Source organism: Flavobacterium plurextorum, assembly GCF_024638035.1.
Classification (GTDB): Bacteria; Bacteroidota; Bacteroidia; order Flavobacteriales; family Flavobacteriaceae; genus Flavobacterium; species Flavobacterium plurextorum.
The window spans coordinates 5,535,185-5,592,855 of record NZ_CP100442.1; the positions used below are offsets into that span (position 1 = coordinate 5,535,185).

The following is a 57,671-nucleotide window of genomic DNA, read 5'->3' on the forward strand; positions in this document are numbered from 1 at the left end:
TTTCAATTCTTTCGATGATTTTCAATGTAGTATTTACACCAACGTCTGAAGCTACCAAAACTTCTTCAAGATTATCTAAAACGTCGTCATCGACTTTCGATTTTCCTGCAACAGCTTTGCTTAACTTAGAGAAAAAAGTAGTTTTCGTTTTTTCAAGACCTTTATCTAAAGTCTCTTTTTTTTCGGTAGAGAATAATTTTTTAAAAAAACTCATTTTTTATTTATTGTTAGTTGTAGATTGCTTCTTTAGGGCTTTAAAACAATCCTAATGCTTATAGAATACCTTTTGCTTTTAATTTAACCCCGACAGGAACGATATCCTTTGCTTGCCTTCTTTAGGCGAGTAAAGATAAAGAGTATGGCGGGAACTAATGTTTAAAAAAAACACAAATTGTATGGTTTCTACAAATTTTTAAACAAATATAAAAAATAAAAAAGCTACTTCCGAATGAAAGTAGCTTTTCTATATATTGTAAATGTAATTATTTCTTTTTCAAGAAATTATCAACTTCTTCAGGAGCCATAATAGATTCTACGAATGTATATGCACCAGTTTTAGGAGATTTCACCATTTTGATGGCTTTTGATAATCTCTTAGAAGATGTTTGTAACGATGCTACGGTTTTCTTTGCCATGATTCAAATGTTATTTGAAGTTTTATAAAACTCAAATGGCCAAACCACTGAGACTTATAAATCTCTAATTATTACTTAATTTCTTTATGAACAGTTACTCTTTTTAAGATTGGATTAAATTTTTTAATCTCTAATCTGTCTGGAGTATTTTTTTTGTTCTTAGTTGTAATGTATCTAGAAGTTCCTGGAACACCAGAAGTCTTGTGCTCAGTACATTCTAAAATTACTTGGATTCTATTACCTTTCTTTGCCATCTTGCTATATATTTATTTAGGAAAAGATTATTTGATAAATCCTTCTGACTGTGCTTTTTTCAAAACAGCAGTGATTCCATTTTTATTAATTGTTTTTATCGTAGATGCTGCTACTCTAAGAGTAATCCATCTATCTTCTTCTGGAAGATAAAAACGCTTTTTAACTAAGTTTACAGAAAACTTTCTCTTAGTTTTGTTCATAGCGTGAGAAACGTTATTTCCTACCATCGCTCTTTTACCTGTAAGGTCACAAACTCTTGACATTATACTTATCTTTTATCGTTATTCAAAATCAGGGTGCAAAGAAAAGAAAAATAAACCATTGTAGCAAAAAATTATTGCACAATTTTTAAAATTTCTTTCTGTAAAATTTCCAAACTCTTAATCGTGGCTCTATCTATCACTTTTTCACGTGGTTGGCCAAAGTTAAATTCTTCTACAATTATCTCAGTTGGGGTAGCCAAAGCTATAAAAACGGTGCCAATTTCAGCATCTGAATCACCTTTTGATGGTCCGGCGTTACCAGTTGTCGCAATTGCATAGTCCGTTTTCAGTATTTCTTTCACATTCAAAGCCATAGCCGATGCAACCTGTGCACTAACTACCGAATATTCATCTATCAAATCCTGCGAAACACCGAGAACATTGACTTTAGCTTCTGTTGCGTACGAAACAATACTTCCTTTAAAATATTTCGAAGAGCCTTCAACCGAAGTCAACAACGAAGCAATTCTTCCTCCAGTACAACTTTCTGCTGTTGAAATCGTTTTATTTTGTCTGGAAAGAAATTTAGCGATTACAGTTTCTATTGTTTCATTTTCTTCGTAACCAACTATTATATCATGAATTATAGCATCTAAAGATTTTACATTCTCTTCTATTGCTTTTTCTAACTCGGCTTTATCAGTTCCTCTGGCTGTTAATCGCAAACGTACTCTGCCTGGATTTGGCAGATAGGCTAATTTTATAAAATCAGGCAGATTATTTTCCCAAGCTTCTATACGCTCCGCAACTAAACTCTCTCCTTGACCATAGGTCAGAATAGTTTTATGAATGATATAGGGACGCTTATATTCTTTAACTATTTTTGGAATTATCTCTTCTTCGACTAAATATTTCATCTCATACGGAACTCCAGGAAGCGAAATAAATACGGTATTTTCTTTTTTCATCCACATACCCGGCGCAGTACCCACTTGATTATGAAGCACTGTACAAGTTGACGGAACAAGAGCCTGATCTTTGTTTAATTGCGAAATTGGTCTTTTATAAAAACCTTCTATTAATTGTGTTACATGCGCCAAAACTTCTGGATTAACAACTAACTCGTCATTAAAATACTCGCAAAAAGTTTTCTTTGTAACATCATCTTTTGTAGGCCCTAAACCGCCAGTCACTATCACAACATCAACTTTGTTCTGCAATTGCTCAAAAGTATCTAAAATATGTTTTTTGTCGTCACTGATCGAAATCATTTCCGCAACCTCAACACCAATTCGATCGAGTGATTTAGCAATAAAACCGGAGTTTGTGTCAATAATTTGACCTATCAAAATTTCATCTCCAATAGTTATAATAGCTGCCTTCATATAAATATTATTTTCACTTGCCGTACTGCAAGTTGTTATTAGAAAGTCGATTGCTGTTTTTGCTTTATTTATAAGGAAATAAAAACTGGATTCTTTTTACAACAAATACCAGATATGTGTTAAACGAAGTTTTTAGAAACTAAAGAATAACCTCAACAATAGAAGAAATCCTTAATTCTTATTCTTTTCATAAAAAAAATAAGAATTAAGGAAGTTTAAATCTTACAAATCAAAATCTTTCTTGATTTCTTTGATTGCATCTTTAACTTGTACTTTTACACTTTTAAAAGTCTCTATAATATCTTTTTTCTTCCCCTCGGCTTTTGTCCAAGCTTCTACTTGCAGAATCTCTTCAAAAGCAACATTTAACCCCATTAAATCTAATGTAGGCTTTATTTTATGAGCATAAGAATAGGCATATTTGTGATCCTTTTTCTTAATTCCTTCTTTAATCTGTTTTAAATCTTCAGGGACTTCTGTAACAAATAAATTAAGAATTTCGTTTACAAATTCAGGATCGTTATCTGAAAGCGCGTACACTTTCGAAAGGTTATACTTTAAGGCCATTATTTTACTTGTATTCTAAATAATTTTTTATCTTCTAAAAAGCCTTCTAAAATATCATTAGGCTTAACCGATGCAACACCCGCAGGCGTCCCAGTAAAAATAATATCTCCAATTTTTAAGGTAAAAAATTGTGATACGTACGAAATCAGTTCATCAATTTTCCAAAGCATAAAGCTTGTATTTCCTTTTTGAACGGTTTCATTATTATTCTTGAGTTCAAACGTAAGATTTTCTAACGAAACAAAATCACTTTTAGGCAAAAAATCACCAATTACCGCAGACCCGTCAAAAGCTTTTGCTTTTTCCCAAGGCAATCCTTTTGCTTTTAATTTATCTTGTAAATCTCTGGCTGTAAAATCAATACCTACACTAATCTCTTCGTAATATTTGTTCGCAAACTTTGGCTCAATATATTTTCCAACTTTATTAATCTTCACAATTACTTCTAATTCGTGATGAACTTCTTCAGAAAATTCCGGAATTACAAACGGATGCTGTTTCAATAAAACTGCAGAGTCTGGTTTCATAAAAACCACAGGCTCATCTGGTCGTTCATTTTTTAACTCCTCAATATGATTGGTATAATTTCTACCGATACAAATAATCTTCATCTTTTAAAGGTGCTGAGATCCTGAAGCACTAAGACACTAAGAAGTTCGATTCTTAGAATCTTGGCGTCTTAGAACCTTATTTCGTATTTAGTTTTCTTAATTTAATTGCTGTTAAAACTTTTTTGGTATACAAAGGAAAGTCTGCATTTTGAATCCAGCTGAAGTAACCCGGCTCTGATTCCAGCACTTTCTCTACTTTTGCTCCTTTATGTTTTCCGAAAGTAAAAATCTCTTCATTGTCTTTATCAAAAGCAATCATTCCCGCAAAGTCTGCTATTTTTTTTCGGGTTGTAAATTCAGACAATGATTTCATATCATTCTCTAATTCTGGATAACGATCTAATTGTGCTTTCAAAATTTCGTAAGTTGCCATTGTATCTGCTTCTGCAGAATGGGCATTTTCAAGACTTTTTCCACAATAAAACTTCAAAGCCGCACTTAATGTACGCTCTTCCATTTTATGAAAGATAGTCTGCACGTCTACAGAAACTTTATTTTTCATATCAAAATCAACTCCTGCACGAAGCAATTCTTCTGCTAATAATGGAATATCAAAACGATCTGAATTAAAACCTCCCAAATCACTGTCTTTAATCATATTGTAAACCTGCGGCGCTAACTCTGTAAAAGTTGGCTCATTTGCCACTTTCTCATCAGTTATACCATGCACAGCAGTTGTTTGCGGCGGAATTGGAATAGTAGGATTAACTAACCAAGTTTTACTTTCTTTATTTCCGTTTGGAAAAACTTTGAATATCGAAATTTCTACAATTCGGTCTTTACCAATATCAATTCCAGTAGTTTCTAGATCAAAAAAACAAATTGGTTTGTTAAGCTTTAATTCCATTTTTAAATTTTATAAGTTTACAAATGTAATTTTTAAAGCGGAATTTCCTTTGCAAATTTTTATTTTTTTCCCCTAAACAAGTCCCTTTTTTACATTTTAACATCAAAATTTAGCAGCGAACAATTTCTTCTTAATCATATCTTCTTATTTTCCTACAAACAAAAAACCCGGAAAAACTAATTTCCGGGTTTGTATCTAAATATCGATCGATTAAAAATCGCGATCTACATCAAAAGCTTCTAAATACTCTGCTACTCTTTTTACAAAACTTCCTCCCAAAGCTCCATCAACAACTCTATGATCGTAAGAGTGAGACAAGAACATTTTTTGACGGATTCCGATAAAATCACCTTCTGGTGTTTCGATAACTGCAGGTACTTTACGAATCGCTCCAAGAGCTAAAATACCAACTTGAGGCTGATTGATAATTGGCGTTCCAAAAACACTTCCAAATGTTCCAACATTCGTTACTGTATAAGTTCCGCCTTGTGTATCGTCTGGTTTTAATTTTCCTGCTTTTGCACGGTTTCCTAAATCGTTGACAGCTTTTGCCATTCCAACAAGGTTTAACTGATCTGCATTTTTAATTACAGGCACAATTAGATTTCCGTTTGGCAATGCGGCTGCCATTCCTAAATTAATATTTTTCTTTTTGATGATATAATCTCCATCAACAGAAATATTCATTCCTGGGAAATCTTTTAATGCTTTCGCAACTGCTTCCATCATAATTGGCGTAAAAGTAAGCTTCTCTCCTTCTCTTTTTTCAAAAGCAGTTTTAACTCTTTCTCTCCATTTTACGATGTTTGTAACGTCAACTTCAATAAACGACTGTACGTGTGCGGAAGTTTGAACTGAAGCAACCATATATCCTGAAATCAGTTTACGCATTCTGTCCATTTCGATGATTTCATCACCTCCATTAACAGAAACTGGAACTGCCTGCTGACTTTTTTGAACTATTGGCTCTGCAGCTTTTGGTGCAGCTGCAGTTTGCGGAGCAGCAACGCCTGATTTTCTATTTTCTATAAACTTTAGAATATCTTCTTTTGTTACACGTCCATCTTTTCCTGAACCTGCAATATTGTTCAACTCAGCGACAGAAACACCTTCTTCTTTTGCAATATTTTTTACTAAAGGAGAAAAGAATTTATCTGATCCTGAAAAATCTTGCGGTACAGAAACTGCTTCTTTAACCGTTTCTATTGTTTTTTCAATTTCTACTGCTTCTACAGGAACTACAGTTTCTTCAACAGCTTGCGCAGCTGGAGCATCACCTTCTGTTTCAATAATAGCAATGGTTTGTCCTACTTGAACTAAATCGTCTTTACCAAACAATAGTTCAATTAAAACTCCTGACACTTCGCTTGGCACTTCGCTGTCAACCTTATCAGTTGCAATCTCTAGTACAGCTTCATCAGCTTCAATTCTGTCTCCAACTTCTTTCAACCAGTTTGTAATGGTTGCTTCAGCGACACTTTCTCCCATTTTTGGAAGTTTTAATTCAAATCTTGCCATATTGTTATCCTCAAGGGTGATTTTGATTATCAGATTGCGAAATTACTGAATATTTTAAATATAAATTACATTTAATATAATTTTTTACTCAATTTCCACAATTTGACCCATGTCATTTCGCGAATCGCTTCCAATTATAAAATTTGTATTTTTAGAGAAAATCTTAAAAGTAATGTTCTTATCTTTAAGAGTTTCTATGATTTTGATACATTTTTTGAATGAAACATACTGATTATCCAAAATAATCTCAACTCTTTTACCCTTAAAAATCAGGGACGAATTTACCATTTTTTCTTTTTTTAAATCGAAAAACTGCACTTTATTTTTTAAAATAGAAGGTAATTTTTCAGACAAAATTTGATTTGAGGAGCAAAAAATAAAACTTTCCGGCGATGGTTTTACTTTTATTTTCCCTTGAAACATTTTGAAAAATGAAAAAGCAAAACTTCCTATTTGAATAAAAAATGTAAAAAACCAAGATTTCTTAAAGTGCTTTTGATAAAAATAATTCATCGCTTCTTGAAAACGCTTGAAATATTTTTCATCCTTTACTGTACTTTCTCCTTTATAATGCAAAACAGTGGTTTCATGAAAATAATAATTTGATTTTTGAATCAAAAGCGCACGATAAGACAAGTCAATATCATCTGCATACATAAAGCAATTTTCATCGAAACCCTTAAGTTCAAGGTAAAGATCTCGTTTCATAAACATAAAAGCACCCACCAAAATCTCAACTTTTCCGCTTTGATCTTTACTTAAATGCTGCGCATAATAACGGTTAAATATGCTTGATTTTGGAAATACTTTATACAAACCAAAAATCTTTGTAAAAGCAACCCAAGGAGTTGGAGTACCACGTTTACTTTCTGGCAGAAAACTTCCCGTGCCATCAATTAATTTACAGCCTATTATTCCTAAATCTTGTTTTTCTTCGGCGAAAGCCAAAATTTTAGTAAATGTGTCTTCTGCAACAACTGTATCTGGATTTAAAATACAAATATATTTTCCAGCTGCATATTGAACTCCAATATTATTGCCTTTTGGAAAACCAAAATTGCGATTGTTCTGAATTAATCTAACGTTAGGAAATTTATTTTTCATCATCAAACAACTATCGTCAGATGAATTATTATCTACTACAATAATTTCGGCATCAAGTGTTAAAAGTGCTTCTTGAACACTCAAGACGCATTGTTCGAGAAAGTAACGCACATTATAATTAAGTATAACAACCGATAATTGCATGAAATTTTAAGTAATTTGATTTTTGGGGAAGTTAGAAATTTTCGGTTAAACCTAATCGCAGCGACCAATCGTTTTTACTAACTCCAAAATCCAGCACCAAATTACTATTATTCTGTTTATTCCATTTGATACGTAATCCTGTTCCAACAGCGGGATTCCATTTACTAAACTGATAGGTGTCTAATTTTGAAACTGAGGAAATATTGGTAAAAAATACGGCGCCCCAAAAACCATTTTTTGAAATATCAGTTCGATATTCGGTTTCAAAATAAATAAGCGCATTACTTCTAAATCTATTTCTAGTAAAACCGCGACCCGTTTTCCCATCTCGATCCCAACCAATACTTGGCAGATCAAGATAATGCGGTTTCCCGCCAAAAGTCGACCAATAAAAAGCTCTGTACGCCAGAACTCGATGTTTGTGTTTATTAAACGAATGATATTTTCTGGCATCAAAATAAATAGAATTCCATTTTTTACCATCAACTCCACTTGTATTCATTCTATAATCTGCCTCAACATACAAGCCTTGTTCTGGATTTACATTGTTTTCTCTGGAGTCATACAAACCTTGAACTGCAAATCCTAATGAAGTTTCATCTGTAAAATCGCCGTTCATATATTTAGAATAATCCGTTTCTTCATCTACATAGGAATCCTCAGAAATATTTTGATAATTATCAAACAATACACCTAATCCCATTCTGAAATTACCAATAACTTTTCGGGTTGCAAACTGATAAAATCTCCACTGCTGATAATCTAAGGTCGACATTTTATCTTCGGTATTATGCCCGCCCAAACCATAAGTATCTTGCGGATAAATCATATAGCGGTAATCTCCAATAAAATTCCACTTATTATCTGCCGTATAAATATAAGACTGCACTGGAAAGACGTACTGTTTGGTGAAACTAAAATAAGGAGAAAAAGTAATTTGAGACATTCGTGTTGTTTTGCTGTCTCCTAAATAAAATGTGGTTAAAAATGACACTACTAATCCGGCACTTTTATTAGCATCTATAGGAACTGGAAGCAAAGAAAAAGCTACTTTTTTTTCTGATTTTATTCGAATAGAATCGTTCTTATGAAAAAGCTTATACAATACATCTAAAATGTCTTTCTGATTATTCGAAATGGAATCATTTTGCGCGTAACAAAATGACATCGCAAAAAAGAAAAATAAAACAAGTACTGATTTTGCTTTTTTCATTTCGTAAAGTTTTCGGAAACAACCTCTTACAAATTTAAAATTTTATTTAGAATAGGTAACTCTTTCAAAATAATAAAAAAGAAAATTATATTTTTGATGGTGAAACATCTTCATTTATGAAAAACAAACCGTCGATTATCCTGAACTATTTTCTTTTTTCTTTAATCTTACTGTTGTCATACAGTTTTTCACCATTAACCGTTTTTTCGAGCTCAAACTTAGATCTTGTAAAAACTTCGACATGGTTTATTGCAGGTCCAACAAAAGAAACGCAGGAAACTATTAATAAAATCAGAAAAGAAAAGGACTTAATCAGAGTTACTGCAAAAAAAATCCGACGGGTGAAATTGAACTGAATGTGATGATTTCAGAATCTAATTCGAATGATGGCGCTCCCACAAATTTATCCAAAAACTCAAAATACGTTAGTATTACCTATAGATCAAATGAATTGATAAAACTGCAAGCTCGTGAAGGAAATGAAGATGGCACTGGATGTGTACATGGCGGCTCACACCCAAGAGTCGATCTTCCGATATCGGCTAAAGATTTTACAACAATAAAAATTCCGTGGACAGAATTCAAGCAAGATGGTCTTGCAAACGGAAAGGTTTTAAATATTCACAACCTTTGTAAATTCAATTTTGTAAACTACAATCCAACATCAAACGCAGTTTTAGAAATAAAATCTGTTCGTATTCATTAACCGTTTATTACAAATAGAATCTCTTGTTTGACTTACTATAAATGAAGCTGAATTTTATACTTATTACATACTTTCATAACAAAAAGCATAATTGTCGAAAATACAAGTGACCAAATTATTCCTGGAACTCCTACTCTAAAATAACCCGGAATAATATGAAATCCCAAAGCTTTGCAGAAATAGTAAATTACTCCGGGAAGAATGTAAATCAATAAAGGATTTGCTGCGGCCGGCATAAAAAACGAACTCCATTTTGTTTGTTTCTTAACTTCCATTAACCAATACAAAAAGTAAAACAGCACGGTACAAATTCCAGCCGAAAACATAGTCCAAGACGGAGTTCCTTTTATTTTTGAAATTCCAAAATAAGGGCGTAAAAAGTACCCAATTGCAAAAAACAAAATAGCAAAACCAATTACGGGCCAGTTTATTTTTTGCTGCGTTTTCCTGTCAAAAAACAATAACGAGATTATTACTCCTGCGCTCACTAAAGCAGCGTGCGTTAAATGTCCGGCAATAAATTTAAACCAAGGCAGATTTGAAAGCGGAACATCGGCACTTAGGTTTATTGTATTTGCAATTACACAAATAAACAAAAATGCGATCATTGCCCATAATCGTCCTGAAACAAGCCAATAATAAATTACCGAAAATAGATACGCCCAGCCAATTAATCCAAGAATTCCCCACCATTTAGGTGTTATTCCAATTTCTCCAGTATCTTGTACGTACAAAAAGTAAAGAATAACCAGAACGAGCATTCCGCCGTAATGAAGACTGTATTTTAACCAAACTGGAAAATCTTTAGGATATTTATTCCAAATAGGAATTGGCATTGCGTAGGCCAAAAGTGCCCAAAGAACTGGGGAAATAATCATTTTTGAAGCATCAAATCCATATTCGGCATTAACCATAAAAACACCAATAATGATTAAAGCCAAAGCTCTTTTTAAAGTGTGAATCCAAATTACTTTAGGACTATCTCCTTTTAGCAATCTTGCATTGAAAGCAAATGGAATTGACATGCCGACAATAAACAAAAAGGCAGGAAAAACTACATCAACAAAAGTCATCGCATCGGCATCTGCAGGCATATGTCTAAGCCATTGCGGGACTTCTTTTATACTAGCCAATTCATTTACAAATATCATTACAAAAATGGTAATTCCGCGTAATGCATCTATCGATATAATCCTTTGATTGTATAAATTTTCTTTAATTTTCATAAAGCACTTTGTTTTTGGCACTAACAAATTTAAAATAATAGACGAAATCTCGTTTTATTTCTAAAAAATATTTCAAAAAGAATCTATCTCGAAATAAAATCTAGAATTAACTGTAAAATCAAAATGCAACAAAAAAACCTTTTTTATGTTAATCTCTTAATAGTGTACTTTTGTTTTTTGTTAATACCTATTTGTAGATGAAAAAAGTAATTTTCTTTTTCTTTATAGTTTTCACCTCAGCTTATTCTCAGGTTTCTGGCTGTACTGATCCTCTTTCGAAAAACTACAATCCAAAAGCGACTCAAAATAACGGAAGCTGTCTTTATAAAAATATAAAAGCAAAACCTGAATATTCAATTAAATTAAGCGACTCTGTTAAAGAAACTTCAGGACTAATTGCATTCGACAATTTGTTATGGACACACAATGACGATCATGACAAAACGATCTACGCATTGGATTCTATTGGAAAAATTAGACGAAAAATTATTCTTGAGCACAATTTGAATAATGATTGGGAAGAAATATCACAAGACAGCACACATATTTATATTGGCGATTTTGGAAATAATGCAAAGGGAAATCGAACGGATTTAAAGATTCTAAAAATAAACAAAACAGCATTTTTGAATAAAAATCCAAGTGTTGAAACAATTTCATTTAAGTATTCTGATCAAACTGATTTTTCTGCAAAGAAGCCAAACACAACCAATTTTGACTGCGAAGCTTTTATAGTTTCCAAAGACAGCATTTATCTGTTTACTAAACAATGGAAATCTTCACAAACAAATATTTACGTTTTACCCAATCGCACAGGAAATCATATTGCACAATTTAAAAGCACAATTAACACAAAAGGTTTAGTTACAGGAGCCGTTTTTCTTGAAAACAAAAAAACAATTGTGTTATGCGGTTACTCAAAAACAGGAAAGTCTTTTCTGTATTTATTATATGGTTTTAAAAATGGAGATTTTTTATCAGGAAATAAACGTCGAATAAGTCTAAAACTCCCTTTTCATCAAATTGAAGGAATTGCGACAAAAGACGGACTTCATTATTTTATTACAAATGAATCTTTTATTCGCAAACCAATCTTAAATAATCCTCAGCAAATGCATTACTTAAATTTGAGTTCAGTATTAAGCCAATATTTTAATCAACCATAATTATTTTATCTTTTGCTCCCATTATAAGTAACCATAAACAAGTTCCTATTTCTCCCAGACTTGCAGGAAGTCTTACATAAGACGATATTCCTAGTTCAGAATAGTTTGAAAACAATGCATTTCCGAAAAAATTAATCAAATAGCCAACGCATCCAAGCATCAATAAAACACCTAAAAATCTAGGAATTATTGCAGATTTAAAAACTAAGTATCCAAAAGGAAATAACCAAAGTCCCCAAAAAATTTGAACGATTAAATTTCCGAAATCATATTGATTTAAATAAAACATAATCTCCTCTTTTTGCTGTTGACCTGAACTTATAATAGAGAGAACCGCAAATTTATTCAGCATATTAACAAAAGAAATCGGCACGCTTACAATGGCCAAAACTACCATATATAAGGCATACGTTTTATTGAAAGATTTAAGCAATTTGTATAAAACCAACGGCAGAAACAAAAAGAAAGTATAACAAATCAGACCGCTCACAATTCCGAGTCGAAATAGAAATTCAGCATTAACGATATTTGTTAAAGTGGCTGACGGATTATCCCAAACTATTAATTTTGAAGGAACGTATCCTAAACTAAAAATTCCAGTTATTACAACTACAAAATACAATAAGCCAGCAATTCTGCCTGTATTTCTAAACGTTATTTTTGATTCTTCAGTCATCTTTTATGTTTTAAAATTAAACTTGTCTTGGCCATTTAACTGCATTATAAACAATTATCGAAGTGAGAATACTTTCTACTAATGCCAGAAAAACATAAAAACTCCACCAAGGTGTTATTGAAGTAAAAGCAATCAACAGCATTATTGCTGTATAAAAAATTCCAAAAACAATATTGAGCCATCTGTTTATTCTTGGTTTTAAAACAGTCGATGCAAAAATCATTAAAGCCGGAACAGTCATTAAAACTGCCGCAAGAAATAATTTTAAAGGAGAATCAAGTAGTGTTTCTCCACTTATAAAATCCTCAACTTTTTTTGGAACATAAAGCGAAAAGTAATCTCCATAGATATAACAAAACATTACAGAAGTCCACAATGCCGAAAGTTTGATTTTTGTATTTACTTTAAAATCTTCAAAATCGCTGACACTTTTCTCTTTATCACTCATAATTAAGAATTTAAGTTTTAAGTATGACGAATATCATCACAAATTGTTACAATCGTTTTGTAATTCATTTTAGCGTCACGCTTTTATTCTATTTTACATTAAATCAGGAAAAACAGGTTTAAAATTGCTCGTTTTTTTTCTCTAATTCAAAAAGCTATCTTTGCGCCGTCTTATTAGAATTTTTAATTAATAAAAACTGAGTTTTCAGTTAGAAATCTTCATGAATTACTTATCTGTAGAAAATATATCGAAGTCATTTGGCGAAAGAGTCCTTTTTGACAATATCTCTTTTGGAATCAACAAAGACCAAAAAATTGCTTTTATTGCCAAAAATGGTTCTGGAAAAACAACTATCATGAGCATCATAAATGGTTTAGACGAACCAGATACGGGGCAAGTTGTTTTGAGAAAAGGAATTAGAATGGCTTTTCTGTCGCAAGACAATAATCTTCAGGATGAACTTACGATTGAGGAAAGTATTTTCGCTTCAGACAATGAAACGCTTAAAATAATCGAAGCTTATGAAAAAGCTTTAGAAAACCCAAATGACGAAGAAGCCTATCAAAAAGCTTTTGACGGAATGGATCAGCATAATGCTTGGGATTTTGAAACACAATACAAACAAATTTTATTCAAGTTAAAACTCGAAGATTTTAAACTTAAAGTAAAAAACCTTTCTGGTGGACAAAAAAAACGTCTTTCATTGGCTATTATCTTAATTAATCGCCCAGATTTATTGATTTTAGATGAGCCAACCAACCATTTAGATCTTGAAATGATCGAATGGCTTGAAAGTTATTTTGCCAAAGAAAATATTACTTTGTTTATGGTAACACACGACCGTTTCTTTTTGGAACGTGTCTGCAATGAAATTATCGAATTAGACAACGGTAAATTATATCAATATAAAGGAAATTACTCTTATTATTTAGAGAAAAAAGAAGAGCGAATTACGTCTGAAAATTCTAGTATTGACAAAGCAAAAAATCTTTTTGTAAAAGAATTAGAATGGATGCGCCGCCAGCCAAAAGCGAGAACAACTAAATCTAAATCGCGTCAGGACGACTTTTATGTAATTAAAGAAAAAGCGCAAAGCCGACGTAAAGAAAACAAAGTCGAGCTTGAAATTAATATGGAAAGAATGGGAAGCAAAATTATCGAGCTTCACAAACTTTCTAAAAAGTTCAAAGACCGCGTTATTCTTGACAATTTCAGCTTTGATTTTCAGCGTGGCGAAAGAATTGGAATTATTGGTAAAAACGGAACAGGAAAATCTACCTTTTTAAATTTACTAACTGGAACAATTCCGCCAGACAGCGGTAGAGTTGTAAAAGGCGATACTATTAAAATTGGCTATTATACACAGTCTGGAATTAATCCAAAACCTGGACAACGTGTAATTGATATTATAAAGGAGTATGGAGAATATATTCCGCTTGCAAAAGGAAAAATCATTTCGGCTTCACAATTGTTAGAGCGCTTTCTTTTTGATGCTAAAAAACAATACGATTATGTCGAAAAATTGAGCGGTGGAGAATTAAAACGTTTGTATTTATGTACGGTTTTAATTCAAAATCCAAACTTTTTGATTCTCGATGAGCCAACAAACGATTTAGATATTGTAACGTTGAACGTTCTTGAAAGTTTCCTTCTAGATTATCCAGGATGCTTGCTGGTGGTTTCGCACGACCGTTATTTTATGGATAAAATTGTTGATCACTTATTTGTTTTTAGAGGAAATGGCGAAATCGAAAATTTCCCAGGAAACTATTCTGATTTCCGCGCTTATGAAGACAGTGCCGATGTTGCTCAAAAAGAAGAAAACAAAGCTGAAAAGAAAGACTGGAAACAAAACAATCCAACTGGAAATTTGAGCTTCAACGAGCAAAAAGAATATCAAAAAATCGAAAGAGAAATTAAAGATTTAGAAATCGAAAAAACTAAAATCGAGCAATTATTCTCTGACGGAAAAGTTGCTGACGCCGATATTGAGAAAAAAGCAAACGAATTGCAAAATATCATAAACAAAATAGATAAAAAAGAAGAGCGTTGGTTTGAGCTTTCTGCTAAACTTGAAAGTTAATATTTTAGTTATAAATTTTCGTTTTCAAAAAAAATGAATTTTCCGACCAAAATATAGAGTAAAAACAAATTTTATATATTTACGACTTTTAAAACAAATACCACATGAAAAAATTACTAATTGCTTTTTCGATTCTTACTTTTTTTATTTCTTGCACAAGTGATTCAGGATTAGAAAGAATTCCTGAAAAAATAGATTATAGTGTTGAAAACGAAAAAGAAATCACAGATTATCTAGTTAAAAACAATTTAACGGCGAAAAAAACAACGACTGGTTTACATTACATTATTACAGAAGAAGGAACGGGTAAACAACCTATTTCACAATCATCTGTTACGGTAACATACAAAGGTTCTCTTACCAATGGAAAAGTTTTTGACCAAAATTCCACAGGCGCAACTTTCCCATTAAACAAGTTAATTTTAGGATGGCAGCAAGGATTACCATTTTTTAAAGAAGGAGGAAGTGGTCGTTTGTTTGTTCCAGCACATTTAGGATATGGCAGTACTGCTGTTTCTGGGATTCCTGGAGGTTCTGTTTTAATTTTTGAAATTAAACTTATTACAGTAAATTAATTCGTCTAAAAAACGAAACATTATAAGAATGCTTTCCCAAATACGATCTTATCTAAAATTTCTTTGGAATTCTAAAAACGAACATGGTGTTCACTCGCCTTTCGTTTTTAGTCTTCTAACAAAATGTTTCTATGATAAGAAACCTAAACCAGAATATAAAATTCTAAAAAATTACAGAAAGTCACTTCTTGAAAACAAAAATTTCATTGAAGTAACTGATTTTGGTGCAGGTTCAAAAGTCTTTAAATCTAATAAAAGACAGATTTGTAAAATTGCATCAACGGCAGGAATTTCTCCAAAACGTGCCGAATTACTCTTTAGAGTGACTAATTATTTCAAACCAAATAACATTCTTGAAATAGGAACTTCATTAGGTTTAGCAACTTCAGCTTTAGCTCTTGGATCCCAAAGTCTCGGAACAAAAGCAAAAGTTACTACTATTGAAGGATGTGCACAAACGGGAAATATTGCAAAAAATCAATTAGAAAAATTTGATTGCAAAAACGTTGAAAACATAATTTCTGAATTTGAATCTTTTTTAATTTCTGAAAATCTATCCCAAAACTTCGGAACTAAAATTTACGATCTAATTTACTTTGACGGTAATCATTCTAAAAAAGCAACTTTAGCTTATTTTGAACTTTTACTGCCGACAATCGACAACGATTCGGTTTGGATTTTTGATGACATTCATTGGTCTCAAGAAATGGAAGAAGCTTGGGAAATCATAAAAAATCACCCAAAAGTAAAAGTTACGATCGATACTTTTCAATGGGGATTTGTATTTTTTAGATATGAACAGGAAAAAGAACATTTTGTAATTAGAGTTAATTAGTAAAAACATCATCAGGTATTCCCTTTTTAAATAATTCCTTATACTCAATCATATCAGTAGAATTTGTAATAGGGTAATTAAAAAGAAGGAAGCTGTTTTCAGGAAAGTTTTCTTCGTAAATTATTAAGTAATTTAAAGTAGTATCTGGCTTTATTTCTGGAATTTCAACAAAATCATTTTCAATAACACTATTTGATATCAATTCCTCATTTACTACATATTTGAAATCTACTTTCCCTGTTTGTCTCCTTCCTTTCCCCGAATGATAATATATAATTTTCCCTTCTGCTAAAGCATAGTTTTCTTTTATTTTTACAACAAAATGAGTTTGAATTAACGCTAAAAAAAATAGTGAAACCGCAACAAATAGAGAAACAAAAATCCCTAGTAAACCTGCAAACTCAAAACTCGAAAATCCTTTAAAAAAAAAAACACAACCGGAAAAGCACAATTGTAATTAGCAAAATAATTATAATTTCAAAATAGATATTTAAACCTAAAAAAAACTCCATATGTATTAGTTTATGATACTAAAGTAAAATTATTTTATAAATATGTATCAAAACAGACAAAAAAAGACAATCAGAAATGATTGTCTTTTTTTACTAACTCATTTTTTTTTAAAAGCTTATTTTTTAGCTGCAGCAGTTTCTTCAGACTTCGCTCCTATTCTGTTTACTGTATACATTGGTGCAAATTTAAGTTTCAATCCGGCGATTTTTCTGTTATCTTCAGCGGTAAGACCTTCTTTTTCAACTGTATTTTTACGGCTATCAAGTGCCTCATACATAAGTTTAACTTCATCCCAATCTTCTCTTGAATACTTATCTTTGTTATTTTCAACTGTATGAACAAATTGCTGGTAAACACTATGAATGTTTTTAGCATTTACCCAATCAAAATTCATATCATCACCAATCTTGCCTTCACCAAATAAGGCATTTCGTAATTGTTGTTTTGGGCTTGGACTTGGAGCAAAAAGGACAGTCATCTTATTTCTAAACTCTTCATACTTTACTTTACTCGTATTTATTTTCTCCGTTGCCGCAGTATTGTCTTTAATATCTGCTAAAGCCATTTGAGCTTCTTCAGCTCTTTTATCATATTCAGTTTCTACACCTTTCCAATTTTCTTTCAAATCATCAGCAGTTACATTTTTAACTGAATCGACATAAGCCACATAAGAATCAATCGTTTTTTGAGCCTTTTCTTGTTTCTCATCTTTACACGACGTAAAAATCAACGCAATAAATGCAATTCCTGAAACTAATTGTATATTTTTCATAATTCTGATTATTTAAGATTACATAACAAATATAGTTATAACCTTAAGCGTTTTATTACATAATTATCACTTTTGTAGCAATAAAAACAATATAATTCAGTAAAACTCAAAAAACATGATAATTACACAATAACAACTCAAAATGATATAACAGCATTTTCAATTCTAATTTTATATTATGCAAACAAGCACAAAAACTTAAATCAATATAAAAAACTACAATTTGTAACATAATTCAATTTAAAACTACTTATCGTTTATTGAAAAGTGTTTTGTACTTTTAAATCCAAAAATTGTAAAACGAAATGGCAAATCCATTAATTAAAATAACCGACATAAAACGAAATTTTGTTCTAGGTAATGAAATTGTATATGTTTTAAAAGGAATTAATTTAGAAATCAACAAAGGAGAATATGTTGCATTAATGGGGCCTTCGGGATCTGGAAAATCAACTTTAATGAATTTATTAGGTTGTTTAGATACGCCAACTTCTGGACGATACATTTTAAACGGAAAAGATGTCAGCCAGATGAAGGATGATGAATTGGCAGGAATTAGAAACAAAGAAATTGGTTTTGTTTTTCAAACCTTTAATCTTTTACCAAGAACAACGGCGTTAGACAATGTTGCATTACCAATGATTTATGCCGGACATTCAAAATCAGAACGAAATGCGAGAGCAGTCGAAGTATTAACGCAGGTTAATCTGGCAGATAGAATGGATCACCAGCCAAATCAGCTTTCTGGAGGTCAGCGTCAGCGTGTTGCTATTGCTCGAGCTTTGGTTAACAAACCTTCTATTATTTTGGCCGATGAGCCAACAGGAAACTTAGACAGTAAAACTTCGGTAGAAATTATGAAGCTTTTTGGCGATATTCATGCACAAGGAAATACAGTAATTCTGGTAACTCACGAAGAAGATATTGCTGCTTATGCACATCGAGTTATTCGTTTAAGAGACGGATTAATTGAAAGTGATACGACGAAATAATTTTATAATTCAAATAGTTTAACCGTTTATTTGGTTAATTATTTAACTGCAAAAGGAAAAACTCAGCATATTTAAAAAAAATGAAAGTATATACAAAAACAGGCGACAAAGGAACCACGGCTCTTTTTGGAGGCACACGAGTTCCTAAAGATCATATCAGGATTGACAGTTACGGAACTGTTGATGAATTAAATTCTTACATTGGATTAATTCGCGATCAAGAGATGGATTCTCATTATAAAACTATTCTAATAGAAATTCAAGATCGATTATTTACTGTTGGAGCAATATTAGCAACTCCACAAGAAAAAGAGGTTTTAAAAAACGGCGAGCTTCGTTTAAAAAACTTAGGTATTATTGATTCTGATATTGAATTACTTGAAAACGAAATTGACAAAATGGAGGAAAGTTTACCGCCAATGACTCATTTTGTTTTACCGGGCGGTCATCCCACCGTGTCACATTGTCATATAGCACGCTGCATTTGCCGCCGAGCAGAACGTTTGGCAGTGCATTTAAGCCATAATGAACACGTTCCTGAAGTAGCAATCAAGTACTTAAACCGACTTTCTGACTACCTTTTTGTCTTGGCACGAAAGTTGTCCTCAGACTTAAAAGCGGAGGAAGTGAAATGGATACCTCGCAAGTAAAATTTTAGATTTTAGAGCTCTGTTTTTAGATTTTTTTCAATGTATCAATCTAAAATCAACAATCTAAAATCTGCAATTTAGAAGACGTTCTTAAATTTTATTAAAATAAATCAAAATTTACTTGTCTTTTTCAGTAAAAAATTTATTTTTGCACAAACTAAACAGATAACAGATGTATTGGACATTAGAATTAGCATCTTATTTAAGTGATGCGCCATGGCCTGCTAACAAAGACGAACTTATTGACTACGCTATTAGAGCTGGTGCTCCATTAGAAGTAGTTGAAAACCTTCAATCAATCGAAGACGAAGGCGAGATATATGAATCAATGGAAGAAATTTGGCCTGATTATCCAACAGACGAAGATTATCTTTGGAATGAGGATGAATATTAAAAAATAAACCAAAGGAAAAAGTCTCATCACCGAGGCTTTTTTTTTGGTTCAAATACACAACATATAATAAAGAAATACTAATAAATTATGAGTTTCATAAACAGCATCATCAAGGTCTTTGTAGGTGATAAATCTCAAAAAGATGTCAAAGCTTTACAACCTTATTTAAACAAAATTAAAACATTCGAAACCAGCTTAATGGCTTTATCTCACGATGACCTAAGAGCTAGAACTGTATATTTTAAAGATAGAATTAAAGAAGCCAGAGCAGATAAAGATGCTAAAATTGCTTCGCTTAAAGCTGAAGTTGAAAACATCGAAGACATCGACAAAAGAGAAGATCTTTATGATGCAATAGACAGTCTTGAAAAAGAAGCTTATGAAATTTCTGAAAAAACTTTATTAGAAATTCTTCCAGAAGCATTTTCTGTAGTTAAGGAAACAGCACGTCGTTTTAAAGACAACTCATTTATTGAAGTTACTGCTACTCCAAAAGACAGAGAATTTTCGGCTTCAAAAACTTATGTTACTATTGAAGGTGACAAAGCTACTTGGGCTAACAAATGGAATGCTGCAGGTAAAGAAATTACTTGGGACATGATTCATTATGATGTTCAGTTAATTGGAGGAATGGTTCTGCACGAAGGTAAAGTTGCCGAAATGCAAACTGGTGAAGGTAAAACTTTGGTAGCTACACTTCCTTTATACTTAAACGCTTTGACAGGAAACGGAGTTCACTTAGTAACAGTGAATGACTACTTAGCAAAACGTGACAGCACATGGAAAGCGCCTTTATTCGAATTTCACGGTTTAACTGTTGACTGTATCGATAATCACCAGCCAAGTACTGAGCAAAGAAAAAAAGCATACGATGCCGATATCACTTACGGAACTAATAATGAATTTGGTTTTGACTACTTAAGAGATAACATGGCTCATTCGCCTAGCGACTTAGTTCAAAGAAAACACAATTATGCTATTGTCGACGAGGTCGATTCTGTATTAATTGATGATGCAAGAACACCGCTTATTATTTCAGGACCAGTTCCTCAGGGAGATCGTCATGAATTTAACGAGTTGAAACCAAAAATCGAAAACCTAGTTGCACAACAACGTCAATTAGCAAATGGTTTCTTGGCAGAAGCTAAAAAATTAATCAAAGAAGGAAATACTAAAGAAGGCGGATTCTTATTATTAAGAGCTTACAGAAGTTTACCTAAAAATAAAGCATTAATTAAATTTTTGAGTGAAGAAGGAATCAAACAATTACTTCAAAAAACTGAAAATCAATATATGCAAGATAACAATCGCGAAATGCATAAAGTGGATGAGGCTTTATACTTTGTGATTGAAGAAAAAAATAATCAGGTAGAATTGACAGATAACGGTATTAAATACCTTTCTGGAGATACTGATGCAGATTTCTTCGTTTTACCAGACATTGGTACAGAAATCGCTGCTATCGAAAAACAAAAATTAGATAAAGACGCTGAAGCTGAAGCTAAAGAAAGATTATTTCAAGATTTCGGAGTAAAAAGCGAGCGTATCCATACCCTTACACAACTTTTAAAAGCATATGCTTTATTCGAAAAAGATGTAGAATATGTGATCATGGACAACAAAATTATGATTGTCGATGAGCAAACAGGTCGTATTATGGATGGTCGTCGTTATTCCGATGGATTACACCAAGCGATTGAAGCTAAAGAAAATGTGAAAATTGAAGCTGCAACTCAAACTTTTGCAACCGTTACATTACAGAATTATTTCAGAATGTACAGCAAATTGGGTGGTATGACAGGTACAGCAGTAACAGAAGCTGGAGAGTTATGGCAGATTTACAAATTGGATGTTGTTGAAATTCCAACCAACCGTCCAATTGCTAGAATTGACAAAGAAGATTATATCTACAAAACAACAAGAGAGAAATTCAACGCTGTTATCGAAGACGTTACTGAATTATCAAACGCTGGAAGACCAGTTTTGATTGGAACAACTTCTGTAGAGATCTCTGAATTATTAAGTCGAATGTTGAAAATGAGAGGCGTTACACACAACGTTTTGAATGCTAAAATGCACAAGCAAGAAGCACAAATCGTTGAAGAAGCTGGTAAAGCCGGCGTTGTAACCATTGCGACAAACATGGCTGGTCGTGGTACCGATATTAAATTATCTCCAGAAGTAAAAGCTGCAGGAGGTTTAGCAATCGTTGGTACAGAGCGTCATGATTCTCGTCGTGTAGACAGACAGTTACGTGGTCGTGCTGGTCGTCAAGGAGATCCAGGAAGTTCTCAATTTTATGTTTCTCTAGAAGATAACTTAATGCGTTTATTTGGTTCTGAAAGAGTCGCTAAAGTTATGGACAGAATGGGACTTCAAGAAGGTGAAGTTATCCAACATTCGATGATGACTAAATCTATTGAGCGTGCTCAGAAAAAAGTAGAAGAAAACAACTTTGGTGTTCGTAAACGTTTATTAGAATATGATGACGTAATGAACTCACAACGTGAAGTAGTTTACAAACGTCGTCGTCACGCATTGTTTGGTGAGCGTTTAAAACTGGATATTGCAAATATGCTTTACGATACGTGCGAACTAATTGTAAGTAATAATAAAGTAACAAACGATTTCAAAAATTTCGATTTTGATTTAATCCGTTACTTCGGAATTACTTCTCCGATCTCAGAAGCTGATTTTACAAAATTATCAGATATTGAAATTACAGGAAAAGTATACAAAGAAGCACTTGCTTTCTATACTGAAAAAACAGAAAGAAGCGCAAGAGAAGCTTTCCCAATTATTAAAGGAGTTTACGAAGAACCAAACAACCATTTTGAAAGAATCGTAGTTCCATTTACTGACGGAATCAAAACGCTTAATGTTGTTACAGACTTAAAGAAAGCATACGATAGCCAAGGAGCTCAGTTAATTGCTGATTTTGAGAAAAACATCACACTTTCGATTGTTGATGAAGCTTGGAAAAAACACTTACGTAAAATGGACGAATTGAAACAATCTGTTCAATTGGCTGTTCACGAACAAAAAGATCCATTGCTTATCTACAAATTAGAAGCTTTCAACTTGTTTAGAGGAATGTTGGACAACGTTAACAAAGAAGTTATTTCATTCTTATTTAAAGGAGATTTACCTGCGCAAAACGTTCCTGAAATTCACGAAGCAAGCGAAGTACGTCAAAAAGAAAATTTACAATTAAGTAAAGACGAAATTGTAAACAGCGAAGAAATTAATCGCGAAGCTGGAGAAACACAACAACGTCAGGTTACAGAAACCATTGTTAGAGAGATGCCAAAAATCAATCGTAATGACAATGTAACTATTCAAGAAGTTGCAACTGGTAAAACAGAAACAATGAAATATAAAAAAGCAGAAACTCTTTTAGCTTCAGGAGCTTGGGTTATTGTTAAAGAATAATTTTTATTTCAAATTACATATTAAACCCGACAAGTTTTAAAAAACTTGTCGGGTTTATCATTTAAAAGAATCTTCAGCTGTTTGCAGAATCAGCTTCAAAAGTTAGGGATTAGACAATCTGAATAAGAAAAAAAGATCAAGAACAATTAATTTAATCTTATTTCGGATATAGCCCGCGGTTTCAACCGTGGAAGCGTTTGGGATAAGCGTTGTGTGCATTGTAACATGAATTTTGATATGCGTTATGCCCCAGAGATTGAAACCACTGGCTGTATTTTCTAATAAGATCTGCTAATAAATTATGGACAAAAATCTAAATTATCCTTAATCAAAAATGTTCTTATATCACTTATATGTTTTTAAAATAAAAAGGCATCGCTTGAATATTTTTTTTGAAAAAATTTAAAATAAGTTCTTTCCAAAACGAATTAAATGTATTTTTGCATTCGAAACAACGAAATCAAACCTTGAAGAATATCTTCATCATATTACTTTCCGGTATACTTTTACTGCCATCTTTTGGCAATTTCTTTGTTTATACTAATTTCAAACTAAATCAGGAAGAAATTGTAAAAACCATTTGTGTACAGCGTAAACAAGTTTTCAATACCTGTAACGGTCGATGCGAGCTTCAAAAAAGTTTGAAAAAATACGCCGATAACGAGAAAAAAATGGAAAACAATCTTAAAGAAAAATCAGAGATTGTTTATATTCAAAATACAATTACAGCACCTTACAACTTAATTGTGCCTATTAAAACTAAAACACAAAACTTTTCTGTTTTAGACAAAAAACCTGTTTCGGTTTCGAACACTTCGTTTCGTCCGCCATCCTATTTTATATAATTTTTTAAATCTACTTTCAATTCTACAATTGAAATCATTTTTATTGCCCAAAAGCAATGAAACGTGCTTACGCACATCTCAAATTTTAATTATATAAAACTCATAAAATGAAAAATACTTTATACAGAGCTTTAGCTATTGTAACACTATCTATATCTTTATTTTCTTGTTCAAGCGACGATAACAACGAAACGATTACTGGAAACGGAAAAATCACTTTAAAATTTGACAATGCATTTGGAGCAAACGATCTAATTTTAAACACACAAGGAAACACAACTTCTAACAATGAAGTATTAAAAATCAGTCTTGTAAAATATATTGTCAGCAATGTTGTTTTTACAAAAGCTGATGGAACCACTTTTACATACCCAAAAAGCAAAAGCTACTTTATTGCAGATGAATCTACTGCTGCCGGACAGCAATTTCAACTTGCTGATATTCCTGCTGGAGACTATACAAAAGTAAAATTCGGAATTGGAGTTGATGAAGAACAATGGAAATTAGGCGCTGCTGGACAAGGTGATTTCTTAGCAAAAGCTGATGCTGCGGGAATGATGTGGTCTTGGGCTGCTGGATATAAATTTTTAGCGCTTGAAGGCACATTTACTTCACCAACAGTTACAACTGCCACTCCGTTTATGATTCACACCGGAAAAACGGGAACAGATTATAACTATACTGAAGTGACTCTGGATCTTCCAACAAAAGCTTTAGTTCGTACGAACATTACTCCTGCCGTACACATTATTACAGATCTTTCGAAAATTATCGACGGGAAAAACAAAATCAAACTTTCTGACAACAACATGGGCGGAATGGGCGCGATGATTATGGGCGGTGCTAATTTGCCATTAATTACTCAAAACATCTCTGCAATGTTTCGAGTAGATCACGTACATAACGACTAAACTTATTTTCAGGAGCACAAAAGTTAGGGTTTAACAGACCACTCGTCCCGCCATCCGTTAAATCTTTCACGGCATCCCGATCCCGAAGCTTCGGGACGGGACCGCCGTAAAAGGATATCACTTCTGTCAGGGCTAAAAAACATCTTTTGTGCTTCTTAAAACCCAAAAATCATGTTGAAAATAAAATATTTTCTTTATCTGATTATTCCATTACTATCGAGCTGTTCAGATCAAGATGACGAATATATAAATGTACCGCTAGAATTTAAAGTTCCATCAAACTTTCCAGATCTTGCTTATAATATTGCTTTAAATCCACCAACAGAAAAAGGATTTGAACTAGGAAAAAAATTATTTTATGATGGTCGTTTAGCATCTGACGGAGTAGTTTCCTGCGGTTTTTGTCACATACAAGCAAATGCCTTTACGCATCACGGACATACTGTAAGTCATGGTGTAGACAATGCTCAAGGAACACGAAACACACCTTCAATTCAAAATCTAGGTTTCCAAACTACTTTTATGTATGATGGTGCAGCTGATCATCTAGATTTACAGCCGTTGATTCCGCTTAAAAGTGTGATCGAAATGAATGGTGATTTGAATGCGATTCTAAAAATGATGAAAGCCGATAAAGAATATCAAAAACTATTTGGGCAGGCTTTTGATGATGGTGCCATTACAACCGAAAATATGTTGAAAGCCCTTTCGCAATTTATGGTTATGGTGGTTTCATCAAATTCAAAATTTGACAAATACAGACGAAATGAATCTGGCGGAACTTTGACTTCTAATGAATTGGCAGGTTACGACTTATTCAAATCAAAATGTGCTTCATGTCATGCAACAGATTTACAGACTGACAATTCATTTCGAAACAATGGCTTAGCTGTAAATCCTGCCGTTAATGATGTTGGACGTTATAGAGTAACAGAACTGACAAATGATTATTACAAATTTAAAGTACCGAGTTTACGAAATGTAGAAGTTTCTGCTCCTTATATGCATGATGGGCGATTTGGAACTCTTGAAGGCGTTTTGGATCATTATGCGAGCGGAATTGAAGATTCTCCAACTTTAGATCCAATTTTAAAACAAAACGGAAAATTTGGAATTGCACTTTCTGCAACTGAAAAAACACAAATAATAGCTTTTCTGAAAACGTTAACTGACAATCAATATTTAACAGATAAACGTTTCTCAGAATATTAAAAAATATTTCCATAAAAACAGGCGCCCTAGCCCCGATTGCAGTGGAAAGCCTTTTTGAAAAAAGATCAAATTTTTCTTGAGTTTATGAAGCGACCAACGGAAGCTTTATAAACTTTTAGAAAAATGAGATTTTGAAAAAAGCTTGAAACGAAAAGCGGGATAAGCTCCTAAAAACAATAAAAATGAAAAAATTAATAATAGTTTGCACTTTCTTGGTTGGATTTTCAGCCTTTAGTTCTACTGTAAAAGACAGTATTTCGACATTCACCTTTCAGCGTTTGGCACTTATGGAAGATTTTGACTGTGATGCCTGCGGTTGTTCTGCAAGCGGAGGAAGTATGGGTTTTAGCTCAATGTTGAATAACAATTTTGTTGGACTTCGATATTTTAAACAAAGCTATACAAGCCGTGACGGTATTTTTGCCAATTCGCCTTGGATAGACGAAAATTTCAATACTGTTCAAGCCTGGGCAAGGATTCCGATTTCAGAGAAAATTCAGGTTTCCGCTTTAATTCCCTATCATTTTCACGAACGAGCATTAACTGCCGGAACGCAAAGTATTGAAGGTTTAGGCGACATGACTGTTATGGGACTTTACACCGTTTATGAAACTCAAAAAGACAGTACGGTTTTTACTCATAAACTAAATCTTGGTGGTGGAGTTAAGATTCCGACTGGACAATTTAAAGAGATTAATAATTTAGGAACGATAAATCAGAGTTTTCAATTAGGAACAGGAAGCTGGGATTTTCCTTTGGTTTCAGAATATGTTATCAAACATAAAAATCTAGGTCTGAACACTACTTTGAATTATATTTTTAAAACTGAAAACAGTAAAAATTATCAATACGGCGACCAGTTTAATTATGCTGGTACTTTTTTCTATTTGTTTGATGCAAATAAATTTCAAATTGTTCCGCAGGCAGGACTTGCAGGCGAAGTTTACCAAACTAATAAACAACACGGACTTGATTTACCAAATACGGCAGGAGATATTTTGTTTGGAAAATTTGGCATTGAAGCCGGAAAAGATAAATTTTCGATTGGCGTAAATGCCATGTTACCGATTAATCAAAATTTATCGAATGGTAATATGGAGGCTAATTATCGCTGGAGTATTAATTTGAATTATACTTTGTAAAAAGGCTCAAAGCTGCAAAAACACAAAGCCGCAAAGGTTTTTAGCTACGAATTACACAAATTTTTATAACATTTTAATTAGTGAAAATTCGTGTAATTCGTGGCAAACTTTTATCTTGGATTCTCTTCGTAATAACGTGCCTCAATTCTCTTAATATCTTTGATAGAGTTTTTTGCCCATGAAAGACGTTTTTCTAAAATCTCTTCTTCAGACAATTGCCAGTTGATATCTGAATTTCTTAATCTGTTAGTCAAGTTTTGAATAATGATTGCAGCCGAAACAGAAATATTCAAACTCTCGGTAAAACCAACCATCGGGATTTTAAGGAAACCATCGGCTTTCTCTAATATTTCTTCAGATAATCCATCTCGTTCTGTCCCAAAAAATAAAGCACTTGGTTTTGTAATATCAAAATCCTCAAGCAAGCAATCATTTTCATGCGGAGTAGTTGCAATGATTTGATAACCTTGATTTTTTAAAGTCGAAATACAATTACCGACAGAATCAAACTGATTAATATCTACCCATTTTTGAGCGCCCATCGCAATTTCCTTGTCGATTTTTTTTCCATATCGCTGTTCAATAACATTTAGTTCCTGAATTCCAAAAACTTCACAACTGCGCATTACAGCACTTGTGTTATGCATTTGAAAAACATCTTCGACAGCAATAGTAAAATGTTTAGTACGATTTCCAAGTACGTTTAGAAATCTTTCTTTACGATTATCCGTTAATATATTTTCAAGAAAAGCGAGGTAATCTAAATCAACCATTATAATTTTATTTGCTGCAAAAATACATTTTAAAGAATAGTCGAATTAGTTTTATTCTATTTTTTACTAAAAATGCCGTCTAAAACTTGATAAAAAACAGCTTCACCAAATGTTTTATTATCCTTTTCGTCAGGAAAAATAGGCTCTGGTTTTATATTACTCATTTCTTTTTTCAGTAATAACCTTGTATTTACCAAAGAGTAATATTTTCCTGCTTCAATTTTTGTTGGAGTAAATCCAGGTTTCGGATTATAAATTGAAAATGGAGCAGAAGAATTATAATACTTCTGAAATTGGACCGCTAATGGAGTTTCTTTTAAGAATGAAAATGCCATTAAATCATCATTTTCACTAAATAAATTTTTATTTTTAGAAACTGATTGTCCAAAAAAAGAAATGCTCACTAAAAAAAATCCAATTAAAAATAGTCTTTTCATCTGATAAAAATAAAGTATAAAAGTAAGAAAAAACTATTTTTATAATCAAACCAAAAGATAAATTCTATTTTGCGAAAAAATAGATCGAAAATAATTAATGATATGAAAAAGAAACTTGTAGTATTAACTGGTGCTGGAATAAGTGCCGAAAGCGGTATTAAAACCTTTCGAGACAGCGATGGTTTATGGGAAGGCCACGACGTTATGGAAGTTGCAACTCCCGAAGGCTGGCACAAAAACCAAGATTTAGTATTGGATTTTTACAACAAAAGGCGCCAACAGCTTAAGGAAGTGAATCCGAATTTAGGTCATCAGATTTTAGCTGAATTAGAAAAAGATTTTGATGTTTATATTGTTACTCAAAATGTAGATGATTTGCATGAACGCGCTGGAAGCTCAAAAGTTTTGCATTTACATGGAGAATTATTAAAAGTAAGAAGCACAAAAAATCGCGAATTAATTCTAGACTGGACTAATGATTTACTTACTGGTGATCTTGATAAAAACGGTCATCAGTTGAGACCGCATATTGTTTGGTTTGGTGAAGAAGTTCCTGCGCTTGAAGAAGCCATTTCGATTGTCGAACAAGCTGATTATTTGGCCGTAATTGGAACTTCTCTTCAAGTGTATCCTGCGGCTGGATTAATTTCATATACGTACAGCATTACTCCGGTTTTCTATATAGATCCTAAACCAATTTCGATTCCTAATATTCAGAACAAAGTTGAAGTTATCGCTAAAACTGCGACTGAAGGAGTTGCAGAAATGAGAAAGAAATTATTCGAATTGGAAAAAATATCATGATTGTAGAAAATCTTTTACAGCAACTATCGCAAATAGGTTTCTGGACACAATTACTAATTTTTACACTAGAAAACGGTATTTTGTTGTTGATGGCTATTTTAATTGGAAAAGTAATCGAACCCAAAAATACTGTTTTAAGTATAAAAGATCGAAAATGGGTTATTTCGAGTTTGATTTGCAATATATTAATTACTGCTTTAGGGTTTAAACTGTATCAATTGCAAATAATTCGAATTGATTTTTCGCCCTCTTTAACTTCCGCTGTAATCGATACTCTTGTGCTCATTATTTTGATGGACTTTTTTATGTTTTGCTTTCATTATCTAGCACATACTCTAAAATGGTTTTATCCAATTCACAAATTGCATCATACACACATAAAGACCAATGTTTATAGTTTATTTGTGCTTCATCCTATAGAAACTCTCGGATTTGGTTTTATATGGCTTATTCTCATTTCTATTTTTCAATTTAATTACATCAGTATGATAGTTTATCTGTTCTTAAATTTGATGTATGGAATATTTGGTCATTTAGAAAAAGATCTATTTCCTGCATTTTGGCACAAAAGCTTAATCACAAAATGGATTTCTACAACAAAATTTCACGCTGATCATCATAAAAATGAAGCTCATAATTTTGGTTTTTACTTTACCATTTGGGATAAAATTTTCAAAACTAATATTTAACACGGTACGTATAATTACTTTTAACACTTAGAAACATAGGTTTTGCGGTCAAAAATTAGGCGTTTCACTTTTTTAAAACACACATAACTGCCTTATGTGAAAGAAACATGTTGCTTTTTATTTCCTTTTTTTTGGTTATAAATTCTATGTTTCTATGTGTTAAACTATTCTTTTTTGCAATTATACCCAATGGATTAATTATTTAATTTGAAAGTTCCTATATAATAACGCTTCGGTAATTTTCAGAAGTTTTAACAATAGCTTATATTTGCACCTTTCGAAAAACAACATAACAATGACTACTTTAAACGAACTGAATGCTATATCGCCAATTGATGGAAGATATAGAAATAAAACTCAAAATTTAGCACCTTTTTTCTCAGAAGAAGCTTTGATAAAATATCGCGTATTGGTTGAAATTGAATATTTCATTGCCTTATGCGAAGTGCCTTTACCTCAGCTTTCAGACATAGACTCTAGTTTATTTGACAACTTAAGAGATATTTACAAAAAATTCTCTACTGAAGATGCGCTTTGGATTAAAGAAACTGAGAAAGTAACCAATCACGATGTAAAAGCGGTTGAATACTTTATTAAAGATGCATTTGAAAAATTAGGTTTGTCTAAATACAAAGAGTTTATTCACTTCGGACTGACATCACAAGATATTAACAACACTGCAATTCCGCTTTCTACAAAAGAAGCATTCGAGCAAGTTTACATGCCGTCTCTAATTAGTTTAATTTCTAAACTAAAAGAGTTAAGTGTAGAATGGGCTGCCGTTCCAATGTTGGCACGCACGCACGGACAACCAGCTTCACCTACACGTTTAGGAAAAGAAATTTTGGTTTTTGTAGAGCGTTTAGAAGAGCAAATGCGTTTGTTATTTAATATTCCATTTGCTGCTAAATTTGGTGGAGCAACAGGAAACTTCAATGCACATCATGTAGCATATCCACAGATTGACTGGAAAAAATTCGGAAATAAATTTGTAGAAACAGATCTAGGTTTACACCATTCTTTTCCAACAACACAAATTGAGCATTACGATCATTTTGCAGCATTCTTTGATGGTTTAAAAAGAATCAACAACATCATTATTGACTTAGATCGTGACATTTGGACTTATGTTTCAATGGAATATTTTAAGCAAAAAATAAAAGCAGGTGAAATTGGTTCATCAGCAATGCCGCATAAAGTAAATCCAATTGATTTTGAAAACTCAGAAGGAAACTTAGGAATTGCAAACGCTATTTTTGAGCATTTAGCAGCTAAATTACCTATTTCAAGATTACAGCGCGATTTAACTGACAGTACCGTTTTACGTAATGTTGGAGTTCCAATAGGACACACGATTATTGCTTTTGAAGCTACTCTAAAAGGTTTAAACAAATTATTATTAAACGAAGGTAAATTTGCTGAAGACTTAGAGAAAAACTGGGCTGTAGTTGCAGAAGCAATTCAAACTATTTTACGTCGCGAAGCATATCCAAATCCATACGAAGCATTAAAAGGGTTAACAAGAACAAATGAAGCCATTGATAAAAATGCAATACACAATTTCATTGCAACTTTAGAAGTTTCTGATGCTGTTCGAGCTGAATTAATGCAGATAACGCCTAGTAATTACGTAGGAATTTAAATAAAACCTAAAATATTTTCTAAAAAAAAGCTATCTTTATCGAGATAGCTTTTTTTTTAACACAGGAAGTTAATCCAGATTCAAACAAAAATCCTTTTGTCGAAAAAATTTCGTTTTTTTTCACTCCTGTTAAATGGCTGACGAAAGCACCAGGAACCAATTTAAAAGGGCTATTTGAGTAAACAGCTTAAATATAAAATCTGACTAAGCTCCTTAAAACAAAAATACCCTTTATGATTGCCTTAAACGCCGCTGCCGAAAGTACACACCATTTACAACCCTTAATCAGTGATCTGGGATTAATCCTGATGACTGCTGGAATCGCTGTTTTATTATTTAAAAAAATGAAACAACCTCTAGTTTTAGGATACCTGATTGCAGGATTCTTAGCTGGAAACCATTTTGATTTTTTCCCTTCAATAACCGATATGAAAAGTGTTGAAGTATGGGCCGAAATTGGGGTTATCTTTTTGCTGTTTAGTTTAGGACTCGAATTTAGTTTTAAAAAGCTGATGAAAGTTGGAGGCACCTCCTCCATCACCGCAATAACCCAGATTTTATTCATGACCATTATTGGCTATTGCGTAGGACAATGGATGGGATGGGGAAAAATGGACAGCGTTTTTCTTGGCGCGACACTCTCAATCTCATCAACAACGATTATTATTAGAGCCTTTGATGAACTGGGAGTAAAAGGTAAAAAATTCGCCGGAATTGTATTTGGTGCCTTAATAGTCGAAGATATAGTTGCCATTTTAATGCTTGTTTTATTATCGACTATTGCTGTCAGCGATCAGGTTTCAGGCGCAGAATTATTACAATCAGTTCTAAAACTGGTTTTCTTTTTAATCATTTGGTTCCTAGGAGGAATTTTTATTATACCAACGATTCTTAAAAAAGCCAAACATCTTTTGACAGATGAAATGCTTCTTATTATTTCATTGGCATTATGTTTAATGATGGTTGTGTTTGCTGCAAAAGTTGGATTCTCACCAGCATTAGGAGCATTTATTATGGGTTCTATCATTGCCGAAACTACTATGGCAGAAAAAATTGAACATTTAATTCAGCCCGTAAAAGATCTATTTGGAGCTGTTTTCTTTGTATCAGTCGGAATGTTAATTAATCCAGACACCTTAATTACTTATGCACTCCCTGTTGCCTTAATTACACTTATAACCATTTTCGGAAAAGCATTTAGTTCCTCATTCGGAGCCTTGCTTTCTGGACAGCCGCTTAAACAATCCGTTCAAACTGGTATGAGTTTAGCACAAATTGGTGAGTTCTCTTTTATTATTGCCACTTTGGGAATGACATTAAAAGTTACCAGCGATTTCTTGTATCCAATTATTGTTGCTGTATCAGCAGTTACAACCTTTACAACTCCATTTTTAATTAAATATTCAGATCCTTTCTCTGAATTTCTTGAGCGAAAGCTGCCAAAAAAATGGGTTAAAAACATAAACCGTTACAGTGTCAATGCACAAGCGATAAAATCAGTCAGCACATGGCAAATCGTATTAAGAGCATCTATAACCCAAATCATACTGCACACCATAATTATTGTTGCAATAATTTTACTATCATCAAAATTTGTTGCTCCTCTGGTTGCTGATACTCGTTTTGGCAACACCTTAGCTGCACTTATTACACTAGTAATCATTGCCCCTTTTTTATGGGCGCTTTCACTGCGTCGCGTAAAAGTTGAAGAAGTTGAAACTTTATGGGAAGAACGTAAATATCGAGGCGCACTTTTAATGCTTATATTAATTAGAATGAGCCTTGGATTATTCTTCGTAGGTTTCTTATTGAATATTTTCTTCTCTCCATTAGTAGCATTTGTTGCACTTATTATTGCAATTGGAGCGTATCAAATTTTCCCTAAAAAACTAAACGAACAATATCATAAAATTGAGAATCACTTTTTAAAGAACTTGAACGATCGTGAAAATAAAAAAATAGACAGAAGATATGCTAATCTTATGCCTTGGGACGGTCACATGTCTATTTTTGATATTGGAAAAGAATCAAACCTTGCAGGTAAAACACTTGAAGAATTACGAATTCGAGAAAATATGGGAATAAACATCGCTTTTATTCGACGTGGAGAAATTACAATCCCGATTCCAACTAAAAATGAACGATTGTTTCCTGGAGATGAGATATGTGTTATTGGGACTGATGAACAAATTGCACAGTTTACTACTTACTTAAAAAATGAAATTGAAGCTCCTAACAACAGCGAAGAATCTGATATTGTACTTCGCCAATTAGAGATTTCAAACGAAGATTTTATTCAAAAAAGTATCGGTCAATTTAGAGGAAGAACCGGCGGACTTGTTGTAGGAATTGAACGTAATGGTAATCGAATTTTAAATCCTGAATCTAATATCATTTTAGAAAAAAACGATATTATCTGGGTGGTAGGCGATAAAAAACGAATGAACGAATTAATGCAAAAAAGTACACACGTTGCATTTTAAAATCTAATTATATAAAAAAAGAAAGCCACAGATTAATTTCTGTGGCTTTCTTTTTTTTATTTATTTGGCTGCGGTGTCATACGCAGATAAGGTTTTATAGGTGTATGTCCTTTAGGAAACTTTGCAGGAATATCACTATCCGGAATCGCTGGTGCAATTACCACATCTTCTCCATCTTTCCAGTTTGCCGGTGTAGCAACGCTATAATTGGCTGTTAACTGCAAACTATCAATAACACGAAGTAATTCGTCAAAATTTCTTCCAGTAGATGCAGGATAAGTCAAAGTCAACTTGATTTTTTTATCGGCGCCAATTACAAAAACAGATCTCACCGTAAATTTATCACTTGCATTTGGATGAAGCATATCATACAAAGTCGCTACTTTTTTATCCTCATCAGCAATAATTGGAAAATTAACTTCAGTATTCTGAGTTTCGTTGATGTCTTTAATCCAATCTAAATGCGATTGTAAGCCATCTACACTCAAAGCAATAACCTTGGTATTTCTTTTTGTAAACTCAGGAACATAATTCGCTACTGTTCCCAATTCAGTTGTACAAACAGGAGTAAAATCTGCTGGGTGCGAAAATAAAACTCCCCAAGAATCTCCTAACCATTCATGAAAATTAATTGGTCCCTGCGTGGTTTCTGCATGAAAATCTGGAGCTATATCGCCTAATCTTAATGTTGACATAATTTATCTTTTTTAGTTCCTCTAAAATTAACTAAAAAATACATTTAGAAAACATGTAAGAATTAAAAAAAAGTTAAAATTCTATCTTCTCTATATAATTACCATTTTAAACTAAATAAAACTCACCACAAAGTACCAGAATGCAAGGGTTACAAACGAAATTGGAATTCCAAAACCAATCATCATACTACTCAATTTTGGTTTTAAACCATAAGTAGAAGCCAAAATTGCACCAGTAATCATTGGCGCCATAGCAATTTCTATAATTGTAATCTTTATAGCTTCAGAATGCTGCTTAAAAACAAATACATATAATATAAAGATAATGAGCGGTGTCACTATAAGCCTAAAGAAAAGTCCGAGCTGCAAGAATTTCCAATGTTTGCTTTTTCGATCAAAAGTCAGTTGTAATCCAACCGAGAATAAAGCCAAAGGCGTAACTAAACTTCCTAATTTTAATAATAAAGATTGAATATTTATATCTAAATCATAGTTCCAAACATTCAATAAACAAGCTGCAACGAAAGTTATAAAAGGCGGAAAGAAAATTATCTTTTTTGTAATGCTTTTAAAATCAGGATTCCCTTTAGAATAAAAAGCAGCAACAAAAACACCAAGTGTAGAAACTACAACAAAAGTTCCAGGTTGATCTACCAAAACAGCAGTTTCTAAACCTTTCTTGCCAAACAAAGCTTCAATAATAGGATAACCCAAAAATGACGAATTACTTAATCCTGCCGTTAAAACTAAACAGCCGATTAGTTTGTTTGACCAGCCTAATCGTCGTCCTAAAAAATGAAAAAAAATAAAAGCAAGAAAAAAACTAATCCACCCTGCTCCTATTGGAAACAACAATTCGCTGCTCCATTTTATTTTCGGAATATGATATAAAGTAATCGCGGGAAGACATAAATAAATGACAATTTTATTGATTGTTTTATAAATATGAGTAGGAAATCGCTTTACATTTTGCAAAAGCAATCCTAAAAATAAAAAGAAGAATATTATAATAAAGTTGTTCATATCAAGGCTTAAGCACAAAAATAAGTATTTATAAGTTAGTAACTACTAAGGGCTAAGCACAAAAAAAAACGTTAAATTTGTTTTTTGTGTTATAAAACTCCTTACATTTGTAACATATTTTATTACAGTATGATTTCAGGTAAATTTGCCATAACGATTCACATTCTTACTTTGCTGACTAAATTCCCTAATGATTATTTATCATCAGAGTTTATTGCCGGCAGTATCAATTTAAATCCTGTTTTGGTTCGAAAAGAAATCGCAAACCTAAAAGCACATCATATTGTAGAAAGTAAAGAAGGTAAAAATGGCGGAACAAAATTGGCCGTAGATGCTTCGAAATTGACTCTAAAAGAGATTTTTGAAATGACTTTTGAAACTATTAATTTGGGATATGCAAAAAATGAACCTAACCCAGATTGTCCTGTTGGAAAAAAAATCAATCAAAATCTAGCTGATTTATACACCGAAATGAATCAGAAAGTAAGCGCACAATTAGAGAATATTTCGCTTGAAGATTTTTCGAACCAATTTTAAAACTATTTTTTTACCTCAAACTGTAACATTTTTTATTACTAAATAAATTTATATATTATGAAAATCGCAATTATTGGAGCAACAGGATTTGTAGGCTCAGCAATCTTAAATGAATTAGCAGACAGAAAACATGACATTTCTGCAATTGCTAGAAATCCAAAAGACAATACAAACGCAACTTGGATTGCCGCAGATATTTTTAATGTTGATGCTTTGGCAGAAGCTTTAAAAGGACACGATGTTATAGTAAATGCATTTAATCCGGGTTGGACAAATCCTAATATTTATGATGATTTCCTTAACGGATCAAAAGCAATTCAAGAAGCTGTAAAAAAATCAGGTGTAAAACGTTTTATTACCATTGGAGGCGGAGGAAGTTTATTTGTTGCTCCAAATTTACAAGCCGTAGATACTCCAGATTTTCCAAAAGAATATTACGCTGGTGCAACTGCAGCAAGAGATTATTTGAATATCTTAAAAGAAGAAAAAGATTTAGATTGGGCTTTTTTTAGTCCAGCATTTGAAATGCATGCAGGAACTAAAACAGGAAGAACTGGTAAATATCGTTTAGGTTTAGAAAACCCCGTTTTTAATGACGAACAAAGAAGCATCTTATCTGTAGAGGATTTGGCAGTTGTTATTGCTGATGAAGTTGAAAATCCAAAACATCATCAAGTTAGATTTACAGCTGGATATTAATTTTAAGATACTAAGGCTCTAAGATTCTGAGATACTAAGTTTTTTTTATATTTAAAGCTAAGTTCTGTATGTCATTTTGAGCTAGAAACTCTATAATACTACTCAGACCCGAGAGATTTTAAAAACCTGTCGGGTCTCTTTGTGTCAAAAAAAATGCTGCTAAACAATCTTTGTCGAGCTATTTCTGTCAATTCTTTGGCTTCGTTTAGGAAGAAAAAAATATGATAACAAATTAGTGGGAATTCGTGTAATTCGTGGCAAACTAACTTTTTGAAACTGTTTTTGTTTTCAGTACTTTTACACTATTAAAAAAGTATTTTGTCAAGTTTAAAGAAACAGTCAAGCAGTTTAACTGAAAAAGCTGGAATTTCATCTCCCGAAATCACCAATGTTTCGGCTATTAATCAAATTAAAAACAAACGCAGGCAACAACCTTCTGCCGGCGAATTAATATCTGGAATTCTTTCTGAAAATAGAACGGCTCTTAGTCGCGCTATTACTCTTGTCGAAAGCACAAATCCTGAACATACTGAAAAAGCGAACGAAATTATAAACGGCTGTTTGCCTCATGCAAATAAATCTATCCGAATAGGAATTACGGGAGTTCCCGGTGTTGGCAAAAGTACTTTTATCGAAGCTTTTGGAACCTATCTTACACAGGCAGGAAAAAAAGTAGCAGTTCTAGCCGTTGATCCAAGCAGTTCGATTTCCCACGGAAGTATTTTGGGAGATAAAACCCGCATGGAAGAATTGGTTAAAGATGAAAATGCTTTTATACGCCCGAGTGCCTCAGGAGAAACTTTAGGCGGTGTGGCACGCAAAACCCGCGAATCAATAATCTTATGTGAAGCTGCTGGTTTTGATACCATAATTATTGAAACAGTTGGTGTTGGTCAAAGCGAAACGGCTGTGCACAGCATGGTAGACTTTTTTCTTTTATTAAAAATTTCTGGTGCCGGCGATGAGCTTCAAGGTATTAAACGCGGCATTATGGAAATGGCAGATGCTATTGTAATTAACAAAGCAGACGGCGATAATATCAAAAAAGCAAATCAGGCAAAACTTGAGTTCAATCGAGCTTTACATTTATTTCCTCCAAAAAAATCAAACTGGCAGCCAAAAGTAACGACTTGCAGTGCCATAACGAAAGATGGAATTACGGCTATTTGGGATACAATTTCTGATTATCTTGAACTAACAAAGGAAACCGGTTTCTTCCAAGAGAAAAGAAAGGAACAAAATCATTTTTGGATGATGGAAACAATAGACGAGCAATTAAAGCAAAATTTCTATAACAGCCCTGAAATCATTTCCCTTTTAGAACAAAATAAAATAGCAGTTCAAAATAATGAAATTTCACCTTTTGCGGCTGCACAAAGTTTATTAAAATTATATTTTAATAAAGGTTCAAAGTAGCAAAGGTTCAAAGAGACAAAGGTTTTCTCTAGCTTGTCTTTTCTTAGTCTAAATTCATAAAAGTAAAAAGGTTCAAAGTAACAAAGTCATTAACTCTGTTTCTTTGAACCTTTGCATCTTTGAAACTCTGTACCTTTGTACCTGTTCCTAAACTTATTTTTTTCTAAGCTTGTATTTGCTTTCTTTATATAAATTACCTGCTGTAATTACGTGTGCCAAGGCATCTTTTGCCAATTCTTCGTTTAATTTTACAGGAACTAAAGTCGTATCATTTTTAACCTCAAACTGAAGAGGTTTTAAATTAGGCTGCATAATTACAACCTGATTTTCAACTCTAAATGCATTGATATCGTTAAACTGCATAATTGCTCTTCCTTGTACTTTCTCATCAAGTTTACTTAGGTTTCTACCTACCATTGGAGTTTCGAAAGGAAGTCCTAAATAACTTAATAATGTTGGCGGAATATCAATTTGACTTGCTAATTTATTATAAACAGCACCTTTGGGAACTCCAGGTCCCATAATAAATGCAGGAATATGAAATTTGTTTATTGGCACTAAATTTTTTCCGTATGTTCTTGTATTATGATCCGCAATTACAATAAAGATTGTATTTTTAAAATAAGGCTCTTTTTTAGCCATTTCAAAGAATTTTCCAATTGAAAAATCCGCATACTTCATAGCATTATTTACCGTTGCAGGTTTTGAATCATAAGGTTTTATTCGGCCTGCAGGATATTCAAAAGGTTCATGATTTGAAGTGGAGAACATTAAAGAGAAAAATGGTTTGTCACCTTTTGCCTTAAAATAATTATTTGCTTTAGTAACTAAATCTTCATCAGAATAGCCCCAAGTTCCTTTAAAAGCATATTTATTTCCGTCAGATTCAAAATCTTCTTGATCTACAATATCTTGAAAACCATTTCCGTTGAAAAACGACGCCATATTATCAAAATTGGCCATTCCTCCGTAAATAAAACTCGTATCATATCCTTTTTGTTTTAAAGCATCTGCAAGTGTAAAAAATCCTTGCTGCGAGTTTCCAAGTTTTACAACACTTTCTGACGGTGATGGTAAAAATCCAGTTACAACTGCTTCAATTCCGCGAACACTTCTTGTTCCTGTACAATACAAATTGGTAAACAATAATCCTTCTTTTGATAATTTATCAAATTCTGGCGTCAGCGGTTTTCCTCCTAAAATTCCAACATATTCAGCACCTAAACTTTCTTGTAAAAAAATCACCAAATTATATGGCTTTTTCAAAACAGAATCTGGCTGCTGTACATGAAGAAACGGAATTTCAGCATCTGTAAAATCGTTTGGACCAGCAATCATGTATTTTTTCACACGGGCGATTGCTTCAGCTTCATCCATTTTACCGTACATTTTTGTGTTTCCTTCATTCTTAATCGAATAAGCAGCAAAAGCAACAGTATAAAATGAATTTAATCCTAAAGTATTTGTCAATTGATCTGTTGAAAAAACAGCATTACTGGCATTGATAGGACGCTTTGAAGTAAGACTTGAACGTGCTCCAAAAAACAATAAAAATGCTAGTAATGGAAAAACCATTAATTTGAATTTATATGGAGTACTTGTTGTATGAAAATATTTTTTCCCTTTTTTGAAAGCAAAATAAAGTACAACTCCTAAAATTAAAAAAGTTACAATTATTGAAGTCAGATAACTTTTTAAAAGCATTCCAACAACTTCCCTTGGATAAATAAGATAATCTAAGAAAATTTTATTGGGACGTGTATCGTATTGTTTTACAAAATCAGGCGTAGCTAATTCTACAAAAAGAATCAGAAACAGGAATAAAAAACTATAAATTACCAAAAAATTATTGGTGAACTTAAGCCATTTATTTGGCAAAAAAGTAATCAAAACGGCAGGTAAAAATGACAAATAGCAAAGTAAAATCAAATCCATTCGCAAACCGATTGGAAAAATATACCAGAAATTTGGAGTTTCTACTACTCTTTCTTTAAATAGAAAAAATAAAAAGATTCGGCTTAAAGTAGTAATCAGTAATCCGATTAAAATAAAATTAACTATAGGTTTTAAATAACGTAAATTTTTCATTAGATGCTTTAGACTATTTTTTGATTAAGGCAAACTATAGAGACACATTGTTGTGCGTTTCTACTCTTCGTAACGATTTATTTCTCTGTCATAGAACTCATTTGCCAAAACAATCAAACCTTCCATTTCTGCATTTAACTCCGCTTCATCAAGATCTTCGGCTTCTTCCATAAACTCAACCTCATCATCTTTTAGATTGATTATAAATCTAGGGTAATCAAGGTGAATGATAAAAATATCATCTGGAAAATCAGTATTATCTCCAAGTAAAAATTTAGGTAGTTCCATTTTTATTTATTTATTATTTTGTTTTATTTTTTTGCTTTTCCCGAAGTTATCGAGACGCAAGGATTAAACTATTTATTATTTGTTTAAGTCATTTAATCCGTGCCAGATTCTTATTTTCTGCTCAAATTTAAGTATTTGAAATTGAATTAGTATTTAATTTCCTAGTTAAATAATGAAAGCGCATGAATAGAAAAATTGCCGCTGCAGTTAATCCTGCCAAAAGTCCAATCCAAACACCTTGAGCTTTCCATTCTGTATGTTCGCCTAAATAATATGAAATTGGAAAACCAATTATCCAATAAGCTACAAATGTTATATACATTGGGATTTTTACATCTTGTAAACCACGTAAAGCGCCAAGAACAACTACCTGAATTCCATCAGAAATTTGAAAAACTGCTGCGATTAAAAGTAATTTTGATGCAATGCTGATTACTTCTGTATTATCCATAAGCTGCCCGCTGTTTTCCATATTTAAAAAGATATAAGGCAGATGATTGTGAAAAACAACAAACAATATTGCAAAAAACGTTTCTATTATAATGGCAAGCAAAAAAATAGAACGTGCCACAACAATTAGTTTTTTATAATCTTGTAATCCTCTCTGATTACTAACTCTAATCATCGAAGTTACACTTAATCCCATGGCAAACATAAATGTCATCGAAGCAAGACTTAAAGCAATTTGATTGGCCGCTTGGCTCGTTTTACCAATATTTCCGCAAAGCCATATTGACGCTGTAAACAACACAACTTCAAAAAGCATCTGCATTGCTGATGGAAATCCAATACTTATAATTTTTTTGATGGTTTCTTTTTTAATTTCCTGAAAGCTGAAGTTCTTGAAAAAACGCTTTAAATCATTTCTTCTAGAAAGCATAATATGCATAAACATAACTAAGAAAATCCTAGAAATTACAGTTCCTAAAGCAGCGCCAATAATTCCCATTTTTGGAAAAATCCATATTCCGTAAATCAACACATAATTGATTCCTACGTGCAGTACGTTTGCCATAATCATTGCATACATAGAGTATTTTGTCAATGATAATCCGTCAGCAAATTGTTTGTATCCTTGATACATAATTAGCGGAATCAACGAAAAAGCCACCCAGCCCAAATACGGTTTTGCTAAAACAATTACTTCTTCTGGCTGCTGCAGTAATTCCATTATAGGCTTTGCAAACATAATTACGGTAAAAAGAACTAATCCTAGAATGGTACATAAAAATAATCCATGATGAAAAGCGGATCTAATTTTAGTATCATTTTTTTCGGCATCACCTTCGGCAACGATTGGAGTAATAGCGGTAGAAAAACCAATTCCTAAAGACATTGCAATAAAAATCATACTGTTGCCAAGAGAAACTGCTGCCAGTTCAGTACTTCCAAGTTTTCCCACCATTATATTATCGACAATACCAATTAAGGTATGTCCGACCATTCCTAAAATTATGGGATATGCTAATTTTAAATTGTATGAAAACTCTTTGGTGTACTGCTTTAAATTCACTTCTATTCTTTTTTAGTGTGCAAAGATAATCAGAAGCTTCGAATTCTATTCTATTAATAAAAAGATAAGCCAATTTTAAGGCGAATTTTGGCTAAACGCAATATTATGTAACGATTTTTAAAAATTATATAACGAGCTCCAAAGGTCTTGATTCTACTTTTACAGTATTAGAAATTCAAAAAAAATTGTCATGAGAAAATTACAAATGTTATGCCTGGCGACTTTCGCTTTTTTATACGCCAATACCACTTTCGCTCAAGACAGTGAAACAAAAAATTACGATCAAGGTTTTAGATTAGGATTTGGTGTGAATGGCGGAATACCAACTGACAATGATTACAGATGGTCGCTTGGTGGAGATGTTCGTTTACAATACGATTTATCTAAAAAAACATCGTTGACTTTAACTACAGGTTTTACAAACTTGTTTATGAAAGATCAAAATGGAGTTGAAGTAAAAGATCTTGGATTTATACCTGCTAAAGCTGGTTTTAAAGCTTTCATCTGGGAAGACCAATTTTACGTTCTAGGTGAAGTAGGTGCAGGTTTTGCCGTAACAAATGGCTATAACGACACTACTTTTTTGTGGGCGCCGGGAATTGGATACGCCAATAAGTACATTGATATTAGTGTTCGTTACGAAGACTATAACAAATTCAATACCAACCAAGTGGCATTACGTTTAGCTTATGGTTTTAAATTATAAAAAGAAAGGTTTAATTTATTATTTTGTTTTTGGTAACAAGCCCGACAGTTTTCATAGTCTGTCGGGTTTTGTTTTTTTTATACCATTGGTCAAAAGAGAAGTGTCATTAGTCAAATGATTTTTTAGGATTGATTTAGAAGGCAGTAATTCGCAGAAAAATTAATCAAATCATGAACAAAACAGTTTTTTATTTAGCACAGGTTTTACTTTTTTTATTGCTTTCTATCGCCACAAGGGCACAATCTGGAATCTCAGGAGAATTTAAAGTCGATTATGTTCCTTTTTCTAAATATGTTCGACCAATGGACAGCACCAAAACAAATGCAGAAAGTAATTTTAAACGAGCTCAAATTGCTTTTGAAGTTCCATTATCTTTAAAAATGGATCAATACAATCATCCAAGGCTGTGGTCTATTTTTGTTAATGGAAGTTATGCCCGAATGGAAAACAAGAATTACGAAATTCAATCTCTTCCTGTACAATTTCAAGAAGGATTTCCAAATGAACTGCTGAATACACAAATTGGTATTAAACATTTACGTTCTCTTTCACCCTCTTGGTCTTTATTGACAATGCTGTCAGTTGGAGTTTATACTGATATGGTTGAAATTAATAAAGATGATGTCTTGATACAAGGTGGTGTTCTTTTTATCAAACAATTCAATCCTAATTTGGCTTTTGGTATGGGTCCAGTTTTAACCAATAGTTTTGGTGTTCCGATGGTTCTGCCAGGAATTTACTTTAATTGGGAATCTAGAGGAGCTTTACATTTTAAAGTTGCGTTTCCAGAAGGTTTAGAATTAGGCTATCGAATGTCTGACAATTTCGATTTGAAAGCTGTCGCAGAAATAAGCGGAATGACAGCAGAAACAAGAGTTGGAAACAAATCGATGTTATTAGGATATCAGCAAATTATTGCAGGATTACGACCTCAAGTAAAACTAGGAAAACATTGGACACTAGAACCTACAGCGGGAAGTACTATTGTTCGAAATTTCTCGACCAACAGTCGAAAAATTAAAGACATTTTTAAAGAAAAAGATATAGCCGATCCAAGATTCACTACTACTTTTTATGGAGCCGTAGCTTTAAAATGGAAATTCTAATACTATCGGCTTAATAAGTTTTTATACACTACCTCTTTCAACAATGCTTCGCGGCGTGTTCTTGAAATAGGTAGTTCTTGTCCTTTTATAAACAATCGTCCGCCAGAAACAGAATCTATGTGGGTGATATTTACTAAAAAAGATTTATGAATTCTAAAAAAAATCTCTGTTGGGAGTGTTTCTTCTAATGAAATCATAGTTTGATGAATTACAAGCACTTTATCTTTAAAATGGAGTTTCGCATAGTTTTGCATTCCTTCAATATATAAAATATCAACCCAAGAAATTTTTTGAAATCCTTCTTCCTGACGCACATACAAAAACGGATCCAATTGATTTTGCTTTGGAGACTGAATCATTTGATACCATTGTTTTGCTTTTAACGAAGCCTGATAAAAACGCTGAAATGTAATAGGTTTCAATAAATAATCTACCACTTGCAAACGATATCCATCTAAAGCATGTTCTGAATATGCCGTGGTAAAAATCACCAAAGGAGGATTATCCAGAGACTCTAAAAACTCTAAACCAGAAAGATACGGCATATTAATATCCAGAAATAATAAATCAACCTTTTTATCCTGAATATATGAAGTTGCTTCTAATGCCGAAGCACAAGTGCCTGCAACTTCTAGAAAATCAATTTTAGAAACAAAATCTACGATTCCGTTTCTTGCGATAGGTTCGTCATCAATAACAAGGCATTTCATTTTCATAGTTTTCTGTTTCAGGTTTAGTATTTGCTAAAAAAGTTTGACTCAGATTTAGCAGTTTTTTGAAATTTTTAAAATCCTTATAATTCTTATAATCTGTGGCAAAAAAATTAACCGCAAGGTACACGAAGATTTACGCAAAGTTCGCAAAGTTTTAATTTTTATAAAGATGCTAAACCACAAAGCTAGAGATTAAAAATTCGTGCTAATTCGTGCAATTTGTGGCGAAAACAAAATCCTTTTAATTCTTATAATCTGCAGCAAAAAATTAACTGCAAAGATCACAAAGCAACAAATTAAAAATTCGCGTTAATTGCTTCGCCAGTTCGCTGTCGCTCGGGTCGTGGTAAAAAAAATCATTTTAAATCTAAAACTACTGTAACCGTAAAATCAGAATCGGTTTTATTGGTATTAAATTGATGTTTTTCTAGATATTGGATTGACAATCTTTTTTTTACATTTTCAAGCCCTAAGCCTTGATTTTTAGACGGTATTTTATATTGTTCTGTATATGAGTTTTCGATTCTAAAATTCAATTGATGTTTTATCTGTTCACAAGACAAATACACATAACCTTTTTGGTTTGGAAGTCGGGAAACATGTTTAAAAGCATTCTCAATTAACGGAACTAAAAGTAATGGTACAATTTGAAGCTGTCCATCTTCAATATTCCATTTGCTTTTTACTTCTAATTCATTTCCCCATCGGGTTTCTTCAACCGCAATTAAATCTTTCAAGTATTTAATCTCGAGATGCAGCGGCACATATTCTTTGTTGCATTCATACAATTGATAACGCAAAATATCCGAAAACTGAACCAATAAAATAGACGCCAATTTTACATTACTCTGCATTAGAATATGAATATGATTCAGGATATTAAACATCAAATGCGGATTAATCTGATCTTGCAAGATTTTGATTTGAGCTTCAAGATGTACTTGCTGCAATTGCGCGTGATTTCTTTCGATGACATTATGTTCCTGATAAAATCGAAGCCCGCAAGCAGTACCGCAAATTAAAATCGCTGATGGAATGTTGCCGTAAAATCGTGTCCATAAAAAATGAAGAGAATCCACATCTGCTTTTTCAGGATATCTTTTGCTTCTCAAAACCGAATCAGAAAAAACAATATAAATCAATGACAGACAAAATGCCAAAAGCAGTACAACAATAACGCTTTGTACCGCAAACGAGTTCATTTTATTTTGTTTTAGTGCTTTGGGCAATATAACATCACTCAAAATATGAGCTAAAATGGCAGAACAAAACAAAACTAAAACAGCCTGAATTGTAGCGGTCAAAAAATCGTAATCTTCGATCATCTGCGCCCAAATTGTCATACCTAATAAGCTCCAAAAAAAGACCAAGAATATCCAATGCTTATTTTTATATTTTGTAATCATCTAAAAAAGATATATATAATTATGAGAAAGTCTGCGTTCAAAAATACCCTTATATTTTCTAAAGAAACAGCAAAGAACCAAAAAGATTCCGTGCTGTTTATAAGGCTAAACGTAAGTTGTGAACTTATAAGAAAAAATATCCAACGCTTACATTAAACGAATTTGGTTTCGAATTAAAATCACTGCTTATATTATTTAATCCGCCTTGGTAAATGACATCAACAGTAAATTTCCAAACCTCAACTCCTGCCCCAACCTGATATCCAATATTCGATTTATCAAATTTCTTATAAGAATCTTTTAACTGGGTCAATGATGAAAAATTTTCATCCAAAACATAAGAATAAACCCCGCCTCCAAATACTCTAACATTTAAAGCCGCAAGATCAATTACTTTGTAACCAATAAGCAAAGGCATTTCAAGGCTTTTCCATTTTGCATTTTTAGATCCTGTTGAAGTCGTTCTTTCGATTTCTGAAGATTTCTCGCTGTATAAGATTTCATTCTGAATATAGAATCTCTTAAAATCAAATCGAGCCATAGCACCTCCAAAATAACCAACAGCATATTTTGATTTATAACCATCTGAAACTGGAAGTTCAGAGTAATTAGATCCGCCTTTAATTCCAATATGAATTGGAAAAGAAGATTGTGCATTAATTTTAGAAGAAACTAATCCTAAAACGAAAATTGCAGTCAACAATAGTAATTTGTACATGTTCATGATAATAATGTTTATTAATTTGATACAAAGGAGCACAAACCTAAATCACTATTAAAATTAGTTTGATGAACTACATAAGTGTTTTGACAAAAGGATATAAATAATTACTATTTAGCTGTTTTAACTAAATGATTCACGTTTCAAACGTGACTTCAAAAAATAAACCCAACAAGTTTTAAAAACCTGTCGGGTTCATTATTAAAAAAAAGATCAAATTAATCCTTTTCTAATGCTTTTTTATACATTTCAAAATTAGCTTTTATTTTATCGTCCAATTCTGGTTCTTTAATATCAGTGTGTTTTTGCATTTCTTCCCAAATAATTTTTGCCACAATATAACGTGCCATTTCCTTATCGTCGGCAGGAACTACATACCACGGCGCATAATCTGTAGAGGTTTGATTAATTGCTTCTTCGTAGTATTGCTGATATTCTGCCCAATGCTCGCGTTCCTTCAAATCGCCTGGTGAAAATTTCCAATGATGTTTCTCTTCTTCTAAACGGCGCAACAAACGTTTTTTTTGTTCGTCTTTGCTTAAATGCAAAAAGAACTTCATTATAATAGTTCCGTTTTGAGCAATATGTTTCTCGAAATTATTAATCTGTTCAATTCTATTTTCCCAAAACTTAGGCGTAATATCATCGATAGATTTAATGTCTGGTAAATTCTCTGACAAGATATATTCGGGATGCACACGCGTTACTAAAACATTCTCATAATGTGTTCTATTAAAAATGGCGAACTTTCCTTTCTCGGGTAAAACAATATAATGACGCCATAAATAATCGTGTTCCAGCTCGCTTGAATTTGGTGTTTTAAAACTATGAACTACTACTCCACGCGGATTAAATTCTTTAAAAACTTCGCGAATCAAACTATCTTTTCCTGAAGTATCCATTCCTTGAAGGCAAATTAAAACCGCATATTTATTATGAGCATACATTACGTCCTGCAAATCACTCAATTTAGCTTGAACCTTATCCAATTTCTCTTCCTTTTCATCGTCATCAGCATCAATATTTAACAAAGTAGGAAGTTTACTTAGTTTGATTTTATCTGTAACTTTAAAATCTTTCGGGTCTATTGATTTCATGTTTTTTAGTTTTTTGTATCATAAATATACTACTTTTACGAATTCCGATAACTATCGGAACTGCTATTCATTGCAATACTTTTTAATAAATTGCTCTCAAGGTTAAACAGTTGTTCTTAAAACAAGCTTTTAGATAAGAAAAAATGCAGCGATTCAATATTTATAAAAAATCAAAAAAGTTTCATTGGAGCAGCGCTTCAATATTTTTTTCATTACTATTATTGTTGTACTTAATTTATTTTATTAAGAACAATTTATTTTCTCTAGCCAAAGGATTATCTGAAGACGCATTTTTAAAATCCGCCCTTTTATTCTCTTTTATTATATTAGTACTAAAGTCAATTGGTTTAATAAAACCTAAAGCCTTAAATGGTACGTTTAGCGGCTTTTTAGAGTTTTTTGAAGATGCTATAATAGTAGATAACGAGAAATTTCAAATTGAAGAAATCAAATTAGTTGAAATTTCTAATAATGATTACTACGGTAAACCAACGAAAAATGGCTTTGACTCTTCGTTATCAAGCGGAATAGAAAATCGAATAACTCTTACGCTAAATTCTGGAGAAAGAAAAACATACTACTTTGAATTGTATAATCAATATGATTTAGGAAAAGTTGAGGATGAACTAGTTTCATATTATTTAAAAGGAAAAATGAAGTTTACAGAACTTTGCAAAATATTAAAATTAAAACAATCAGAAATAGAGGAATATAAAAATCAAATTACTCTTCTCTAACAGAAACATTCATGGAAAAATTCACATTAGAAATATTATTTCAAATCATAGGAATCGGTTCGGCATCAGGATTATTTTACAATAATGATGCACTTTATGTAATTGGCGACAACAGCGGATTCTTATACGAATACAATATGCAGAATCAGAAATTAAATCAACACGCTTTAATTGACAATCCAACACAGAATATTCCAAAAAACTTAAAACCTGATTTTGAGTCGCTGACAAATCATAATGATACTTTGTATATTTTTGGTTCTGGTTCAACCGAAAATAGAAACAAAATGATTGAGTTCGACCTCAAATCTAAAACTGTTTTACAAAAGAATAATTTGGTCGACTTATACGGTTTAATGCAAAATTTTGGAGAAATAAAACCTGAAGATTTCAATCTGGAAGGTTCTATTTTCGACGGTGAAAACTGGTATTTGTTTAATCGTGGAAATGGAGTTTCAAACAAAAACACCATTTTTACTATTCACGCCAAAAGTCTTGGTGAAGAATTTGCTTTAATTTCTGTGAATTATAAACTTCCAAAAATAAAAGGTATTCGTTCCAGCTTTACTGATGCCATTTTAGTTGAAGACAAAATCTATTTTCTTTCAACAGTCGAAAATACTAAATCAACTTACGATGACGGTGAAATTTTAGGAAGTTTCATTGGCCGAATCGATCAGAAAACGATGAAAATAGATTTTACTCAAAAAATTACTTCAACCAATAAATTCGAAGGTTTAACTTTTTACAAAAAAGAAAACAACAAAATTGAGTTCTTGCTTTGCGAAGATAATGATACAGAAGTTTTAGAAACTAAGATTTATAAATTGACATTGCCTGTTAAATAAATTTCACAAAAGAAATTCTTAAAATGAAAAAAAATCTTCAATTAGAATTTGACGAAATTTTAAAAAATCTGATAAATCCTTTTTTTTTAAAACATGGATTTAAAAAAAAAGGAAATAATTTCAATAAGAAAATAAATACCTTAATACAAGTAATAAACATTCAAAAAAGCAGATGGAATCAAGAAGACAATGTGTCATTTACAATAAATATAGGCTTTTTTGATATTGAAATCTATTTAGAAAATTCAAATCAAATTCCAAAATTTATTCATGATTATGATTGTCAAATCAGTTTTCGTATTGGGTCTGTTGTTCACGGAAATGATTATTGGTACGAACTAACCCAAAAAACAAAAAAAGAAGATTTAGAAATTGAAATACGTAATAATTTGACTAATTCTTTAATTCCAATTTTTGAAAAAGTCATTGACCTTAATCATTTAAAGGATTTTATTTTAAAAAATGAAGTTGTTCAAATTACTACAACAGCGATTTATAAGATTAAAATTTTCATTAAAACTAATGAATTTAATAAAGCTGAAGAATTACTTCAATTTGAGTATCATCGAACTTTAAATCCAAAAGACTATGTTTCAAAAACAATTCTTCCGGATGGCACTGAAATTATTAAAACATCAAAATCAGCAATCAACACTAAATATATTGAAATCTTAAAAAAAATTGCTGAAACAAATGGTGTTGTTTTGTAAAACTGAAAAACCAACTTCATCAATCTTTGTCGATCTACTTGCGAAGATTCCTCGTTCCTCGGAATGACAAGTTTGTGAAAAAATTATATTGTGATAAACGCACTGTGGTGCGCCTCTACGATAAAACCTTTGTAGCTTTGTAACTTTGAACCTAAAAAAATATTTTTTTTTCACCCCTGTCCCAACCTTTTTATCTTTTTCTCTCTCTATATAAGAAAGACAACAATTGTGATAAACGAGACTCAAATAGCAAATTGTAAAAAAATGCATCGTGATGCCCAGCGTCAGGTGTACGAATACATGGCGCCAAAGCTGTACCGCCTTTGCAAACGATATTTAAAAAAGGAAGAAGAAATCGAAGAAGCTTTGGCAGATTCATTCTTTACCATTTTTACCAAACTGGATCAATTGAAAGAAGCATATGCTTTTGAAGCTTGGGCTAGAAGAATAACGGTAAATCATTGTTTGGCAACTATTAGAAAAGAAACTAACTTCAATATGTATCTGGATGATGTTAAGCTGATTTCGCAGCCTTCAACAGAGGAATTAACAACATTAGAAGAGGAAGATTTACTTAATTTATTAAACCATATTCCAGACGGCTGTAAAACAGTATTTAACCTTTTTGTTATTGAAGGTTTTGCGCACAAAGAAATAGCCGAAATGCTAAAGATCTCCGAGGGCACCTCAAAATCACAATTGAATGCCGCAAAGACCAAATTAAAAGAACTGGTTAATAAACTCTATTATCAAAAAGCAAAATAGTCATGGACAATCAAGATAAATTATTCGATAAAATAAAACAAGCTTCGCAAAATGCCGAGTTTAAAGACTTTCCTGGAATGGAAAAAGTCTGGTCGCGCGTTGAAGAAAAACTGGACAAAAAAGAAGATAAAAAAACAATCGCATTGTGGAAAAAAATTGCTGTTGCCGCATCTCTTCTTTTATTGATTTCTTTAGGTTCTCAATTTTTTCTTTCGGATAAAAAATCAGTAACTGAAACACAAGAAGTAGTGATTCAAGAAAAAGAAAAATCTAAAGAACCTGTTTTAAATCAAGAAAACACAATTCCTTCTTCTAGTTCTGGGCTTGTTTCAAATGAAGAAGCTGCTGAAATTTTAGAAAAACAAAATAAAGGACAAAAAGCTGTCGCCATTCATGAAGAAGCAGCTCCAAATATTCAAGCAATAGAGCCTTTAGCAGACAAAAAAGTTTATACAGAACCTCTTGCTTCAGCTCCTGCACTTGTTGCTCCAGTTCAGCAAAATTATGCTGAAGAACAAGACAATGCTGCATTTTCTAAAGAAGAAACTGTCTCAGCCGCTAGATATTCAAAAGCCAAAGAATCGGCTAAAGTTGCTTATGGCGCAAAACAATTTCAAAGCGTTAAAAAAAGTACGCCTTTAGTAATTTTAAACGGGAGTGCAGTAGCTCACAGCGATGATGCCAAAAAAGACAAAATGCTGCAGAATGAGCTTCCGAATCTAAATCCAGAAAACGTAGATTCACTTGTAGTTCTTGATGAGCCTTTGTACATCATCGATGGGATTTACTATTCAGAAAATGATTTATTTGGAAATAACCCAACAAGTCCATATGCGCCTTTAGACAAACAGGATATTAAAACAATAACCATTTTACAAGACCTTGAAGCTACAGAAAAATACGGCGAAAAAGGTAAAAAAGGAGTTGTCATAATTACTACAAAAACAGGAAAACCTACTCCGAAAAAATAATTCCAAGCTTTGTCAAAGTCTGCAGCTTTGACAAAGCTAAATCCGAACATTAATTCTTAAAACTTACTATCATGAAAAGTTTAAAACTTATTTCATCAGGCATTGCTATGCTTATATGTTTCGTAACCATGGCACAGCAAAGAACTATTACAGGAACAGTTACAGATGTAAATTCTACTCCGCTTCCCGGCGCTAATGTCTTTATTAAAAAATCAAAAACATCTGCTGTCACCAATTTTGACGGAAAATATACTATTAAAGCTGAGAAAGGAGACGTTCTCGTTTTTAGTTATATTGGTATGAGTACTGAAAATGTTGTTGTAAAAAATTCAAATGTAATTAATGTTACATTGAAAGAAAGCGCTAACCAACTGCAAGAGGTTGTTACAACTGCTTATGCTTCTACAAAAAAGAAAATGACGACAGGATCCGTAATGATGATTCGAGGTACAGCGGCAGGCGTTGCAGTTTCATCAAATAACCAATATCTCGCGGCTCCGAGTGCTGCTATACGAGGAGTTGGATCAATTTTGCCTAAAAATGAACCCATGTATATTGTTGATGGTGTTCCTGTAAAAGCAGATCAAATGGCAAAAATTAATCCGAATGACATTGATGACGTAAAAGTTCTAAAAGACGAATCGGCCGCCTCTCTTTATGGCAGTAAAGCTGCAAACGGCGCTGTTGTAATTGTAACAAAAAATGAACTTTACAAAAATCTTTCGGAAAAAGAATTAGACAAAAAATTAAACATTATTAGACCAATTCCAGCTCAACCAACTCAGGAAGATTATGATACTTTTGTAGAAAATGCTTTTGAAAGCCCAAAAACAGCACCGCTTTCTACATTTTCTATTGATGTTGACAATGCTTCTTACACTAACATTAGACGTTTTTTGAACAACGGACAAGAAGTTCCAAAAGATGCTGTACGTGTCGAAGAAATGGTAAATTTCTTTAAATACAATTATCCACAGCCAAAAGACCAGCACCCGTTTTCTATTAACACTGAAGTAAGTGAGTCGCCTTGGAATTCAAAAAACAAAATTCTGAAAATTGGTTTGCAAGGAAAAAATATTCCAACCAATGATTTACCAGCTTCAAATCTTGTTTTCTTAATTGATGTTTCAGGATCGATGAGCGACATGAATAAACTTCCTTTACTAAAACAATCTTTAAAAATATTGGTAAATGAATTACGTGCAAAAGACAAAGTGGCAATTGTAGTTTATGCAGGAGCAGCCGGAGTGGTTTTGAAACCAACTACTGGAGATGAGAAAAAAACAATAATTGAGGCGCTGGATAAATTAGAAGCTGGAGGAAGTACTGCTGGCGGAGAAGGAATTGAACTTGCTTATAAAATTGCATCTGAGAATTTTATTAAAAATGGCAATAATCGCGTGATTCTAGCAACAGATGGCGATTTTAACGTGGGAAGCTCTTCTAATTCAGACATGGAAAAATTAATCGAAGAAAAAAGAAAAACTGGTGTTTTCTTAACTTGTCTGGGTTATGGAATGGGAAATTACAAAGACAGCAAAATGGAAATCTTAGCCGATAAAGGAAACGGAAATTATGCTTACATTGATAATATTCAGGAAGCCAATCGTTTTTTAGGAAAAGAATTTAAAGGTTCTATGTTTGCCATTGCCAAAGATGTAAAAATTCAGATCGAATTTAATCCGAAACAAGTTCAGGCGTATCGTTTGATTGGTTATGAAAACAGAAAACTTCGTCCAGAGGATTTTAAAAATGACGCTATTGATGCAGGAGAATTAGGAAGCAATCATACGGTTACAGCTTTGTATGAAATTATTCCAGCCGGCGTAAAAAGCGATTATTTAAATGTTCAGCCAGATGATTTAAAATACACTAAAACAGAAACTAATTCTGCTAATTACAGCAGTGAACTGGCGACAATAAAATTCCGTTACAAAAAACCAGACGGAGATAAAAGCATCGAAATGGTTCAGATAATTAACAATAAATCGGTTGCTTTAGATAAAGCGAGTGATGATTTAAAATTCAGCTCAGCCGTGGCTTGGTTTGGATTAAAATTAAGAGATTCTAAATTGATTGCTGACAAATCATCAGAAGAAATCGCGAAATTAGCCAAACAAGGAATATCAAATGACGGCGATGGTTATAAAGCTGAATTTATCCGTCTTGTAGAGACTTCAAAGCAGTATAATTAATAAATATTTTATTACATTTGGGTTCTAAAATCTAATCACTAATTTTTTTAAAAAACGTATGAACCCAATTTTAAGCCAAAATCTATTTTTAGTAAAAGAACATGTCGGAATGTTTAAAGCTGCTAACAATTATGATATTTACAATCCTGAAACGAATCAAATAACGATGAATTGCCGTGAGAACAATCTTGGTTTTTTCACAAAAATGATGCGTTTCACAGATTATAAAAGAATGACTCCTTTTAATGTTGAAATTACAACCGCTTCTGGAGAAAAATTAATTTCGGTAAAACGAGGTATTGCAGTTTTTCGCTCAACAGTTGAAATATTTGATGAGAAAGATAGATTGGTAGGAACCTTCAAACAAAAGTTCTTTTCTATTGGCGGGAAATTTGAAATCATGGATAAAAATGAAAAACCAGTTGCTACTTTACAAGGAAAATGGACAGGTTGGGACTTTAAATTTTCACACGAAAACAAACAACTTGCTCAAGTAAGTAAAAAATGGGCTGGTTTAGGTAAAGAGTTTTTTACAAGTGCTGACAATTACGTGCTTCAAATCGAAGACAATGTCGCAGCAGACAGTTCACTTAGACAATTAATTCTTGCTGCCGTAATGTGTATTGACATGGTTTTGAAAGAATAACAAAGTTGTTAAACTTAGATTAAGAAAATACTTGAAAGCATCATTTTAGTTTGCAAAAGCTTTATTTTTGTAATACTTAAAATGATGCTTTCAGCATTTCTAAACAATAAATCATGACAAGCTTAAAAAATAAAAATGCTCTTATTACAGGAGCTGGAAAAGGAATTGGAAAAGCAATTGCAATTGCTTTGGCAAAAGAAGGTGTAAACGTAATTCTGGTTTCAAGAACTCAAGCCGATGTTGATCAATTGGCAGATGAAACCACTAATTTAGGTGTTAAATCTTTAGCTCTTTCTGCAGATGTTTCTGATATTAATTCTATAAATACTGCCGTTGAAAAAGCTTTAGCTGAGTTTAAACATATTGATATTTTAATCAACAGCGCGGGAATTGCTTCTTTTGGAAAATTCCTTGATTTAGAACCTTCGGCTTTTGAAAAAATTATTCAGGTAAATTTAATGGGAACTTATTACGCAACACGCGCCGTAATCCCAAACATGATCGAAAGACAAACTGGCGATATTATTAATATCTCGTCAACTGCTGGTTTAAATGGTAATGCTCTAACAAGTGCATACAGTGCTTCTAAATTTGCAGTTTTAGGCTTAACTGATTCTCTTATGCATGAAATGAGAAAACACAACATACGTGTTACTGCTTTGACTCCAAGTACTGTTGCAACAGATATGGCAAAAGATTTAAACTTAACAGATGGAAATCCTGAAAAGGTTATGCAGTCTGAAGATATTGCCGAATTAGTTGTTGCACAGTTAAAATTAAACCGAAGAGTATTTATAAAAAGCAGCAGTATTTGGTCAACGAATCCTTAAAATTCGAATTGTTATTGGGACCTTCAAAAAATCTCTGATAAGCTTTGTCATAGTTTAAAACTTTGACAAAGCTCTTAACAGCCTTAACACAAAATCAAATGGAACAATATTTAAGACAATTAATAGCAATAGAATTTCAGGATAAAAAAGAAATTTTCACAGGTTTTCTTATTGATTATTCTGATGACTGGATTCTGCTTCGAAACAATCCTGTTGATTATATCTTGGATGGTTTTGTTATTTTAAAAAACAAAAATATCGAAGCTGTTCACAGAGATCAGGATTTGGCTTTTACAGAAAAAGTGATTCGTCTAAAAGGCTTAAAAACAAATGCCGAAGATATTATTCCGATTCGGGATTTGAATTCGATTTTAAATTTCATAAACAATAAACATGGTATTTTTCAGATTTCTAAAAAATCAGCAAAATCAGCTTATTTAGGAAAATTAATTTCTTTAAATGATGAAGAACTTCTAATTGATTTCTTGGATACAAAAGGTCAATTTGGCGGAGAATTAAGTTTTAATCCTGAAAAAATCCGAGTTATTGAATTTGACACCGATTATATCAATTCTTTGAAATTGGTGATTCCTGAAAATCAGAAATAAGATTTTTTAAAACAACAAAGCCCTTTTTTATAAAGGGCTTTGTTGTTTTTTATCATTTTGAAGAAGGAAACCCGAGCGATAGCGAATAGGCGAAGCAAATCACACTCGTCATTTCACATTAAAAATTTATAATCTTTGTCGACTCACTAGTGTGATTTCTCCCTTTGGTCGAAATGACAAACTATATGGTAACTTTGGATTACTTTAAAAAAATTAAGCTTCCGCTAATTTATTTACAAACTCCAAACGAACACTTCCGTCTTCATCAATTTTAGTTAAATTAATTTCCTGCAGCGTATTTATTAATTCAGGATTCCATGGTGTTTTTACTTTTACGTAATTCTCTGTAAAACCATGAATATAACCTTCTTTATTTTCTCCTTCAAAAAGAACTGTTCTGTTTGTTCCTAATTGAGTTTCATAAAATGCACGACGTTTTTTTACAGATAAACCGCGAAGCATTTTACTTCTTTTTGCTCTTACATTTGCGGGAACAACTCCAGGCATATCTATAGCTTCTGTATTATCTCTTTCAGAATAGGTGAAGACGTGTAAATACGAAATATCCATTTCGTTTAAGAAATGATACGTTTCTAAGAAATGCTCATCTGTTTCTCCTGGAAAACCAACAATTACGTCTACTCCTATACAAGCATGAGGCATCACTTCACGTATTTTATTCACTCGTTCTGTATACACTTCACGCAAATAACGACGTTTCATTAATTTCAAGATATCATTGCTTCCTGATTGTAACGGAATATGGAAATGCGGTACAAAAGTGCGGCTTTTTGAAACAAATTCTATCGTTTCATTTTTCAACAAGTTTGGCTCGATAGATGAAATTCTTAGACGTTCAATACCTTCAACTTTATCTAAAGCTTGAACTAATTCTAGAAAAGTATGTTCGTGTTTTTTATTTCCAAACTCTCCTTTTCCGTAATCTCCAATATTAACACCGGTTAAAACAATTTCTTTAATATTTTGAGCTGAAATTTCTTTAGCGTTCTGCAATACATTTTCTAAAGCATCACTTCTAGAAATTCCTCTTGCCAAAGGAATTGTACAATAGGTACATTTATAATCGCATCCGTCTTGAACTTTCAAGAAAGCTCGAGTACGATCTCCTATTGAATAACTTCCAACATAAAAATCAGCTTCAGCAATCTCGCATGAATGAACTTCACCCATGTCATTTTTGCTTAAGTCATGAATATAATCTGTGATCTTAAACTTTTCTGTAGCGCCAAGAACCAAATCAACTCCGTCAACATTTGCTAATTCTTCAGGTTTTAACTGCGCATAACATCCCACGGCTGCAACAAATGCCTTGTCATTAAGTTTCATTGCTTTCTTTACTACCTGCTTAAACTGCTTATCGGCATTATCTGTTACTGAACAAGTATTGATTACATAAATGTCTGCAACTTCTTCAAAATCGACACGGTCGAATCCTTCGTCATTA

59 protein-coding genes (2 of these 59 running past the window's edge) are annotated in these 57,671 nt (G+C 32.5%); 31 read left to right on the forward strand and 28 right to left on the reverse strand.

Features of this window, described 5'->3' with window-relative positions:
* The 11 genes from ftsY to NLG42_RS24040 all read right to left on the reverse strand — a co-directional run.
* A protein-coding gene (ftsY, locus tag NLG42_RS23990) for a signal recognition particle-docking protein FtsY (RefSeq protein ID WP_089052932.1) crosses the window boundary here: on the reverse strand, positions 1-214 show its 5' portion. 740 nt of this gene lie to the left of the window's left edge; the window shows 214 of its 954 coding nt (coding positions 1-214); its start codon is at positions 212-214; its stop codon lies beyond the left edge, outside the window.
* Between the two features lie 268 nt (positions 215-482).
* Positions 483-635, reverse strand: coding sequence for a DUF4295 domain-containing protein (locus NLG42_RS23995; RefSeq protein WP_071634818.1), 153 nt, complete (start codon positions 633-635; stop codon positions 483-485).
* A gap of 71 nt (positions 636-706) precedes the next feature.
* Entirely contained in the window at positions 707-889 is a 183-nt protein-coding gene (rpmG, locus tag NLG42_RS24000) for a 50S ribosomal protein L33 (RefSeq protein WP_008253902.1), read from the reverse strand.
* A gap of 27 nt (positions 890-916) precedes the next feature.
* Complete coding sequence (rpmB, locus tag NLG42_RS24005) at positions 917-1,153, reverse strand: 50S ribosomal protein L28 (protein ID WP_008468080.1); 237 nt, start codon at positions 1,151-1,153, stop codon at positions 917-919.
* 71 nt (positions 1,154-1,224) lie between these two features.
* A complete protein-coding gene (locus NLG42_RS24010; RefSeq protein WP_257682634.1) occupies positions 1,225-2,478 on the reverse strand; it encodes a competence/damage-inducible protein A in 1,254 nt (417 codons plus the stop codon).
* A gap of 222 nt (positions 2,479-2,700) precedes the next feature.
* Entirely contained in the window at positions 2,701-3,045 is a 345-nt protein-coding gene (locus tag NLG42_RS24015) for an Hpt domain-containing protein (RefSeq protein ID WP_257682635.1), read from the reverse strand.
* Complete coding sequence (locus NLG42_RS24020; RefSeq protein WP_089056246.1) at positions 3,045-3,656, reverse strand: fumarylacetoacetate hydrolase family protein; 612 nt, start codon at positions 3,654-3,656, stop codon at positions 3,045-3,047. The genes NLG42_RS24015 and NLG42_RS24020 overlap by 1 nt, the downstream gene beginning before the upstream one ends.
* Before the next feature lie 76 nt (positions 3,657-3,732).
* Positions 3,733-4,503 carry a 3'-5' exonuclease gene (locus NLG42_RS24025; protein ID WP_089052928.1) on the reverse strand — a complete coding sequence of 257 codons (771 nt, stop codon included), beginning with the start codon at positions 4,501-4,503 and terminating at the stop codon, positions 3,733-3,735.
* A gap of 210 nt (positions 4,504-4,713) precedes the next feature.
* A complete protein-coding gene (locus NLG42_RS24030; RefSeq protein WP_089056247.1) occupies positions 4,714-6,021 on the reverse strand; it encodes a dihydrolipoamide acetyltransferase family protein in 1,308 nt (435 codons plus the stop codon).
* Positions 6,022-6,105: 84 nt separating this feature from the next.
* Positions 6,106-7,269, reverse strand: coding sequence for a glycosyltransferase family 2 protein (locus NLG42_RS24035; protein ID WP_257682636.1), 1,164 nt, complete (start codon positions 7,267-7,269; stop codon positions 6,106-6,108).
* A gap of 31 nt (positions 7,270-7,300) precedes the next feature.
* On the reverse strand, positions 7,301-8,482 hold the full coding sequence (locus NLG42_RS24040) for a BamA/TamA family outer membrane protein (protein WP_257682637.1): 1,182 nt from the start codon (positions 8,480-8,482) through the stop codon (positions 7,301-7,303).
* Positions 8,483-8,843: 361 nt separating this feature from the next.
* On the opposite strand from NLG42_RS24040, the gene NLG42_RS24045 reads away from it, so the two are divergent.
* Positions 8,844-9,188, forward strand: a complete 345-nt coding sequence (locus NLG42_RS24045; protein WP_257682638.1) for a hypothetical protein — start codon at positions 8,844-8,846, stop codon at positions 9,186-9,188.
* Positions 9,189-9,223: 35 nt separating this feature from the next.
* Here NLG42_RS24045 and NLG42_RS24050 read toward each other — a convergent pair whose 3' ends face one another.
* Positions 9,224-10,414, reverse strand: a complete 1,191-nt coding sequence (locus tag NLG42_RS24050) for a DUF5009 domain-containing protein (protein ID WP_257682639.1) — start codon at positions 10,412-10,414, stop codon at positions 9,224-9,226.
* A 197-nt stretch (positions 10,415-10,611) separates the two neighbouring features.
* Between NLG42_RS24050 and NLG42_RS24055 the strand changes: the two genes are divergently transcribed.
* Complete coding sequence (locus NLG42_RS24055; RefSeq protein ID WP_257682640.1) at positions 10,612-11,580, forward strand: T9SS C-terminal target domain-containing protein; 969 nt, start codon at positions 10,612-10,614, stop codon at positions 11,578-11,580.
* Here NLG42_RS24055 and NLG42_RS24060 read toward each other — a convergent pair.
* Entirely contained in the window at positions 11,567-12,256 is a 690-nt protein-coding gene (locus NLG42_RS24060) for a DUF4386 domain-containing protein (RefSeq protein ID WP_257682641.1), read from the reverse strand. The two genes, NLG42_RS24055 and NLG42_RS24060, sit on opposite strands and share 14 nt — an antisense overlap.
* Before the next feature lie 16 nt (positions 12,257-12,272).
* The gene (locus NLG42_RS24065) at positions 12,273-12,704 is read right to left on the reverse strand and encodes a DUF6326 family protein (RefSeq protein WP_257682642.1); all 432 of its coding nucleotides are present in this window, start codon (positions 12,702-12,704) and stop codon (positions 12,273-12,275) included.
* Positions 12,705-12,924: 220 nt separating this feature from the next.
* On the opposite strand from NLG42_RS24065, the gene NLG42_RS24070 reads away from it, so the two are divergent.
* From NLG42_RS24070 to NLG42_RS24080, 3 genes are all read left to right on the forward strand, one after another.
* Complete coding sequence (locus NLG42_RS24070) at positions 12,925-14,787, forward strand: ABC-F family ATP-binding cassette domain-containing protein (protein ID WP_089052922.1); 1,863 nt, start codon at positions 12,925-12,927, stop codon at positions 14,785-14,787.
* A 104-nt stretch (positions 14,788-14,891) separates the two neighbouring features.
* The gene (locus NLG42_RS24075; protein ID WP_257682643.1) at positions 14,892-15,362 is read left to right on the forward strand and encodes an FKBP-type peptidyl-prolyl cis-trans isomerase; all 471 of its coding nucleotides are present in this window, start codon (positions 14,892-14,894) and stop codon (positions 15,360-15,362) included.
* Between the two features lie 28 nt (positions 15,363-15,390).
* Positions 15,391-16,197, forward strand: coding sequence for an O-methyltransferase (locus tag NLG42_RS24080; RefSeq protein ID WP_257682644.1), 807 nt, complete (start codon positions 15,391-15,393; stop codon positions 16,195-16,197).
* On the opposite strand, the gene NLG42_RS24085 is transcribed toward NLG42_RS24080, so the two are convergent.
* Positions 16,190-16,648, reverse strand: a complete 459-nt coding sequence (locus tag NLG42_RS24085; RefSeq protein WP_099719510.1) for a hypothetical protein — start codon at positions 16,646-16,648, stop codon at positions 16,190-16,192. The two genes, NLG42_RS24080 and NLG42_RS24085, sit on opposite strands and share 8 nt — an antisense overlap.
* Before the next feature lie 177 nt (positions 16,649-16,825).
* Positions 16,826-17,482 (reverse strand): DUF6565 domain-containing protein, encoded by a 657-nt coding sequence (locus tag NLG42_RS24090; protein WP_257682645.1) that lies wholly within the window; start codon positions 17,480-17,482, stop codon positions 16,826-16,828.
* A 305-nt stretch (positions 17,483-17,787) separates the two neighbouring features.
* Here NLG42_RS24090 and NLG42_RS24095 point away from each other — a divergent pair, with 305 nt between their 5' ends.
* From NLG42_RS24095 to NLG42_RS24130, 8 genes are all read left to right on the forward strand, one after another.
* The gene (locus NLG42_RS24095) at positions 17,788-18,474 is read left to right on the forward strand and encodes an ABC transporter ATP-binding protein (RefSeq protein WP_089056257.1); all 687 of its coding nucleotides are present in this window, start codon (positions 17,788-17,790) and stop codon (positions 18,472-18,474) included.
* Positions 18,475-18,554: 80 nt separating this feature from the next.
* On the forward strand, positions 18,555-19,124 hold the full coding sequence (locus NLG42_RS24100; RefSeq protein WP_089052917.1) for a cob(I)yrinic acid a,c-diamide adenosyltransferase: 570 nt from the start codon (positions 18,555-18,557) through the stop codon (positions 19,122-19,124).
* 172 nt (positions 19,125-19,296) lie between these two features.
* Positions 19,297-19,518 carry a DUF2795 domain-containing protein gene (locus tag NLG42_RS24105; protein WP_007138072.1) on the forward strand — a complete coding sequence of 74 codons (222 nt, stop codon included), beginning with the start codon at positions 19,297-19,299 and terminating at the stop codon, positions 19,516-19,518.
* 87 nt (positions 19,519-19,605) lie between these two features.
* Complete coding sequence (secA, locus tag NLG42_RS24110) at positions 19,606-22,950, forward strand: preprotein translocase subunit SecA (RefSeq protein ID WP_089056258.1); 3,345 nt, start codon at positions 19,606-19,608, stop codon at positions 22,948-22,950.
* Between the two features lie 392 nt (positions 22,951-23,342).
* The gene (locus NLG42_RS24115) at positions 23,343-23,795 is read left to right on the forward strand and encodes a hypothetical protein (protein WP_257682646.1); all 453 of its coding nucleotides are present in this window, start codon (positions 23,343-23,345) and stop codon (positions 23,793-23,795) included.
* Between the two features lie 107 nt (positions 23,796-23,902).
* On the forward strand, positions 23,903-24,706 hold the full coding sequence (locus NLG42_RS24120) for an MbnP family protein (RefSeq protein WP_099719638.1): 804 nt from the start codon (positions 23,903-23,905) through the stop codon (positions 24,704-24,706).
* A gap of 171 nt (positions 24,707-24,877) precedes the next feature.
* Positions 24,878-25,918 carry a cytochrome-c peroxidase gene (locus tag NLG42_RS24125; RefSeq protein WP_257682647.1) on the forward strand — a complete coding sequence of 347 codons (1,041 nt, stop codon included), beginning with the start codon at positions 24,878-24,880 and terminating at the stop codon, positions 25,916-25,918.
* 182 nt (positions 25,919-26,100) lie between these two features.
* A complete protein-coding gene (locus NLG42_RS24130; RefSeq protein WP_257682648.1) occupies positions 26,101-27,060 on the forward strand; it encodes a transporter in 960 nt (319 codons plus the stop codon).
* A gap of 110 nt (positions 27,061-27,170) precedes the next feature.
* Here the strand turns inward: NLG42_RS24130 and NLG42_RS24135 are convergent, their stop codons facing one another.
* Together NLG42_RS24135 and NLG42_RS24140 are read right to left on the reverse strand one after the other, a co-directional pair.
* The gene (locus NLG42_RS24135; protein WP_257682649.1) at positions 27,171-27,833 is read right to left on the reverse strand and encodes a TrmH family RNA methyltransferase; all 663 of its coding nucleotides are present in this window, start codon (positions 27,831-27,833) and stop codon (positions 27,171-27,173) included.
* A 56-nt stretch (positions 27,834-27,889) separates the two neighbouring features.
* Positions 27,890-28,270, reverse strand: coding sequence for a hypothetical protein (locus tag NLG42_RS24140; RefSeq protein ID WP_089056262.1), 381 nt, complete (start codon positions 28,268-28,270; stop codon positions 27,890-27,892).
* A 102-nt stretch (positions 28,271-28,372) separates the two neighbouring features.
* Here NLG42_RS24140 and NLG42_RS24145 point away from each other — a divergent pair, with 102 nt between their 5' ends.
* The 4 genes from NLG42_RS24145 to NLG42_RS24160 all read left to right on the forward strand — a co-directional run bounded on the left by NLG42_RS24145 (position 28,373) and on the right by NLG42_RS24160 (position 33,888).
* Entirely contained in the window at positions 28,373-29,074 is a 702-nt protein-coding gene (locus NLG42_RS24145; protein ID WP_257682650.1) for an SIR2 family NAD-dependent protein deacylase, read from the forward strand.
* The gene (locus tag NLG42_RS24150) at positions 29,071-29,763 is read left to right on the forward strand and encodes a sterol desaturase family protein (protein WP_257682651.1); all 693 of its coding nucleotides are present in this window, start codon (positions 29,071-29,073) and stop codon (positions 29,761-29,763) included. Before NLG42_RS24145 ends, NLG42_RS24150 begins: the two co-directional genes overlap by 4 nt.
* A gap of 295 nt (positions 29,764-30,058) precedes the next feature.
* The gene (gene purB, locus NLG42_RS24155) at positions 30,059-31,405 is read left to right on the forward strand and encodes an adenylosuccinate lyase (RefSeq protein WP_257682652.1); all 1,347 of its coding nucleotides are present in this window, start codon (positions 30,059-30,061) and stop codon (positions 31,403-31,405) included.
* A gap of 233 nt (positions 31,406-31,638) precedes the next feature.
* Positions 31,639-33,888 (forward strand): cation:proton antiporter domain-containing protein, encoded by a 2,250-nt coding sequence (locus NLG42_RS24160; RefSeq protein WP_089056266.1) that lies wholly within the window; start codon positions 31,639-31,641, stop codon positions 33,886-33,888.
* Positions 33,889-33,944: 56 nt separating this feature from the next.
* Here NLG42_RS24160 and NLG42_RS24165 read toward each other — a convergent pair whose 3' ends face one another.
* Together NLG42_RS24165 and NLG42_RS24170 are read right to left on the reverse strand one after the other, a co-directional pair.
* Positions 33,945-34,583: a peroxiredoxin gene (locus NLG42_RS24165; RefSeq protein WP_089052906.1), complete on the reverse strand. Its 639-nt coding sequence runs from the start codon at positions 34,581-34,583 to the stop codon at positions 33,945-33,947.
* Between the two features lie 111 nt (positions 34,584-34,694).
* Complete coding sequence (locus NLG42_RS24170; protein WP_257682653.1) at positions 34,695-35,606, reverse strand: AEC family transporter; 912 nt, start codon at positions 35,604-35,606, stop codon at positions 34,695-34,697.
* Positions 35,607-35,735: 129 nt separating this feature from the next.
* Between NLG42_RS24170 and NLG42_RS24175 the strand changes: the two genes are divergently transcribed.
* The 3 genes from NLG42_RS24175 (at position 35,736) to meaB (ending at position 38,258) form a co-directional block, all read left to right on the forward strand.
* Positions 35,736-36,143: an RrF2 family transcriptional regulator gene (locus NLG42_RS24175; protein ID WP_257682654.1), complete on the forward strand. Its 408-nt coding sequence runs from the start codon at positions 35,736-35,738 to the stop codon at positions 36,141-36,143.
* 57 nt (positions 36,144-36,200) lie between these two features.
* A complete protein-coding gene (locus tag NLG42_RS24180; protein ID WP_099719518.1) occupies positions 36,201-36,842 on the forward strand; it encodes an NAD(P)-dependent oxidoreductase in 642 nt (213 codons plus the stop codon).
* A 318-nt stretch (positions 36,843-37,160) separates the two neighbouring features.
* Positions 37,161-38,258: a methylmalonyl Co-A mutase-associated GTPase MeaB gene (gene meaB / locus NLG42_RS24185; RefSeq protein WP_099719519.1), complete on the forward strand. Its 1,098-nt coding sequence runs from the start codon at positions 37,161-37,163 to the stop codon at positions 38,256-38,258.
* Positions 38,259-38,411: 153 nt separating this feature from the next.
* Here meaB and NLG42_RS24190 read toward each other — a convergent pair whose 3' ends face one another.
* The 3 genes from NLG42_RS24190 to NLG42_RS24200 form a co-directional block, all read right to left on the reverse strand.
* Positions 38,412-40,346 (reverse strand): LTA synthase family protein, encoded by a 1,935-nt coding sequence (locus NLG42_RS24190; protein ID WP_257682655.1) that lies wholly within the window; start codon positions 40,344-40,346, stop codon positions 38,412-38,414.
* Between the two features lie 60 nt (positions 40,347-40,406).
* Entirely contained in the window at positions 40,407-40,634 is a 228-nt protein-coding gene (locus NLG42_RS24195) for a hypothetical protein (protein ID WP_017495128.1), read from the reverse strand.
* A gap of 127 nt (positions 40,635-40,761) precedes the next feature.
* Positions 40,762-42,147, reverse strand: a complete 1,386-nt coding sequence (locus tag NLG42_RS24200) for an MATE family efflux transporter (RefSeq protein WP_257682656.1) — start codon at positions 42,145-42,147, stop codon at positions 40,762-40,764.
* A gap of 190 nt (positions 42,148-42,337) precedes the next feature.
* Between NLG42_RS24200 and NLG42_RS24205 the strand changes: the two genes are divergently transcribed.
* Complete coding sequence (locus NLG42_RS24205) at positions 42,338-42,853, forward strand: hypothetical protein (RefSeq protein WP_089056273.1); 516 nt, start codon at positions 42,338-42,340, stop codon at positions 42,851-42,853.
* A 170-nt stretch (positions 42,854-43,023) separates the two neighbouring features.
* Positions 43,024-43,959, forward strand: coding sequence for a DUF6268 family outer membrane beta-barrel protein (locus tag NLG42_RS24210; protein ID WP_257682657.1), 936 nt, complete (start codon positions 43,024-43,026; stop codon positions 43,957-43,959).
* A gap of 2 nt (positions 43,960-43,961) precedes the next feature.
* Here NLG42_RS24210 and NLG42_RS24215 read toward each other — a convergent pair whose 3' ends face one another.
* From NLG42_RS24215 to NLG42_RS24230, 4 genes are all read right to left on the reverse strand, one after another.
* Positions 43,962-44,675, reverse strand: coding sequence for a LytR/AlgR family response regulator transcription factor (locus tag NLG42_RS24215; protein WP_257682658.1), 714 nt, complete (start codon positions 44,673-44,675; stop codon positions 43,962-43,964).
* Positions 44,676-45,028: 353 nt separating this feature from the next.
* Positions 45,029-46,078: a sensor histidine kinase gene (locus NLG42_RS24220; protein WP_257682659.1), complete on the reverse strand. Its 1,050-nt coding sequence runs from the start codon at positions 46,076-46,078 to the stop codon at positions 45,029-45,031.
* A gap of 124 nt (positions 46,079-46,202) precedes the next feature.
* Positions 46,203-46,802: a porin family protein gene (locus NLG42_RS24225; protein ID WP_257682660.1), complete on the reverse strand. Its 600-nt coding sequence runs from the start codon at positions 46,800-46,802 to the stop codon at positions 46,203-46,205.
* A gap of 215 nt (positions 46,803-47,017) precedes the next feature.
* Complete coding sequence (locus tag NLG42_RS24230) at positions 47,018-47,896, reverse strand: PPK2 family polyphosphate kinase (protein ID WP_099719522.1); 879 nt, start codon at positions 47,894-47,896, stop codon at positions 47,018-47,020.
* 143 nt (positions 47,897-48,039) lie between these two features.
* Between NLG42_RS24230 and NLG42_RS24235 the strand changes: the two genes are divergently transcribed.
* From NLG42_RS24235 to NLG42_RS24275, 9 genes are all read left to right on the forward strand, one after another.
* Positions 48,040-48,633: a hypothetical protein gene (locus tag NLG42_RS24235; protein WP_257682661.1), complete on the forward strand. Its 594-nt coding sequence runs from the start codon at positions 48,040-48,042 to the stop codon at positions 48,631-48,633.
* Between the two features lie 11 nt (positions 48,634-48,644).
* Positions 48,645-49,481 carry a DUF6929 family protein gene (locus NLG42_RS24240; RefSeq protein ID WP_257682662.1) on the forward strand — a complete coding sequence of 279 codons (837 nt, stop codon included), beginning with the start codon at positions 48,645-48,647 and terminating at the stop codon, positions 49,479-49,481.
* 23 nt (positions 49,482-49,504) lie between these two features.
* Positions 49,505-50,191: a DUF4304 domain-containing protein gene (locus NLG42_RS24245; RefSeq protein ID WP_257682663.1), complete on the forward strand. Its 687-nt coding sequence runs from the start codon at positions 49,505-49,507 to the stop codon at positions 50,189-50,191.
* 264 nt (positions 50,192-50,455) lie between these two features.
* Positions 50,456-50,956 (forward strand): RNA polymerase sigma factor, encoded by a 501-nt coding sequence (locus NLG42_RS24250; RefSeq protein ID WP_089056277.1) that lies wholly within the window; start codon positions 50,456-50,458, stop codon positions 50,954-50,956.
* Between the two features lie 2 nt (positions 50,957-50,958).
* Positions 50,959-51,927, forward strand: a complete 969-nt coding sequence (locus tag NLG42_RS24255) for a hypothetical protein (protein ID WP_257682664.1) — start codon at positions 50,959-50,961, stop codon at positions 51,925-51,927.
* A 71-nt stretch (positions 51,928-51,998) separates the two neighbouring features.
* Positions 51,999-54,122: a vWA domain-containing protein gene (locus NLG42_RS24260; RefSeq protein WP_257682665.1), complete on the forward strand. Its 2,124-nt coding sequence runs from the start codon at positions 51,999-52,001 to the stop codon at positions 54,120-54,122.
* Between the two features lie 58 nt (positions 54,123-54,180).
* Positions 54,181-54,768 (forward strand): LURP-one-related/scramblase family protein, encoded by a 588-nt coding sequence (locus NLG42_RS24265; protein WP_089056280.1) that lies wholly within the window; start codon positions 54,181-54,183, stop codon positions 54,766-54,768.
* Positions 54,769-54,881: 113 nt separating this feature from the next.
* Positions 54,882-55,598: a 3-ketoacyl-ACP reductase gene (locus NLG42_RS24270; protein WP_089056281.1), complete on the forward strand. Its 717-nt coding sequence runs from the start codon at positions 54,882-54,884 to the stop codon at positions 55,596-55,598.
* A gap of 98 nt (positions 55,599-55,696) precedes the next feature.
* A complete protein-coding gene (locus NLG42_RS24275) occupies positions 55,697-56,206 on the forward strand; it encodes a hypothetical protein (protein WP_089056282.1) in 510 nt (169 codons plus the stop codon).
* Between the two features lie 213 nt (positions 56,207-56,419).
* On the opposite strand, the gene mtaB is transcribed toward NLG42_RS24275, so the two are convergent.
* Positions 56,420-57,671 carry the 3' portion of a tRNA (N(6)-L-threonylcarbamoyladenosine(37)-C(2))-methylthiotransferase MtaB gene (gene mtaB, locus NLG42_RS24280; RefSeq protein WP_089056283.1) on the reverse strand. It continues 83 nt past the right edge of the window, so the window shows 1,252 of its 1,335 coding nt (coding positions 84-1,335); the start codon falls outside the window, past its right edge — the gene reads right to left on this strand; its stop codon occupies positions 56,420-56,422.

Bases quoted from the DNA above. Each gene is read 5' to 3' on its own strand.
- NLG42_RS23995 (WP_071634818.1), bottom strand. From the start codon at position 635: ATGGCAAAGAAAACCGTAGCATCGTTACAAACATCTTCTAAGAGATTA.
- rpmG (WP_008253902.1), bottom strand. From the start codon at position 889: ATGGCAAAGAAAGGTAATAGAATCCAAGTAATTTTAGAATGTACTGAG.
- rpmB (WP_008468080.1), bottom strand. From the start codon at position 1,153: ATGTCAAGAGTTTGTGACCTTACAGGTAAAAGAGCGATGGTAGGAAAT.
- NLG42_RS24010 (WP_257682634.1), bottom strand. From the start codon at position 2,478: ATGAAGGCAGCTATTATAACTATTGGAGATGAAATTTTGATAGGTCAA.
- NLG42_RS24015 (WP_257682635.1), bottom strand. From the start codon at position 3,045: ATGGCCTTAAAGTATAACCTTTCGAAAGTGTACGCGCTTTCAGATAAC.
- NLG42_RS24020 (WP_089056246.1), bottom strand. From the start codon at position 3,656: ATGAAGATTATTTGTATCGGTAGAAATTATACCAATCATATTGAGGAG.
- NLG42_RS24025 (WP_089052928.1), bottom strand. From the start codon at position 4,503: ATGGAATTAAAGCTTAACAAACCAATTTGTTTTTTTGATCTAGAAACT.
- NLG42_RS24030 (WP_089056247.1), bottom strand. From the start codon at position 6,021: ATGGCAAGATTTGAATTAAAACTTCCAAAAATGGGAGAAAGTGTCGCT.
- NLG42_RS24035 (WP_257682636.1), bottom strand. From the start codon at position 7,269: ATGCAATTATCGGTTGTTATACTTAATTATAATGTGCGTTACTTTCTC.
- NLG42_RS24040 (WP_257682637.1), bottom strand. From the start codon at position 8,482: ATGAAAAAAGCAAAATCAGTACTTGTTTTATTTTTCTTTTTTGCGATG.
- NLG42_RS24045 (WP_257682638.1), top strand. From the start codon at position 8,844: ATGATTTCAGAATCTAATTCGAATGATGGCGCTCCCACAAATTTATCC.
- NLG42_RS24050 (WP_257682639.1), bottom strand. From the start codon at position 10,414: ATGAAAATTAAAGAAAATTTATACAATCAAAGGATTATATCGATAGAT.
- NLG42_RS24055 (WP_257682640.1), top strand. From the start codon at position 10,612: ATGAAAAAAGTAATTTTCTTTTTCTTTATAGTTTTCACCTCAGCTTAT.
- NLG42_RS24060 (WP_257682641.1), bottom strand. From the start codon at position 12,256: ATGACTGAAGAATCAAAAATAACGTTTAGAAATACAGGCAGAATTGCT.
- NLG42_RS24065 (WP_257682642.1), bottom strand. From the start codon at position 12,704: ATGAGTGATAAAGAGAAAAGTGTCAGCGATTTTGAAGATTTTAAAGTA.
- NLG42_RS24070 (WP_089052922.1), top strand. From the start codon at position 12,925: ATGAATTACTTATCTGTAGAAAATATATCGAAGTCATTTGGCGAAAGA.
- NLG42_RS24075 (WP_257682643.1), top strand. From the start codon at position 14,892: ATGAAAAAATTACTAATTGCTTTTTCGATTCTTACTTTTTTTATTTCT.
- NLG42_RS24080 (WP_257682644.1), top strand. From the start codon at position 15,391: ATGCTTTCCCAAATACGATCTTATCTAAAATTTCTTTGGAATTCTAAA.
- NLG42_RS24090 (WP_257682645.1), bottom strand. From the start codon at position 17,482: ATGAAAAATATACAATTAGTTTCAGGAATTGCATTTATTGCGTTGATT.
- NLG42_RS24095 (WP_089056257.1), top strand. From the start codon at position 17,788: ATGGCAAATCCATTAATTAAAATAACCGACATAAAACGAAATTTTGTT.
- NLG42_RS24100 (WP_089052917.1), top strand. From the start codon at position 18,555: ATGAAAGTATATACAAAAACAGGCGACAAAGGAACCACGGCTCTTTTT.
- NLG42_RS24105 (WP_007138072.1), top strand. From the start codon at position 19,297: ATGTATTGGACATTAGAATTAGCATCTTATTTAAGTGATGCGCCATGG.
- secA (WP_089056258.1), top strand. From the start codon at position 19,606: ATGAGTTTCATAAACAGCATCATCAAGGTCTTTGTAGGTGATAAATCT.
- NLG42_RS24120 (WP_099719638.1), top strand. From the start codon at position 23,903: ATGAAAAATACTTTATACAGAGCTTTAGCTATTGTAACACTATCTATA.
- NLG42_RS24125 (WP_257682647.1), top strand. From the start codon at position 24,878: ATGTTGAAAATAAAATATTTTCTTTATCTGATTATTCCATTACTATCG.
- NLG42_RS24130 (WP_257682648.1), top strand. From the start codon at position 26,101: ATGAAAAAATTAATAATAGTTTGCACTTTCTTGGTTGGATTTTCAGCC.
- NLG42_RS24135 (WP_257682649.1), bottom strand. From the start codon at position 27,833: ATGGTTGATTTAGATTACCTCGCTTTTCTTGAAAATATATTAACGGAT.
- NLG42_RS24140 (WP_089056262.1), bottom strand. From the start codon at position 28,270: ATGAAAAGACTATTTTTAATTGGATTTTTTTTAGTGAGCATTTCTTTT.
- NLG42_RS24145 (WP_257682650.1), top strand. From the start codon at position 28,373: ATGAAAAAGAAACTTGTAGTATTAACTGGTGCTGGAATAAGTGCCGAA.
- NLG42_RS24150 (WP_257682651.1), top strand. From the start codon at position 29,071: ATGATTGTAGAAAATCTTTTACAGCAACTATCGCAAATAGGTTTCTGG.
- purB (WP_257682652.1), top strand. From the start codon at position 30,059: ATGACTACTTTAAACGAACTGAATGCTATATCGCCAATTGATGGAAGA.
- NLG42_RS24160 (WP_089056266.1), top strand. From the start codon at position 31,639: ATGATTGCCTTAAACGCCGCTGCCGAAAGTACACACCATTTACAACCC.
- NLG42_RS24165 (WP_089052906.1), bottom strand. From the start codon at position 34,583: ATGTCAACATTAAGATTAGGCGATATAGCTCCAGATTTTCATGCAGAA.
- NLG42_RS24170 (WP_257682653.1), bottom strand. From the start codon at position 35,606: ATGAACAACTTTATTATAATATTCTTCTTTTTATTTTTAGGATTGCTT.
- NLG42_RS24175 (WP_257682654.1), top strand. From the start codon at position 35,736: ATGATTTCAGGTAAATTTGCCATAACGATTCACATTCTTACTTTGCTG.
- NLG42_RS24180 (WP_099719518.1), top strand. From the start codon at position 36,201: ATGAAAATCGCAATTATTGGAGCAACAGGATTTGTAGGCTCAGCAATC.
- NLG42_RS24190 (WP_257682655.1), bottom strand. From the start codon at position 40,346: ATGAAAAATTTACGTTATTTAAAACCTATAGTTAATTTTATTTTAATC.
- NLG42_RS24195 (WP_017495128.1), bottom strand. From the start codon at position 40,634: ATGGAACTACCTAAATTTTTACTTGGAGATAATACTGATTTTCCAGAT.
- NLG42_RS24205 (WP_089056273.1), top strand. From the start codon at position 42,338: ATGAGAAAATTACAAATGTTATGCCTGGCGACTTTCGCTTTTTTATAC.
- NLG42_RS24210 (WP_257682657.1), top strand. From the start codon at position 43,024: ATGAACAAAACAGTTTTTTATTTAGCACAGGTTTTACTTTTTTTATTG.
- NLG42_RS24215 (WP_257682658.1), bottom strand. From the start codon at position 44,675: ATGAAAATGAAATGCCTTGTTATTGATGACGAACCTATCGCAAGAAAC.
- NLG42_RS24220 (WP_257682659.1), bottom strand. From the start codon at position 46,078: ATGATTACAAAATATAAAAATAAGCATTGGATATTCTTGGTCTTTTTT.
- NLG42_RS24225 (WP_257682660.1), bottom strand. From the start codon at position 46,802: ATGAACATGTACAAATTACTATTGTTGACTGCAATTTTCGTTTTAGGA.
- NLG42_RS24230 (WP_099719522.1), bottom strand. From the start codon at position 47,896: ATGAAATCAATAGACCCGAAAGATTTTAAAGTTACAGATAAAATCAAA.
- NLG42_RS24235 (WP_257682661.1), top strand. From the start codon at position 48,040: ATGCAGCGATTCAATATTTATAAAAAATCAAAAAAGTTTCATTGGAGC.
- NLG42_RS24240 (WP_257682662.1), top strand. From the start codon at position 48,645: ATGGAAAAATTCACATTAGAAATATTATTTCAAATCATAGGAATCGGT.
- NLG42_RS24245 (WP_257682663.1), top strand. From the start codon at position 49,505: ATGAAAAAAAATCTTCAATTAGAATTTGACGAAATTTTAAAAAATCTG.
- NLG42_RS24250 (WP_089056277.1), top strand. From the start codon at position 50,456: ATGCATCGTGATGCCCAGCGTCAGGTGTACGAATACATGGCGCCAAAG.
- NLG42_RS24255 (WP_257682664.1), top strand. From the start codon at position 50,959: ATGGACAATCAAGATAAATTATTCGATAAAATAAAACAAGCTTCGCAA.
- NLG42_RS24260 (WP_257682665.1), top strand. From the start codon at position 51,999: ATGAAAAGTTTAAAACTTATTTCATCAGGCATTGCTATGCTTATATGT.
- NLG42_RS24265 (WP_089056280.1), top strand. From the start codon at position 54,181: ATGAACCCAATTTTAAGCCAAAATCTATTTTTAGTAAAAGAACATGTC.
- NLG42_RS24270 (WP_089056281.1), top strand. From the start codon at position 54,882: ATGACAAGCTTAAAAAATAAAAATGCTCTTATTACAGGAGCTGGAAAA.
- NLG42_RS24275 (WP_089056282.1), top strand. From the start codon at position 55,697: ATGGAACAATATTTAAGACAATTAATAGCAATAGAATTTCAGGATAAA.